Below are 44,149 nucleotides of genomic sequence, written 5' to 3'. Positions count from 1 at the left end.
CAGTAGCAATTTCAATCTCAGTCAATACCTTCGGGATAATATTCACGGTAAAGGTATCACTCTTACCTTCATAGGTCACGGTGATTTCCTGATTTTTAACAGCAATGCTGCTGTCAAAGCCTGCAAAGCTTAAATCATCGCTTGAGATCATTTCCTTTGAACCATTGTTCATGGTGGCTTCCACAACAATGCCGGTTCTGTCAAATTCTTGCCCTTCAATATATTCAGTTTTGCTTGGTGCATTTTTCACTTCAATGGATTCCACCTGTATTTTTTCAACTTCGATCTTATATTCAGTGGTTTTTCCAAGATAGGTCACTGTAAGTGTCTGAAGTCCAATCTGAGTACTGTCATAGCCTGTAACTGAGCTTTTCAGAACTGGGAGAACTCTCTTGTATCCATTTTCATAAGTGACTTCCATTTCAAGTCCTTCAGAAGTATATGCATCCCCTTCAAAGAATCTCATTTCAGGTTCTTTACTGATACGGATAGATGCTGCAGCTCCTTCAGAAACCGTAACAGGAATTGAGGTAGAAAGTGCATTATAGGCAATCGTCACTCTAGTTGCACCTATTTTTGTTGTATCGACTACACCGATTCTTAGCTGGTCTTTTGTGAGGATTTTAGGTTCCCCTTCTGAGTAAATAAGTCTTACAGTAAGATCCTCTCCGTTATAAATATCTCCCAGGTTCAGGGAAACTTCTGCTGGACTTACCACTTCAATTCTCTGTTCTGTGACAACAGTCACCTCAGAAACCTTTAAATCTCTTCTTGTGGATAGTGTGCTGGTACCTAGAAGTGTGTTGGTTACTACAGCTTCATTGTTCATGGTATCCTTTGCTGTAATTCTTTCGACTCTCCAAGTGCTTCCAGGCATATCCGGTGTGACAGTTAAGATTCCTTGGAATGAGGTATCATTCACCTTTTTCATCGTCACGTTCTTCATAACTCCTGTTTTCACAGAAATCAGTCTCAGTGTCATTTCTTTTACTTCAGACTCTTCATCTGAGGCTTCTACTGTATAAGTGATTTTATCCCCGAGTAACACTCTTGAGGATGACACGGTGATTCCACCGATGATTGGTGCTGTTCTGTCTGGTTGAGTTCCAGTTACTCTGAAATTAAGTTTGGAGTACCCAGGAACAAATCCTGTTGTCTCACTCTTCACGAGGATGGTTTCATTTTCAGCATTGTCAAAGAGTGTTATTTTATCCAGTCTCCAATCCCCTGATGGATGGAATTCCTGTATGGTAAACTCTCCCGTATACTTGGATCCTCCCGCTGAAATTAAGTCTTCTTCTATGACAACTTTTTGATTCACCACTGTATATTCAAGCTTGATTTTACTTACTCCAGATACAGCATCTTCAGCATTTACAGAAAATCTGATGGTATCCCCTAAAGTAAATTCAGATATTGTGGTAGTTGTTGTGAATAGATTTGTCATGCTGAACATCATTCTTCTGAATAGATTATTTTCAACCTTGCTGATATTGATGTCCTGAAGCTCCGCTGATTCATCATCTGGTGTTGTATCTTTCACAGTATACACGGTATTTTCAAAAGAAGTGTCTTTCAGAAGAATCTCATAGGTATTCCCATATGGATCTTTTGCTGTAAGTTTTTCCAGCCTCCACTCTCCATCCAGTTCAAACTCTGAAATCCGGTCGATTCCAACATGCTTACCGTCTGGAGTAATAGCTAATTCTGTCATTTTACTCTGATTATATGTAGCAGATTTAAAATGAGCTTCTACTGTTTCAGGGAGTATGGATGTAGTAAGGAGTCTCAGTGTTATGAGAAGCTCTTCTCCCGGTAAGACTTCATTCTTATCCAAAGTTAGGCTCTCAATGCTTGGCGTTATGAATGGTTTTTCAAACTTGTAGTTTCCAGCTGTCAGGTCTCTATATGAACTCGTATTATTTGAGGTGGAATGATAAATGACTGTTTTATTACCTGCAAAATCATAAATCTCCAAATTTCTAAGAACCCATTCAAATCCATAGATAGCATCAAGTCGTACCGTTGTATAGTGCTCTCCATTCTCTAAATAAATATCACTGTAAATGGTTCTGGATATTCCATCAGCAAAATAAGTGAACTTCATATTTTTTAATCCGCTCGCATTTTCTGCGATTCCATCATGAGAGTTCACTTTAAGAGTGATTACTCCATTCTGAACTGATTCTTCAGAAACAGTATCTATAGAAGTGAAAATCGGAGCATCCAAATCGGGTGCTATACCATCTACTTCAAAATCCAGTTCAGCTAAATCCGTTCCTTGTTCTGCAAACTCTGGAATCAGAATATTTGATACTTTCGTCATATTCATCGCTTTATCATAAACTTCCATGTATGCCACTTGATATTGACCAATTGCGGTCTCTTCTGTGACCTTATAGGACCCTTCAAGGAGGTCTGTACTCTCATTGAAGTATAAGTAAACAGGCTTACTTGTTGAAATATCACCAGATGGTCCCAGTAAATATAGCACACCGTAGGCAATACCCGTTTTATCATCTAAAGCACTTACAGTGAACATTTGGGTCTCTCCAAGTTCTACAATCTTAGAGCCCGTACTCCAGCCTGAAACAGTTGGTGCAGCTTTATCACTTAACGTTCCGCTGACGGTAAAGGAAAGATCTCCAAAATCTAAACTCGGAATCTCTTCATCTGAATGAACTTTACTGTTGTTGATTCTTAGCGCATCACCATTTGGTCCAAAAACAACAAGTTGATCTACCTGATATGCGCCTTCCACAGTAAATGCATCTGTATAGAACACCTGGTTTTTCATATCATTGATTCTGATTGGTGAGTCTACCAAAGTATCTCCTGTTCGGAAATACACTTCATATTTGCTTGGTAGGTATCCGCTAGCGTTGTATTCAAGATTAAACTGAATGGATGCATCTGCGCCTACAGTTTTATTCTCTGTAGTAAATCCAATGATTTCAGGCAGTTTTGCAGTGGTGTCTTCAAGAATACTAAAATTCATAGATTCTGCGTAAAAAATAAGATCTGACTCCGGATAAGCTGTTGTATATAGCGTAACAACTTCATCATTACTCTGTATTATTTCCATATACATGAACTCATACTCAGTCTTTTCCTTGTAATTCGGGTTTGAAGGCAGGAACTTCGCAACAAATTCACCTTCAAATGGTTCGGCAACGATTGTAAAAGGCTCTTTCCCAATTTCCCTGTAATATAACGTCACTTTTTTCGCATCCATTGTGTCGTAACCAGGTACTACCGTGATATCCACCTCTTGGCCAAATTCCAGTTCTCCTCGATGCACATAGGCTTCATATACATATTGATTAACATCCGCTGCTTTAGTGTCTGTAATTAAAATGTCTAGATTCTCTAATCTTCCTTCTTCTCGAGTCACATGAAGTTCATTCCCCTCATAATCATAGATAAAGAGGTCTGTAGCTTCTAGTAACACTTCATCAGGGGCTGTATCTCGTAAAGAAATCATGCCATAGATAGAAGTACCCCAGCCATCAAAAACAGTTTCATGTTCTCCATCTCCACGATAGAATATCAGGTAACGTTCGACACCCGCAACATAATCCAGTGCGTTGATTTTGATCTCAAACTGTTCAAAATTTCGAAGTTCTTTCTTACTGAGTGAAGCGCCAATGAAAACAGGTGGATCCTCGTCAACGGCTGTTCCCATTACAGTAATATTAGCGTTTGAAAAATCTCTTAAATTCTCATCTCCATATACTTCTCCGAGGCTTTCATCAGTATAAATAATGAAATTTTCACTCTCATCCACAAGTTCTATATGCTTCAAAACCCATTCGCCAGGATCAGTACTGTTCCGAATGTCCCAGTAACCCCTTAACTCATTCATACCATACTTATGAATATAAATATGATTTGTTTTTCTTGTTACTGTGTTTACATAAGTAGCAGTACCAAAATTTAGCCCAGAAGCCGCGTCTGTTGCAAATACTTGCAGCATAATACTGTCATTGGGTGATGCTATTGTTTTTGAAACGCGTACACTTGATAATATTGGCGCATCCCAATCGACTACCGTCCCTTCTATTGTGAAAGAAACACCTGATAAATCCTTATATCCTGATTCATTCTTTGTTTCATCATGGATTAATGCATACGGAATGCCACCTTTGTACGCTTTAGCTTCCTTCAAGGTATAGGTTCCTACCGGTGTATTTGGTCTGATATATGTTCCAGCAGCATAGTAACCGGATGGTCTTCTCACGCCATGGAGCCATACCTGATTACCTAATTCATTTTCAAACAAGAACTGAACATCCATATACTCAAAGATATCAAAACTGAGGGTTCCTTTCAGTTCAAGGTAATCTCGACCTGTATAGGTTTCTTTGTCAAGCTTGAATGTAATATCTTCTATCGGATAATACTTTGCGGTAATAACTGTATCTGTAAAATCTATACGCTCTGTCCACTGATCCCAGTCATCGCCATCCATATGGAGGTAATCTTTAGAGTTTCCTGCATAATCCACAAGTGATACTCTCTGAACTCTATAGTTTCCTGCTTCTAAGCGATCGTAGTTGTTTGATTTAGCAATAACCTTTCCATTAACAGTTTCAACTTCAAGATAAATCCCTTTCTCGTAATCATCTACATTTACAAGTTGAACCGATCCTCTTTCGATGCCGGATTCTTCATCCAAATTCAGTTCGATTTCAAAAATCTCTCCAACATATACACTGTTCTGAGGAACGATTATGCTAATAAGTTTTGGTTCATTTAGATCGACTTTTGTGCCATAAACCTCAAACTCCGCCGCACTCAAATCCTCCACGTATTGCGCATACTCATTGGATACATCCGATATCCTTATATTATAGTCATTACCATATAAATAAAGTTCTCTAACGCTATAATCTCCAGGTGTAGAGTATTCATGAATTGGAAGCTTCGCTTGGAATACCCCTGGAGAAACTTCAATTATTTCAGCATATCTTGAGGATGTGGAATCACCATACGAGCTTCTAATCTGTACCCAAACTTCTCCACCAGAAAAATTCACAGTGCTTTCATCCACTCGGAATGTAAGTACGATTTCATCTCCTACTGTAGCGCTCTTCATATTTACAGCTGCAGAAACATCTGGCTGATAACCACCCAATGTTCCTTGAACTGTGAATAATGGTATCTCATACTCTGAACTGAACCATGAATCTCCAACCTTAAAGCTAACGGATGTTAACTGATAATCACCAGCTACCCAATCATTATAGACATGGTATTCCATTACATATGATTCTGATTTTGAATCGTATTGAAAGTTAGAGTCCGATACTCCACCATTGATCCCCTTAGCATTTGTTACTGAGATCACTGCCCCAATTGACTCTGGCTTAAATCGAGTGTCCGTCACTTTTATTGACACTTTTACATACTCATCTCTTGAAACACTTGACTTATTCGTACTTACAGTAATTTCAGGTGTGATTCCATTTAAAGTTCCTTCTACTGTGAAATCTCCCTCTGAGAGATCTTCATAGTTCCAACCTGGCCCATTAACATTATCTGAAACATCTCCAATTTCCAGTACATATTGACTTTTCGACCTAAATATCAACCTTTTCATCTCAACAATACCATTGGTTTCATCAGGCTTAATCAAATACTCACCAATAAATCTATTGTTTCCGTCATTTATGAGAACTACAGTTTGATTGTTACTAAATAGAACTTCAATGGTATCCAATTTATAGGTTTCATTTAGGAGTTCTACTTCGATATTTACAATATCATTCATTGTGTAGCTGTTTGGATGATTCTTGATTTTATAATCAGGATCAAAGCCGCCAAAGCTCTCTATTTGTAAACCGAAATCGCTGAAGTCTCTTAACTCTCCATTAACTTCATCAGAATAGTGATCTTTGTTGTAATAAATGCTGTAGTTTCCGGCGTTATCGCTGATCATAATTTCCATTAATGTATAATCACCAGATTTTGTGTCGGCTGAGGTCGTCATAAAGTATTGACCTGTTTGTTCATTTTTATTAACTTGAACCCAAGCCCTGTCTTCACTATCGTCCTTTTTATATTGAAATTGAATGTATGATACGCCCGAAACGTTCTCTTCAATATCGATCATGATAGGCATATCTTCTCCAAATTTCAATACAGAGCCTGATAATGTCAGCTTATTTAATACAGGTGCAACTGTATCCGAAATCGTTCCTGCTATCGTAAGATCCATATGAGAGAAATCCTGCGTTCTGCTATAATTCTCTTCATTTTGATTGATGTCTCCAATTGATACGTTACCGTTAGTAAACTCTACCCAGACATTCTTCAGTTTGTATCTTCCAGAAGAAGTGTATGGATTTACCCTATGCTCAATTCGGAAACCATCCATGGTGTTGTGTCCATATACAGATAGTTTTCTGCCTTCTTCATTCTCATAGAATAAATTCACATGTTTAATGGAACTATTCGAAACAAGGCTATTCACATCAAAACGGATGTGCTCTTCGGGTCCATAACTTTCTTTACCATCAATCACTTCTAATTTTATAATGTCCCCTGTAGAAGGAAGTGTACCTTCAATTGTGAGTATATTAGATGGAAAACTTTGTGATTTTTCGAGTTCGCTGGCATATAGTTCATTCACAACGCGATCATACCCATTCAGGAAATTATAAGTAATCTCATAAACATTATAGTTTCCGCTGATTGTATCTAAATAAATATTGCTACGAGCTTCAAAGTATCCAGTATTCGGATTAAAGTGTAATACAAGTGGGATCCTGATTGTTGTGTCTTCTGTATTAACCAGCACAATATTCATATTTTTAAATTCAGTGTCAAAACTGTCAGGTTTCACTTGTATAAATATTTCATCCTGAGACCCTAAAGGATCTAGAATCGGTACAACCGTAAATGAAGGATTATATCCAATAAAGTCATTCTGAACTGCAAAATTCCACGCATCCAGATTTTTACGAGGATATCCTTCTGAGTTTTCTACGTCCTCATCATAAATGAAGTAGCTTAGCCCATCTTTATAGAAATCAATTCTTTCAACCTTATACTGCCCACTTTGCAGACTCTCATCTAGTGATAGATTTAAATCAAAGAAATTATCACCTTGGCTCTCTAGTGTAAACCATCTTTCTTGATTTGTATCAACATTTCTCACTTTAAACATTGCATTACTAAAAGATATTGGAGCATTCGTGATTGATAAAGAGAAAGAAGTACTTTGATTATTCGTGACTAAATCACTTGACTTTCCAAGTACCAATTCAGGAACTATTCCTCCCATTGTTCCCTGAAGTTCCAATGTATAGGAAGATAAATCCATATACACAATTTTCTCATTGTTATCAGGTTGCTCATCACTTCTGTCGTTAACAACAACTTTGTTCCCCGCAAAATCCAATAATGACACTTCTTTTAATTTATAAATACCACTATAGATTAAAATATGGGGTTCCAACAGAACTAACTTGGTACCATCTATTGCTATATCAGAGTACGTGGTTAGTGTATGTCCGTCTGAATCTTCAAATTGAAAAACAATGTCTTTAAGGCCTGAACCTTCTTCAGTCACTTCATATTCTATTACCGATGGGGTTCCAGGATACACGATCTCAGGAATCACTGCTGATATAAATTGTGGTGCAGTTGAATCTACAACTCCTCCCTCAATGGTGAACTTATAAGGAGAAAGATCCATAATAATCTCATTTACACCGATAGGCTTATTTGTTACATATATAGCCTGATTATTAGATACTAATATTAAACGATCTAAGGTGTATGTACCATTATCCGAAAAACTTTCCACATGAAATTCACCTGAAAAGACGCCTACATCAGTTTTTTTCATTGGAAAATTAAAATTTTCTCCATCTTTCAAAAAATATATATCTAAAGTTTCTATTTGATAGTTACTTTCATCCACTTCTACAGTAAGAGATATAATTTCACCAGGTGAATAGGTTACATCTTCGATCTTAATACTTTTTATAGGATTTATACCTCCATAGGTATTCATCACCTCATATACTGCATTTGAGAAATCAGCTTTTTTTTCACCAAATTCTGATGTAAGATCAAAAATTTCAGTTCTTCCCTCTGAAGTATCTACATTAACCTTAACAATCTTATACATTCCAGAATAGTTCATTAAACTGTACTGATAGTCTACCTCCCAGACATTATTTCTAATGTCATCAAGTGCAAAAGTTGTAATTAGGTTGAAGCCTTCTCCATATGCGACTTCAACTGAAACTCCATATATTGGAACTTCATAACCCGTTAAAGCTACAGTGAATTTTTGAGTTTCACCATCCGTTAATTGATTCTTAGACACTTGTACACCAATAAAATCTTCTATACTAGGACTTTCACCTCCTATCTCTGTTCCTATCGCAACATTTTGCACAAATATCGCCGACAGATAAACAAACAGCAATAAGAAACTGATTGTTTTTTTGAATTGTTTCATAATACACCCCTTAGTAATTTTAGTGATGTATTTATACATCACTAAACCATTATATTATATCACTATAAAAAATCTAATTTATCATTTGAATAAATCAGATTTTTATACACATTAATTATACCATCATTCAAAAGAGTCTTATCATAGTATTAAATATTTGTTATTTTATCAACAATATATTATAAAAAATATAGTGCACCTTTTAGTAAAATTAGCTTAAGTATAGTTAAACAAAACTCAAAAACTTAAACTAATTCTAAAACGATTTCTATTTCATTGAGTCATTCAACATATATCAGGTCAACTTTACTCAATAGTTGAAGGAATTTCGCATAAACTGTTGCATTTTTCGACACACTTGATGTAAAGGAAAACATTTACATTTTTCCTTTGATAAATCCGTAATTATCAACAACACCCCCTCTTTGAAATCACCTCCTATCGCGTACCCATATAGACACACCCTTGCAACCAGTAATTCCATTACTACCTTGTATGATCTATCAGTTAAGGTACTCAAATTTGGTATTTCACGAAAAAAACGAACAAAAAACCACCGCAGTTCACACGGTGGCGTAAGTATATTATTAGAAATCTTACTTATTTATAATTCTTCCTTTCGAAGGAGATACTCCACATATTCCGGAGGCATAGGTTTGTGGTAATAGAACCCCTGAATCTCATCGCAACCTCTATCTTTTACATACTCTGCTTGCTCCTTGGTTTCCACACCTTCCACATTGATCTTGAGCCCTAAGGATCTGCCAAGGTTCAGGATACCATCATAAAGATTCTTTCCCTTCTGAGCTCCATGGAGATTCACCACAAACTGCCGGTCAATCTTGATCTTATCTATGGGCAGCTCATGGAGACGGCCTAAAGAAGAGTACGCGATGCCAAAATCATCCAAGGCAACGCTCATGCCAAGGCCTCTCAAATAATTCAGCCTGTTCCTTATGGACTCTGGACTGAAGTACATGGTGTTCTCTGTGATCTCCACTTCAAGATACTTCGGATCCCAGATGCCTTCTCTGAGGTTTTTCAAGATGTCACTGCCCTCAAAATTCTCCGCAAAGGTCATGGGCGTCACGTTCACCGACATGCTGATTTTTCTGAATCCCTTCCTCTGCCAGTAGAGATTCTGACGGCAGGCCTCTCTGAAGACCCACTGGTCAATCTCCGGCATCAGTCCGATGCGCTCCGCAATTCGGATGAAAACCCCTGGCGGAATCATCCCTTTCTGAGGATGACACCATCTTAAAAGTGCTTCCACCCCAACAATCTTTCCAGAAACACCAGAGACTCTGGGCTGATAATACAAGGTGAACTCTTTGTTCTTAATGGCATAATGCAGATCATTCTCAATCTCTTTTTCGTAGATGAACTTCTTTTTGATGTCTTCAGTACAGATGACATACTGGTTTTTTCCATTGGTCTTGGCGCTGTACATGGCAAGATCTGCATAGCGGATGAGATCCTCCGGTTCTTTCGCATCCTCCGGATATAAGGCGACACCGATGCTAGCACCGGTAGAAATCTCCCGTTCATCAAACCGGAAGGTGCCAATGGCTGTTGTAAGAATCTCCTCCACCCTTTCCTTCACATCTTCAACATCCCGCTGATGGGGCAGCACCATGAGAAACTCATCTCCCCCAAACCGGGACATGTAGCGGTCATTCTGAAGAAGCGGCTTGATTCTTGAGACAAACTCCACCAGAAGCTTGTCTCCCACGCTGTGTCCCAAAAGATCATTAATGTTTTTAAAGTCATCCAGATCCAGAAAAAGCACAGCAGCCACTTCACCATCTTCTTGGTCCTCCAATGTCTCATGGAGAATTCTGTTGAAGAGTGTTCGGTTGGGAAGACCCGTGAGTCCATCATAGAAGGCCATGCGATAAAGTTCATCTTCTTTTTTGATCTTATAGAGCATACTGGAAAGATTCTTCACAATGAGATCAAAGGAATTCTGATACCCCTCATCCCAGGAGTTCCGGTTGAAGGCGCTAAGACACATGATGCCAATGACCTTTTCAGATTCTATCACGGGCTGGATCATCACCGCGACTTTTTCGATGCTCATCCTGCTTTTAAAGATCTCAATGATTCTTCTGATGTTCGCTTCTGAATGTTCTGCTTTTTTTGTGTCTTCGAGAAGCTCATCCAAAACTCCTGAAAATTTCAGATTCTTCCGGATCCCATCCAGGTCTCCTCTTCCATACTGCTCAAACTTTCGGTGTACTCCGTCCCGTATATCGGAGAAGATATGGATACTGCCATAGTCCGCTTCCATATAATAGACCATCTCCTCCAGGAGGCTCTCCAGATTGCTTTTCACTGTCTCGAATCTTGCCTTGGACATGAGAAGGACCATATCAGAGACAAACCGCTCATGGTCAATCTGACGTTCAAACTGCTGCTGCCTTTTCCGGTAGATGTCGTTGATAAAAAAAGCCATGCCGATGATGATAATAAACACAAACAGTCTGGCCAGGTGCTCCGGAGATTCAAAAGACCCTGCCATCTGAGGATACATGATCCAGAGAAGAAGAAGCGTGATGACACTCATAGCACTGGTGGCGATGAGAAGATTCTTGTTGTTGAAGGCTACAGCCACCAGAAGGAGCACCACCGGAGCTGCCCAGGCAAAACCAACGGAGGCATCTGCAAAATAAAGTGTAATAAACGGTATACTTAAGGAAAGAATAGAATTGATGATGTCATCTCTTGTTCTCACAGATAGTTTGACTTCCAGAAGAAAAAAGATAAACAGTCCGATAAAGAACAGTGTAGCCGTCATGATGCTGGTTCTGACCACTTCCGCCTCATTGACGATGACCTGTATATAGAAGGCAAGAAACCCCGCCATGAGGTACACCTGAGACACATAAAAGAAAATCTTGTCATGGGTCTTGGCACTGAGATATTCTCCGCGTTTTGGAATGGTGAACTCCTCCCTCTGTCCAACCTTTGCTTTCTTCAGAAGGACATAGAAAAGACCCGCACATAGAGGCAGCATATGGATGGGACCCAGTCCGAGAAGACTGAGACCAAAACGCTCATAAAGCCCCAGTACTTTTGGAAGACCCATGAGCATACTAAGTAAAGCGCTGTAGAAAACGGTCCGTTTCAGATGACCTCGAAAAAAGTCTCCCTCTTTGAGCTTCCACTTTTTTAGAAGATAAAACACCATGGCCGCCATGATGAAATAATAGATTCTCACCCAAAGTGTCCAAGGCTCGAGTTCCAGGCTGTACACCCAGCCATAGGGGCCATAGGACATCCGGCGCTCCATCTCTCCTGATAAGAAGCTGTATAAGACAGTGCTGATAGAAATAAGCACCGGCAAATAGACCGCTGCCCACTTCCAGCGGTTCATATTTTTCACATATTGGGTCAGATGAATGAGAAGAGACAACAAGAACGCATAGACAAAGCCCCACCCAAAGACACTGAAAAAGGTCCAAAGCAGTGCATCCTTTGTGGTTCTGGTATGGGAAATGAGAACCGCCATGAGAGCCCAGGTGGATAGACTGAGGTTCATATAAAAATAGGACCTGTTCACAGGATCCCGGGTTTCTTTGGCGTATACCCGCATACCACTATAAAAATAAAAAAGAAGGAGGATATAAAACAAGGATGGAATCCATTTTGTCCAGAGCAATTGTATCACTTCTTTCTGCTGTATCATTAGGGCAAGAACGTTTTAATCATTACTAAAAATAGCATTGACCCCTATATTATATCGTAACTTATCGCCTTTGATGAGTCCTTATTTCATGAAATCTCATGAAATCTCAACGAATCCTGATTTCATGAAAATAGAGAAGATCTGAAGAACCGTGGAGTCTTTTCCACTTCTTCAGATCTTCTTTTTCATCCTACGTCCTAGTCAATTTCAATTTTTCTGGAGGTATCCACATGAGGCTTCTTTGGTATCTCAATTTTCAGCACACCATGCTCCAGCTTCGCTTTGATGTTCTCCTCTCCGGCTTCTGCCAAGAAAATATTTCTTTCCATGGAGCAGACTCTTCTTTCCCGGTGGATGTAGTTCTTGTCCTTTTCTTCCTTTTCCTCGTCCCGCTGTACGGAAATTCTCAGTCTGCCGTCTTCTAAGGAAAGTGAAACTTCCTCCTTTTTTACACCTGGAAGCTCAGCATGAACGATATACTCTTTCTCGCTATCTTCCACGTCCACCTTGAAGGTATCCGCCTCCAGGCTTCTTCTGAATGGGAAGGATTCGCTAAAGAAGTCATCCAGCATGCTGCCAAAATCTCCAAACTCACTCCTTAAAAGATCGTTTTTCTTTCTGTTGAATGGAATCAGTCCTGCCATTACAAACAACTCCTTTATAATTTTATTTTTGTTAGCACTCTCATCTGGTGAGTGCTAACTTCAATTATTTTATAACACAAGCTCTACTCTTTTTCAAACAGGAATATTTTATGAAAAAGCCGAATATATTTGAATACAAATGCTTATTGATTTTTACCTTTCTCATTCTCGCATTTTCTCCTATTTACCCACATTTTCTTTTATTTCCATAAAAAATTGTAAGATTTTTGCTGCACCTATGCTCCATTAGAAAAATCCCGCAGAGTTATAGTCTCTACGGGATTTTCTCACGGAAATCTATCAGGGCGACTTTTGGGAGGGTCTACCCTTCTTTTGTAAGAAATCAGAATAAATGATTTATTTAAGCTCTTCTGCCGCTGTTTTTCCAGCGATTCTTCCAAAGACGATGATGTCTGTTACGGCATTTCCACCGATACGGTTTGCACCATGGACGCCTCCGGTTACTTCACCTGCAGCATAAAGACCCTCAATTGCACTGCCTTCTGTACTAATCACATGAGTAGCGGTATCGATCTTCAGACCACCCATGGTGTGATGGATTCCAGGTGTTACTTTCAGAATATAGTATGGTCCTTCAGAAAGATCCTTTGTCAGGTGCTCTCTGCCAAATTCTGCATCTGTACCAGCAGCCACAGCTTCTTTGTACTTCGCCATGGAGTCAATTACTGCAGCTTCCTCAGCACCGATGGCCTTTGCCACATCTGCAAGGGTAGCACATTCAATGGCGTACCCCTTCTTGATGTATCCAGCAAGAGCAGCATTTTCTTCTTTCATTTCTTCATTGGTCACAAGATACGCAATACCGCCTTCCTGTTTCAGGATGTTTGCAGAAACCACGTCTCTTGTGAGAAGCTCATCTGTGAATCTTACGCCTTGGCTGTTGAGAAGAATGGCTCCATCTCCACGAAGACCTTCAGTAAACATATAACCGGATTCTGGGTCTGTGGTTGGGTGAATCTGGATAAATTCGATGTCATCCAGGTCAGCTCCTGCTTCCTGGCCCAGTTCAATACCATCTCCTGTTGCACCAGCATGGTTTGTGGTGGAGAATCCAACCAGGTCAGGTCTGAATCCTTCTACCATTTCACTGTTTGCTCCGAATCCGCCGGAAGTGATGATAACAGCCTTGGCATGGATCTTGAAGCTGTTCCCATTGACGTTTTCAACCTCTACCCCAGCAGCTGCGCCATTTTCTTCCAGAATGCTTGTTGCTGTGGTTTCCATCAGGATTTCCACACCAAGTTCTTTCAGTTTGCTTTCCAGCACTTTAACCACCACTGGACCCACAGCGGATCCATCTTCTGGTGTGTGAATTCTTGGGTTGGTGGCACCTCCGGATAAGGAGACTCTTGTGAGTCCTGCACCCAGTTCATTGAGCCAGTCCACTGCTTCAGCAGAGTTCTCCACCATGACTTTAAGTAGCTCAGGATCGTTCTCTTCTTTTCCGCCCTTGAAGGTATCATCGTAGTACGTTTCGATGGTATCTTCAATTCCCTCTTTTTCTTGAATGCTGGTTTCAGCCGCATTGATTCCACCCGTTGCTCTGTTGGTGTTTCCACCTACAATGGGCATCTTCTCCACGATGATGACAGACTTTCCTAGGGTAGCTGCTTCAACGGCAGCAGCCATACCTGCACCACCGGCACCGATGATGACAATATCCGCTTCCTTATCGGAAACTTCCAGCACTTCCTCTTCTGCCTTGATGTTCTTTAATGCTTCCACATCCGCGCCAGCTTCTTTAAGTGCAGCGGTGATGGCTGCAAGAATCGCTGTAGAGGATACAGTAGCGCCAGATACGGTATCTACGCCAAGTCCCTGATTCTTCAGCACAAGATCCACGATCTTCTCTGCTGCAGGTCCTGCAATACCTTCTGTTTCGTCCATGAGATCCACTTCAATGTTCTCAATCTTATCTTCTGTTACTGTCACTGTAACTTTTATATTTCCATTGTGTCCTTTTTCTTCTGCAGTATAAGTTCCTGGGGTATAAAGAGCCCCTTCTTTCACTGCTTCTTCTTTCTTGCCGCAACCAAAAGCAGCTAGAGCCACCACGAGAATGAGCAGCATGCTGAGATGTTTTTTCATTCGTTTCATCATCTTTCCTCCATTTCATTAGTTCAACAGGTCGAAGTATACCATCTTGTTATTGTTAAATCAATAACGAAAAGTGTGTTTTTAGTGTGTTTTAGAGTCCCGTAACCTCAACCCTTTACATTTATAAAACCATTGAATTTCCTCGCTTTTATTTACAAAAATGAACTTAAGAGATACTCCCGTTCCTTCAGAACGTATGAAATTCTGATAATATTTAACAATCTTTGTCCAGTCTATGCGGCTGGAAAGGGACCAGGAAAAAGAAAAAGAAACACCACTGAGCTTTCTATCCACGGATGGATGTTGAAAACTCAGGGTGTTTCTCCCTATATTCGGAGGATTTTTCACGAAAAATCTTTAAACTGCTTCTCTTACGACTTTTTTCTCTTTGTCTGTTCCTCTCATCTGGCGGAATAGAACACCACCTATGACGAGGATTCCCAAGGTATCGGTCAAAAGATTCGGATCAATGAGAAGAAGTCCAGCCCCTGCCATGAGAAGCCTTTCCCATACATTCAGTTCTGTCCTTATAAAACCTTCCATGGCTGCGGAAAGACCAAAGACCCCCAGAAGCGAAGTAATGGTAATGGAGATGACTTCTAGAGCGTTGGTTTCAATAAACAGCATCTGTGGGTTGTAGACAAAGATGTAGGGAATGATGAACGCCGTGATGGCAAGCCTTGTGGCCTGGACACCGGTCTTGAAAGGATCCGACTTTGCAATGGCGGATCCCGCATAGGCTGCCAGAGCCACAGGTGGCGTGATGTCTGCAACAATACCGAAGTAGAACACAAACATATGCGCCGCAAGGACCGGTACCCCCATGCTGACCACGATGGGTGCTGTGATGGTGGCCATGATGACATAGTTCGCTGTAGTAGGCACACCCATGCCCAGGATGATGCAGCTGACCATGGTGAGGAAGAGCGCTAGGAACTTACTGGTGCCCGCCACCACCAGAAGGCCGTTTAGAAGGTCCTGCCCCAGTCCAGTGAGGGTCACCATACCTACGATGATCCCAGCGATGGCGCAAGCAATGGCTACTCCCATGGTGTTTCTGGAGCCGCTTGCCAAAGCATCTATAAAGGAAGAGGGAGTCAGCCGTGTGTCCTTATGGAACATACTTACAACAATGGCCGTTAAAATGGCATAGATGGCAGAATACGCTGGAGTTCTTCCTTCTCCCATGAGCACCACCAGGGTGACGATGGGTAAAAACAGATATCCTTTCTTCAATAGAAGCTTGAAGAAGTTAGGAATGCTTTCCTTTGGAAGACCTTTCAGTCCCAGCTTCTTTGCCTCCAGATGGATCATCATAAAAATCCCTGAGAAGTAAAGAAGAGCTGGCAGGATCGCTGTCACCGCGATGGTGGCATAAGGGATCCCTGTCATTTCTGCCATGAGAAAGGCTGCTGCCCCCATGATGGGTGGCATGATCTGCCCTCCGGTGGAAGCTGCCGCTTCCACTGCAGCTGCAAACTCACTTTTGTACCCAGTGTTTTTCATGATGGGAATGGTGACGCTTCCGCTGCCCACGGTATTGGCCACGGAGCTTCCGCTGTACATGCCCTCTAATGCACTGGAGATTACCGCAACTTTAGCAGGTCCTCCAGAAGCGCCTCCGGCGATGGAATTGGCCATATCCACAAAGAAAGTGCCGATGCCTGTTTTTTCCAAAAAGGATCCTAAGATGATGAAAAGCACAATGAAGGTGGCTGCCACCCCCAGGGGTGTACCTAGAATTCCGTCGGTGGTATAAAAGAGCTGATGAGCAATTCGCCTGACAGAGTGTCCCTGGCTGAAGGCATAAAGGATGAAACCAGCTGCCACCACCAGGATAGGAAGGCCCACCACACGCCGGCAGATTTCCGCCAGAAGAAGCACGCCTAGAATGGCCATATAGACTTCGATGGGAGAAATGTTCACCGCTTTTCCCACAATCTCTTCAAAAAAGAGGACGTAGTAGAAAAAAGGAGCGGCTCCGACCACAGAAAGCACCCAGTCGTACCAGGGAATGACATTCTCTTTCTTTGCATCTTTTTTGTTCATTGGATAGAGAAGAAAGCCGATGAAAATCAGCGCTCCCAGAAAACTCGCACGCCTCACCTGCTCCGGTGGATTCCCAAGGAGTGTCATCCAGAACACATATAGCGCAAAGGCCACCAGAAGTCCTGTCATCAGATGTTTTTTGAACCCTGTGAGAATCCTGACATTGGACTCTTTGTCCACTTCTTTCAGGATGTTCTCCAAAGACTCCTCTTCAATTTTTTTCTTTTTGTTACTTCCAAACATACGTAAACCCTCTTTCTTTCCGGTCAGTTTCGGATGGTGATCTCCACAGAAGTGTTTCTTCCGCATAAATCCCGCAAACTGATTTCTTCCCCGCCGATTTTTAGCATGTGGTCACTGACCGTGCCCACGATGAGCTGAAAGCTCTCAAAATGATTGTCAAAACCTGACAGCACCATGGTGCCGTCTTCTTCATAGGTTAAAACCTGTCCTTCTTCTGTACCGCTCTCCATACCTGCACCAAAGCTTGTGAATAAGGTTCTGTAGGAAGAGAACCCCTTCGCCTTCACAAGAAACTCGTCGGTGACAGGACTCTTGTTGACAGAATGCACAAAAGTGATAGAGAAGATTTCTCCTTCTTTCACCGGCATCTGGAGAAACACCTTTCCAGTGTCCGCGTCTTTCAGCAGAAAAGTCTTCTCCCCCGTAAGGAGTCTGCTGCTCCAAATCATGAGAAGCAGCAGACCCAGAAGGATAGGTAAAAGTCTTCGTTTCATTTACTTCAGAACGCCTGCTTCCTTGAAGTATTTCTCTGCACCTTTATGGAATGGAATGGAGATGCCTTCCACCGCATAGCTAAGATCCAGTTCCGCCCCTTTCTGATGCGCTTCGCTGATGGCGTCTTTGCTTTCAAAGAGTGCTTTGGTCATGTTGTAGACCACATCTTCAGAGAGCTCATTGGAAACGATGAAGGTGGCTTTTACGGCCAGAGTGGTCACGTCCTCATCCACGCCTGTGTAGGTTCCCCCTGGAATCACATAGGTGGTGTAGAAAGGATGCTTTGTCATAAGATCAGATGCTTTGTCCTCATCTACGCCCAGTACCAGAATTTCCTGGCTGGATACGAGATCCATGATGGCTGTGGTAGGTGCGCCTGCTGTGGCAAAGAAAGCGTCAATCTTTCCATCTTTGTAAGCATCCGCAGAAGCTGCAAATCCCAAGTTCTGTTTGCTGATGTCATCGAAGCTGATGCCATAGGCGTCCAGGATCTGTTTTGCATTGAACTCCACGCCGCTTCCTGCGTCTCCAACAGAGACATTCTTCCCTTTGAGGTCTGCTATGGATTCAATACCAGAACCTGGTCTTGCGATGATCTGCACCACTTCTGCATAGAGTCCAGCCATGGCAGAGAAGCTTGTAACCGCACCATCGGCTTCAAAGAGATCTGTACCATTGTAGGCATAGTCCATGACATCATTCTGAACGATGGCCATGTCCACTTCTTTTGCATCAATGAGCTGAATATTCGCTTTGGAAGCTCCGGTGCTCTGGATGTTGAAGCGAAGGTCCGCTTTGTCTCCCAGAATCTGCCCCAAGGCCGTTCCATAGGCATAATAGGTTCCTGTGTTTCCTCCGGTGGCCATTTTTACAGTGGTGCCACCACCGCATCCTGCAAGAACCAGGATACCAAGAAGCATGATGGATACGAAAGACCATATCTTTTTCATTCTATATTCCCCCTGTGAACAAATGTATTTTTTTCTATAAAAGAATCTTAATACTTCCGCTACTTAGAGTCAATACAAATTTTCAAAAAATCTGAGAAAATTGCATATTTTATTTTCGTAAAATTCATTTTGTCACTGATCTCATATAAACTTCAAACACTAAACATGATGTTGTTCAATAATTTATGCAAAAAGCACTATTTATCCATGAATGGAATCCTGCATAAATTGAATTTATCACTTTCATTTCCTGCACATTGCCTGTAATGCATTACAGGAAACCTGGTGTTTTTTTTCTGCAGAAAAAGAAGGAAACAGACTTCTTTGTGAGGTCTGTTTCCTTCAGATATTTTATTTGTGCGCTACGATCAGGTTTTTCATCAGAACCGCATCTGCATGATTTTCCTGCAGTGCGAGAACCTCTTCCAAGGCCTCCTCCGCCAACGAATCCTGTTTAAAGCCGATGTAAGCCAACCCCTTCAGATACGTACAGTGAATCCTGTTTCTTTTTGTCCAGTCTTCTTCGAAAACCAGAAAATCAGGCAGTGATACCGCGAAGAAGTCAATGGACACCTCATCCTTATGATGTCTCTCTGCATAATCTAGAAGTTTGAAGTACTTCTTTCTCGCCTCCTTCAGTCTGCCCAGCTTTTCAAGGGCCAACCCCTGGAAAAGAATCATATGGGCTGGTTGGTCGTTGTAGTACAGAACCCCAGCTGGATGATCTGCTCCTAAGGTCGCTTTTTCAAAGTACACCTTACTTGCATTTTCATCAAAGCCCTCAGCACAAAGACCAAGGTAGTAATATATATCATTATCTTTACTTCCATCAAGCTTACCTTCCCCCAGATTCTCTGGATAAACCAGCGCTCTTTTTAGAAGTTCCGAAGCTTCCTCCATTTTGCTACTGCAAAGCTCCTTCTGGGCCAGAAGAAGCAAGGAGGCTTTATACTGTCCCGTAACCTTTCCTTCTCCGCCTTCCCAAGGATGGAACTGATGCTTACTAAGAATCTCCAGTGCTCTCTGCGGTTCTCCCCGCATATTAAGAAGGGTAATATATTCCACCAGAAGATCATCTCTCAGATAGACCGTTTCCAGATGCTGGTTCAGATAAGAATACCGCTCCTCCGGTGACCTGTTCAACTTCTTATACAGCTGATCCAGCTCAAAGAGCACTCTTGCATCAGAAGCGTCCAGCTGGAACGCTCTTTCCAGATGCTTCAGCGCCAGATCTTTCTCTTTTCTTTGGTTGAAATAGAGCAACGAGAGATTTCTGTGAACCGTCGGAAACTCTTCCTGAATAGCTAAACTCTCCACCCAAAGCTGGTAAGCCTTATCATACTGCTTCTTGTCATAATAGAGTGTCCCCAAAAGATGCCTTGCCTTATCCTCTTGCGGTTCCTTTGCCACCGCCCACTCCAGAACAATCTGATCTTCCAGACGGTTGGGGAAATACCCTTCCACAAAGTATTCCTTAGCATCTTTAAGAAGAAGACCCCCTTCTTGTTCCCTTCCCATGAGAGCGACAAAATATGCTTCATAATAAGGTGCAAGAACATGACGCCCTTTGAGAAGCTTCGTAATGGCGACTGCTTCATCTAAACACCCGCATAGTCCATACTCAAAAGCCGTAAGAATCCAAGGCTCAATCTTTACATCTGAAAACATCATATCTTCTTTAGACCACAAACTGTTCTCAAATCTTGCCATGACATCAAACGCGTCAAGTGATCTGCATAAAGAGATTTGCTCTCTTGCACCCTCTCTATCTCCAAGCTTTCTCATGATGACAGCCTTAAGGCTCTGAGCTTTGATATTCTGTGTATTTTTTGTAATAGCTTTATCGATGTGTTCTTGTGCCTTCTTTAGCTTTCCCTGCTTCAGGTAAAGAAGCGCCAGATAATAATAAGCTCTCTCCTGCTGTTCTGAAGACCAGGCCGCTTTATGGAAATAATCCAAGGCAGCCTCTTCATCCCCATAGTATAGTTCCAGCACCCCCAAATGGTACAGCGGTTCACTATGATAAGGATTGGGATTATTAGAGGTCAGACGCTTCACCGCATTTTTCAGGTGAATGCGGGCATTTTCAAAATCTCCTCTTCTAAAGAGAAGAACACCAAAGGCTTCATTGATTCTGCTGTCCAGGGGATCTCTTTTCAAGCCTTCCAGATAATAATCCTCAGGCTTGAAGGTGGCATGACGGTACTGCTCCAGATGAAGTCCTGTGAGATAAAGCTCTTCCAGCGTCATGATCTTTTCTGGTGCTTCGGAGGCTTTCGCAGGCTCCGGAATCTCAATGTCTCCTTGCTCATATTCTTTGTAAGATAGAAGAACCTCTCCGTCTTCATTTTTCACAAAGATCTCAACTTCTTCCTTGCTTTCATAAGCCAAAGGAAAGACTTCTCTTCTGATTTCTCTAGGGGAAAGAGACAGCACCTTTTTTTCTGCCAGCTTGGATCCCACAAAGACTTCCAAAACCGCCTTTTCTATTTCCTTCATTCCATAAAGAAGAATCTCAGCTTCTCCTTCCCGAAAAAGAATATTGAGCGCAACCTCCGTGGAGGCATTTTTCACAGCGCCAAGCTCTTTATAGGGCATGAAATACTGCTTGAAGTTCTTTCTTTCAAAGGGCTTCAGCCAAGTAAAGTCCGGCTGATTGTCCGTATAGACCCCTGTCATCAGCTCAATGTAGGAGCCGTCTTCATCTGTGAGATTCCGGTCCCAAGCTTGCCCGAAATCTCCGTTCCCCCATGTCCACTGCTTCTTTCCTGGGGAGATCTGATGGTCCGCAACATGCAGAAGCCCTGCACGCTTTTTATGATCATAGCCTCCCATAAAATCAAATTTGGATTTCTCCGCCATATAAGAAGTGGGGACTGGAATATTTTTAAAGTAGGAAATGTCCACCCCTTCACTGTAGTCATATTTGTAGTACTCACCTGTTGCAATGGGGAATCTGGAAACGTCCCGTTTCCCATGGTCCATTACCGCATGGACATCCGGTGGAAAAATCGACTGGGTATGCTCATTGGCTGGAATGGCAGGATTCGCCCACCAGAGGAAAGTCTGGGGGAAAGATGTACCATTATACAGCTGCCCTTCAATCTCAATATATGCGTAGTCCTTATACAGCTTGATTTCAGTGTTCACTTTTGTCCCGTACATCCGGTCATGATCCATAAGAACCACCGATGCGCTGCCATCCTCGTAGGTATTCAGCTTATAATCCACAGGCATGAATGTCGTTGGTCTGTGGTGCTGAGGCCAGTTGAACTCTATTCCTCCAGAAATCCACGGCCCAAGAAGCCCCACCAAAGCAGGCTTGATCACCTGATTGTAGTATAGAAAATCATATCCATTGGTTTTATCAATGGCTCTTTGAATTCGCCCTCCCAGTTCAGGTAAAATCATCACCTTCAGATATTCATTTTCCAGATACACCACCGTGTACTCCCGGTCCACTTTCTCATCTGCGATGGATTCTATCACCGCATAGGGATAGACTTTCCCCGTACTTCCCTGATAAACCCTCTGGTCCAGGAAGATGGGATTTTTCTCTTCTTTTCCCACTGGATAGGTGGGTATGGTAATCTTATCCACCCATACTTTTGCATTCGTTTCGGTACTCATCGTTTCAAACTCCTTTATGTGTGATACTTCAAGTATAGAAATAACCCGAAGCAATTACATTACTATTAGATGCGGTTTTATTGCATAAAATTGCTCTGAATTTTAAACCATTAATTTTATTTAAGTATTGTGTATCAACAAAAATAGCCATATAATAAAAAATAATATATCAAAATAAATTCATGGAGGTATTGGATGAAAATCATCGAAAACGGAGTTCTTCCAAACTCAAAATTCTATATCAACACAGTCAGCACGAAAGCCCAGGAGATGTTTTATTACCTCAATAGCATTGGCCATTACTACTGCACAACAGAATATCTTGTTGTAAGAGAGCATTTTGACAACTTTCTACTGATGATTCCAAAATCCGGGTCCGGTATACTGAAAACACCTCAAGGAACCTTCCCTTTTCATAAAGATCAGATTGTTCTTGTGGACTGTTACGAAAAACATCAGTACTCCTGCAGCAGTGATATGGAGATCTATTGGCTCCATTTTGATGGACAGTCCTCCAGAAAGTATGTGGAAGAAATCTTTTCCAAAGTCGGTCCGGTGATTGATGTGAAAAACCCCTATGTTTTTGAATCTATCGTCCACCGGATCTATGAAGCATTCGAATCTGAAAAAGGACTGGCAGAAGCACAACTTGCCCAAGCTATCTTCTCCCTCTTAACGGAAATATATGTAGAAGCGGTCTACAACATCCATCATGCGGAAAAACAGACTCTCATTGATGACATCCTCAGCTTTATCAGCAAAAACCTTTCTCAGGATCTCACTGTGGATGATCTCTCCAAAAGAGCCTCTCTCAGCAAATACTACTTCACTAGGCTGTTTAAAGCTGAAACCGGATTTACTCCTTATGAGTATATTCTCAGCGCAAGAATCAACGCTTCCAAATTCTATCTGAGATCCGCGCCTCACCTCAGGGTGAAGGAAATTTGCTTTTTTTGCGGTTTTTCTTCCGAAAGCAATTTCTGCAACACCTTCAAAAGACTGGAAGGCATCACTCCCAGCGAATACAGGGGAGAGCTTTAAGAAAGGCACTGTGCGATGATTTGCACAGTGCCTTTTCTGTCACATAACTACTATTCTGCTGCTGCTCCCATGACCTCTTTATAGTTTTCAGGTGTTACAACAATGGCTGGAACGGCAGTGGATTTTGGTATTTCTGCACCATCCTTGATGTGGTTGATGAGCATTTCAGCGGAAGCTCCACCGATGGAGTCTGCTGAGAAGTATGCTGCAGCTTTAATAGCCACATCCTCTCCTTTTGTATTCCACTCATCTTTGGCCAGGTATCCGCCAAGGCCTATGACCGCGGAGCCACCATCAAGACCTGCTGTTTCAAGGGCTCTTACAGCACCAATGGCTGTTTCTTCATTACCAGACATGACAATCCACTTCTTCACTTCAGGGTGTGCGGTGATCATTGCAGTGGCTGCAGTATTTCCTTTTTCAGTGGTTCCGTCTGTATCTGCTTTATAGATCTTTGCAGTGTCAAAACCAGTAGCAACAGAAGTAAACTTATCATAAGCACCTTCTGTTCTAGGCACTACACTGGATACGGTATCCATGGTAAGGATCATAACTGCAACTTCAGGATCATCCACCATATTGTTCTCCATGACATAGTTTGCCATGAATTCTCCATTGGCTTCTCCAATGACATAACCATCAATACCGACCCATGGTGCGATTTTTTCACCACTGACTTCCAGTGCATCATCTACACCAATGATTGGAATGCCTGCATCATTGGCCTTATCCACAACGGCTTGGGACATGGTCTGATCTGGAATACAGATGAGAATGCCGTCCGCTTTATTGGCGATGGCATTGTCTACTGCTTTCAGTGCTTCTTCCGGATTCATCTTTGCATCCACATAGACAAACTCAGCCCCCATGGATTCCGCTTTGGCTTTGGCTGCATTTCCTTCGTCGATGAACCAGGTCTGGTCTCCTGCTTTATAGATGCCGTAAATGACTACTTTGTCATCCTCTTCTCCTCCAGGTGTTTCTTCAGGCGTCTCTCCCCCTGGTGTCTCGGGTGTTTCTTCTACAGAACACCCCGCCAGAATACCTAAGGTCAGCGTAGCACTAAGTAGCAGTGTCAGGATTTTTTTCATAATCGTTACCCCCATTAGTTTTTTATTATTCCGCTTAACGCGATGATAATCATTTCAAATTTTTCATGCTTTCCTGAAGTATTTTCTTCTCTCTGTTGGTTTTTCTCATATAGTCAAACCACAGCGCCAATAGAAGAAGGGCTCCTCTTGCCACGTACTGCCAGAAGGACTGGACACCAACCATGGTGAGTCCGGTGTTAAACGCCTGAATGAGAATCACTCCGAGAAGTGTACCTCCCATATTTCCTACACCGCCGGAAAAAGATACGCCGCCTAAGATGACCGCGGTAATGGAGTCAAATTCCAGGTTGATGCTTGCTGAAGGCTGCCCAGAGTTCATACGGGCCGCAAGAATCACGCCACCAACCGCACAGAGCGCTCCCATCATCATATAAGACACCAGTACAATTCTTTTGGGATGAAGACCTGCCAGTCTTGCGGCATCTTTATTTCCGCCTATGGCATAGATGGATCTTCCGAACCTGGTTTTAGCCAGAATGTATCCAAAGATTACAAACCCCACAATGAGAATCCATACGGTGAGAGGAATCCTGAGGATTCTCAATTTTCCAAAGAGGATAAAGGCTTCATTAGTGATGGGCACTGCTTTTCCTTCATTGAGGATGTAAGCAAACCCTCGAATGATCGCCTGGGTCACCAAGGTGGCAATGAAAGGCTCCAGCTTGATGCTGTTTACCATCCAGGCATTGAATACCCCAATAACCATAGCTGCAATCACCGTCACGATGAATGCGCTTCCAAAAGAAAACCCATACACTCCCACGAGAATGGCAGAAAGAACACCAGACAGCGCCGCTACAGAACCCGAGGACAGATCATTGAGTCCTGCAATGATCAAGTACGTGTGTCCAATGGCCACAAGTCCTGTGAGAGAGGCTGCAGTGAGGATATTGATGAGATTCTGATAAGAGAAATAGTTCTTGTTCTGATACGAGAAAATCGCAGTGACACCAATGAGTGCAATAAATAATACAATTAAACTTCCACTTATGGGCAGTTTGATTTTTTTCAGTTTTTCCATCTTAACTCTCCCCCAACATTGCCAATTTCAGTATTTTCTCTTCTGTAGCTTCCTCTCGTTTCAGCTCACCCGCTATCACTCTGGATTTCATCACAATGATTCTATGAGAGAGGCCAATGACTTCAGGCAGCTCACTGGAGACCAGAATGACACCAAGACCGGCACGGGAAAACGCACAGATCATTTCATAAAACTCTGATTTGGCTCCAATATCAATACCTTTTGTGGGTTCATCCAAGATCAGCACCTTGGGATTGGTGGCCATCCACCTTGCCACAATGGCTTTCTGCTGGTTTCCGCCACTGAGCTCAATGATTTTCTTTGTTTCATCTGGTGTTTTGATTTTAAAGTTCCGGATGCCTTCCTGACTCATTTTCAGTTCATCACTCTTTCTTAGAATGCCGAACCTTGAAGAATTCTTCTCCATAGAAGAAATGGTGATGTTCTGCCCAACGCTGAAGTTACTTAAGATTCCCTGGAATTTTCGGTCCTCCGGCACCAGTACGATGCCGTTTTTCCGGCTGTGATCTGGGGTACGGTTGTGTATCTTTTTCCCGCTGAGGAAGATTTCTCCTTCTTTTAAGTAATCCGCACCAATGATGCCACGAACCGTCTCTGTTCTTCCTGCTCCTACCAGTCCGGCAAAGCCAAGCACTTCCCCTTCTCTTAAGGAGAAGGAGATGTCTTTCACATACTCTGTTGTCAGATTCTTCACTTCCAGAAGCACCTGTCCGAACTCCTCATTCCGTTTTAAGTTGTTGAAGATATCTCCAAGATCTCTGCCCACCATTTTGGTGATCATATCATCATCCGAAATTTCGTTGATGGGATAATCGCCAACATAAGTTCCATCCTTGAATATCGCCACCCGATCTGATATCTCACGGATTTCTTTCATTCTGTGCGATACATAGAGGATGATCTTCCCTTCTGCCTTCAGTTTCTTTATGATATGAAACAGATTCTCTATTTCTGAATCCGTCAGACTGGCCGTGGGCTCATCAAAGGCAATGACCTTCAGGTTTTCTCTGCTGTATGCCTTCATGATCTCCACAATCTGCTGGTAGGCAATGCTGAGATCTTTCACGTAATCTGTAGGCTTCATATCCAACCTGAATTCGTTGATGATGCTCTGTGCCATCTTATTGGCTTTCTTCATGCTGATCATGCCCAGTTTATTCTGGGGCAATCTCCCTAAAAATATGTTCTCCGCCACAGTCAAGTCCAGAAGAATCTGCCTTTCCTGGTAGATGATACTGACACCAGCTTCAATGGCTTGGGACGGATCTTTGAATTTCATCTCTTCTCCATCCAGATAATACTGTCCACTGGTAGGCTGATAATCTCCATTGAGAATTTTCAGCAGTGTGGATTTTCCCGCACCATTTTCTCCCAGCAAGGACAACACCTCACCTCCAGATGCCTCGAAGCTGATTCCGTCCAAAGCTTTCACACCTGGAAAGTATTTTGTGATTTCTAAGAATTTAAGGTTTGTCATCCATGAGACCCCCTCGACTGAACTGTCTAATATATTGAATTATAAGCCATGTAAACGTATTATTCATTCCCATATTTTGCCCATTTATTGCAAAAAATTGCCCTATCATATTTATGATAGGGTCAGTTTTATCTGGAACTTCCATGCCTCTTCCGGTGACAGAAGGTTTAACTTTTCATGGTCCATGGCGTTAGATACTGAATCATAGAATCCTGAACTGGGTTCCAATGCGATGTTACGGTCTCCTTGATATCCTCCCTGGGTCATCCACAAACCAAGATAGGGCAGCTTTTTCGCATCGTACTCAAAGCGCACCGACGCCTCCTGGCTTGGATAGTCAAAGCCGCAGCTTCCTTCCTCCAGCACATTTCCCACATAATACTTCATCATATAAGGTTCCGCTTCTCTTGGAAGGAGTCTGAAGTCATGGTCAGCACTCAAAGGGAAGCTGTGTTCTTCTCCTGCTTTTCCAAGAATCATATGATCCATCACATTAAGAATCTTTTCTGTTCCTTGGGGATAGAAGATTTTCATGTCATGTTCCATACGGAAAAGTCCATGAAAGGTGTAAAAACACGGGAAAACATCTTCTCCGGTATTGGTGATCTCATAGCTCAATGTGATGGAGTGTTCAGAGAGTTGGATCTCTTTTCTGTATCTGTAGTGAAAAACGGTGCTTTCAAACTCCATTACGATTCTGTCAGGGGAAGAGTGGTCCCAGCCTAAGGATGAACTCCACACCTCTCCATGATCCGGGTAGTTCCTTTCTTTTCCGCGAAAGACGATAGATTCCCCATCAATGTTCGGAAAACAGTCATCGATACCCGAAGGCTGAAATTTTGAAAAATCATCATAAATCTTTGGATGCTCATAGGCAGCTTTTGGCTGGAACAGAAACTGGAAGCCGTCCCTCTTCCGCTGTATAGAACTCACTTTCCCCCCCAGACGGGGGATCACCTGTAACTGATAGCTTTCATTTTCCAGCAGCACCCTGTCTAAAACTTCATTTTCTGCCTTCAATACGATTCCTCCTTTTACTGATTTTTTCACAATATCACAATATCCTAATCTTACTGGATTCTGAAAGTATTTATCAAGGGTTCAGGAAAAATAAAAGCGCTGTCTCCTTAAAACGCAAAGAAGACAGCCCTTATTGATTCTATTTATCTTTTCGATGTGCTTTCACTGATCACCATTTCTGTGGGAATCTTGAGGTCCAAATCATGGGCTACCTTTGCTATAAATAACGCCGCGGTCCTGTTTTTTAACCTAATTAGCGAGAATCCCCCTAGACTCTATAGTCGGGGGGATGAGCCCCCTAAAACGCTGTCTGCTTTCCTATGAACCTGATCTTCTCATGACCTGAGGCGAGAATCTGATCCAGGACCTTTTTCGTGTATTTCACAAAATCGATGAACACCCCATCAAAAACATCTTCTTCAGGGGTCGAGTCCACAAAGACAATGTTATTTCTGGAGCTTTTACCTCACAGATCTTCTCCATGGTGAAAATCCCAGGGCATAATATACCATCCAGCTCCAGTTTTACAAATCAGAATTATCCTGACATCATAGAAATCAGCTGTATCAGAGCCTATCAGAGCCTTCAGGCTCTAGAACGGTATTTCTGGTCCATTGTACTTCTAAAGGTTCCACTCATAAAATTTCAGTAAACTGCTACATAGACTTTTCCTGTCAAAGCTTTCTTCTCTGGGGAATGTAAAAACCCAAGAAGGATGTTTCATCTCTTCCCTCTGGGGATGCTTTTCTTAGGCCCTATTTTGTTTTTTCGCTTGCCACCATTCTTTCCCAAATGGCCGTTACATTATTACTTTACGCACTGGTCCTTCAGCTGAAGATAGAGATCCATAAGATGATTGCTGTGGAAAAAATGTACCGCTTTCATGCCTAAGGCTCTAGCAGCTTCCACATTAGCCAAGGTGTCATCGATAAAGACGCACTCCTCCGCTTTCAAGCTGTATTTCTCCAGAAGAATCTCATAAATCTTTTTGTCCGGTTTCATTTCTCCATAGGCGTAGCTCACCACTTTGCCGTCAAAAAGATCAAAGAAGGGATAGAAGGCCTCGGTATTGATAAATCCTCTCTCCGGATAGTTGGATAATGCATAAATGCCGTATCCCAGATCCTTCAGTTTTCTTAAGATAGCTGTGGACTGGGTCATCTCCTCAATAAGAAAGCTCTCCCAATAAAACAGGATCCGCTCCACTTCTTTCTCCATGCCTGGAAGCCTTCTGGAGATTCTCTCATAGGCTTCTTTGTCCGTGATGCTGCCCCGATCCAGAAGCTTCCACTCCTCGCTCTGAAACACCTCTTTATAAAGCGTCTCCACCGTATCAAAACTATCATAGCTCTTTGTGAGCCACTTTAAAGGATCAAATTCTATGAGGACATTCCCCAGATCAAAAATGATGTTTTTAATTTCCTTCATGTTCTCCTCCTTGATGCTGCTGTTCTATGGAAAGTTCCCGCTTATAGGCACTGGGACTTTTCCCTGTGATTTTTTTGAATAGATTGCTGAAATAATGGGCATCATTGTAGCCTACTAGATAAGCCAGTTCATATATTTTCAGCGGATCCTTCCGAAGAAGAAGCACCGCTTTTTTCATCCTGGTTAAAGTGAGATAATCCACGAAGGTGTACCCCGTTTCTTTCCGGAAGAGCTTTCCAAGATAGCTTTCGCTGATGCCGATCTCCTCCGCCACCTTCTGGCAGCTCACATCCTTCATATAGTTTTCCTCCAGATACTGAATGGACTTCACTAAATAAGGATTGCTCTCTTCCCGTTTGTCCTTCTGATACTCCTGAAAGAAGGAGAAATCCTCCTCCACTTCCTTTTCTCTGCTGTGGATTTTTTCAACTGCATGCTTCAGCGCTTTGGTCAGCTCCTCATCCTGAAAGGGCTTCAGAAGATAATCTGTCACCCCCAGACGAAGTGCGCTTCTGGCGTATTCAAAATCAGAGTAGCCAGAGAGAATGATGAACTGGATGGAGTCCTCCCCTTTCAGTTCTTCAATCATCTCTATGCCCGTCATCCCCTTCATCCGGATGTCAGTGAGCACCAGGTGGGGCTTTTTCTCCCGGATGACGGAAAGTCCTTCTTCCCCGCTCTGCGCTTCTCCCACCACCTGGCATCCGTAAGACTGCCAGTCCGTGGTCATGATGATGCCTTTTCGGATCATTTTCTCGTCTTCCACTACTACCACACGGATCATTTAGACTCCTCCTTCCCCAAGAACCATGCGCACCCTGGTGCCCCGGTTCACGATACTCCTGATTTCAAGGCCATAGCCTTTCCCATAATAGAGCTCAATTCTTTTATGTACATTGAGTAGCCCAATACCTTCTCCAAGATGCTCTGAAAGAAGCTTCTTTCTTTGGGTTTCCTCGATGCCTTTCCCATCATCTTCCACTTCAAAGACAATGCGGTCCTCTTCCTCATATCCCCTCACTACAATCTTTCCTTTGCCATCCAGCCCATGAAGAATGGCGTTCTCTACAATGGGCTGCAGAAGAAGTTTGGGGATTTTACGCTCATAGAGGGACTCCTCCACATGGATCTCATAGATGAGATCATCATCGTACCTGGCTTTCTGGATCTCCAGATAGCTTTTCAGCCAGCTTAAGTTCATCTCCACGGTCTGAAACTCTTCTGCGTCCTCCAAGGAGATGCGGAGAAGCTTCGCAAGGTTTGTGATAAGGGTCACCACTTCCTCCGACTCTCCCATCTTCGCCATCCACTTGATAGTGTCCAAGGTGTTGTAGAGAAAATGAGGATTGATTTGGGACTGAAGCATCTTCATTTCAGATTTTTTCAGCCGGTCCCGGCTTTCGATCATATTCCTTATAAGAAGATCCAGCCGTTTGGCCATCTTATTGTACCGCTCCATGAGTTCCCCCATCTCGTCGGTTCTCCTGGTCTCGAACCGTTCAGAGAAGTCCCCTTTCTCAATCTTCTTCATATGGTGCACCAGATCCTTCACCGGTTTTGATACGGACTTAGAGATCCTGTAGGACGCCAGAAGAGAGATGAGAAGGGTCAGAATACCGATATAGAGGAGGTTTTTGAGAAGATACCTGGCATTGCTCTCCACATCGCTCAAAGAGGCGTAAGCCAGCACTTCGAAGGGATAGGACGCACTTTTAAGATAAGCGCCGTGAAAGTCTGTACCCTCTTTCTGTGCGGAAAAAGAGCCTCTTCTGTCGTAGAAGCTATGGCCCTGGTCTCTTTCTAAAGGCCGACCTTCTTCCAAAAGGCTGTTCTTCGCATAAATCACGTTGCCGATCTCATTGATGATGGCTGCTTCCCAGATATTCCCCTGGGCTTTTCCCTGAAGGATTTCAGAAAAAGCTTCCCGGTGCACATCCACCAGAATGACCCCTTTTAAGGTCTCCTCCACGGTGATGCCCATTGCGGCAGTGATGCTTTTATCATGAAGATCCCGCTCTCTCTGGTTGGCGCTGTGAAACACCACTTCTCCAGGCAATTCGCTGACCTTTCGGAGGACGCCCCAGCCTGGATAGTTTTTGGTGTCATAGTGCTTGGGCAAAGTGTCCGAAGCAAAAAGCGTTACACCATTATTGCCCAGGATATAGAGGGATACTTCATTGGTTCTTCCAGAAAAAAGAAGATACATTTTCTCATAAAGATCCCGGGTCTCCTCTAGGGTGACAGTCTGCTTTGTAAGAATCTCCAGCACCAGAGGATCCTTCGACAGTCTCAGCACCGCTTCTTCATAGAAGCTGTAGAGACCCACCACATCCTTTTCCACTTCTTCCACATAAGCCAGAGACTCCTCCTCAATGCCGCTTCGAAAGATCCTTTCTGAAAAACCATAGAGCACTGCTGTGATGAGGAGCAGCGGAATCATGGCCACCAGAAACACATTGAGAAAGAGCTTTGCAAAAAACGAGCTTTTTATTGATTTCATAAACAGTTCTTCCCCCAAAAATGGTCTTGTAGAGTATTCATACTCTCTCATTATACGGGATACAGCTGGCCTTTTCCACGGATCCTTCCTAGAAGAGTACTCTTGGATATACGCCGGACTCTGTAAGATCCTTCAGCCTTGCCATGACCCGGTTCCGGTCTTCCTGATAAGTGACACCCATCCACTCTTCTGAGACGGGCAGCACCTTCAAGGAAACCTTCTCCTTTTTCAGAAGCGCTTCCATGGCCACCGGCAGATAAAACTCCTCTTTCCTGAGATCTCTTCCCGGGGTTTCTAAGAACTGATGGAATACTTCTGGCAGATGACGCAGTATACTCTTTTTCCCCGCCCAAATATTCATGGACACCAGCTCTTCTCCCGTCATGGGGTGCACTCCATCTTCTTCGTAGTAAAGATGCCCCTCTTCGAGATAAATCCTCTCCCGTTCCTTTATGGATACCACATGGCCTGTCTCACTGACCTCTAAGACTCCTCTTGACACCGCCCCTTCTTCAGAAAGGGTGTTTATCACGCGGTAGCCTGGAATGGCCAGAGTCTCTCCTTCTTCCAGCGCCTTCATGAGATCTGAAAGGACAGACCTACCATAAAAATCATCTGCGTTCAGGATAAGAAATCCCTCCTCTATGGCGTGTCTTGCAGCATAGAGGCACTGACCGGTGCCCCAGGGTTTTTCTCTTTTTACGTGCAGAGGCTTCTCCAGGGGGAGATCCTCCTCTTTCTGAAACACCAGATCAAAGGGCACTTTTCCTTCGAGCCTTTTTCCTAACGTGTCCATGAAGGCCTCTTCCATATCCTTCCGAAGGACAAAGACCAGCTTGTCTACGCCAAGGCGCACTGCGTCATAGGCAGTATACTCCATGAGGCTCTGGCCCAAGGGTCCCAGTTCCGCCAGCTGCTTGTTGCCGCCAAAACGCTTTCCCATGCCTGCGGCCATGAAAATCAGGGTTTTATGCATCTTTCTCGTCACTCCTTATTACTTACTTCTCTTCTTTTCTTCTTTTCTTCTTTTCCTTTAAAGAAAGGCATCGATCCGCTCGATGCCTTCTACTCTATCCGTCTATGCCAAAATGGCCCATGAATTCTGTTGCGATCTGCTTCGCTTCCCTGAGGGTCGCCATTTCCGTGAAGATTCTCAAGAGCTTTTCTGTGCCGGAGAATCTCGCCACCAACCAGCCTCCATTTTCAAAATAGAGCTTCAGTCCATCTTTATAGCTGACGGTTTTCACTGCTTCTGAAAGATGAGGCACTTCTTTCTCTTCAAAGAGCCTTCTTTTCAAGGAGCTTTCCTCCTCTTCTGTGAGTGCCAGGTTCTCCTCATGCATATGGAAAGCGCCGTACTTTTCCTGCAGGTCTTTCAGCATCTCATGGATTCTCTTTCCCGTGACGCTGATCATCTCCACAAGAAGTGCGGCGGCAAAGATGCCGTCTTTTCCTTTGATGTGTCCTTTGATGGTGAGGCCCCCGCTGCTTTCTCCGCCAATGATGGCATCGGTCTCCAGCATTTTACCAGAAATATACTTAAATCCCACAGGCACTTCATAGCAAGTCTCTCCAAAGTCTTCGGCGATTCTATCCAGAAGGTGCGTGGTGGAGAGGTTTCTCACCACAGGGCCTTTCATGCCTTTGTAGTTCAGAAGATAGTAATAGAGAAGCGCCATGATGTCATTGCTCGTCACATAGTTTCCTTCTTCGTCGATGATGCCCAGCCGGTCCGCATCGCCATCGGTGCCAATGCCGATGTCATAGTTTCCGGCTTTCACCATATCCCGGAGTTTTCCCAAGGTTTCCTTGGTGGGAGATGGCATCCGGCCGCCAAAGCTTGTGTCATGGCGGTCATTGATGACGTCCACCTCGCAGCGCACGGTGATGAGCACCGTCTGAAGAGCTGCTTTGGATACGCCGTACATGGGGTCCACCAGCACCTTCAGTTCCCGGTTCCGGATGGCTTCCTTGTCCAGCATGGAGATGATGGCATCCACATAGTCATTGAAGGGACTGACACTTCGGATGACGCCTTTGTCTTTCCCTTCCTGGAACTTCATGGTCTTCACCTCTTCTCTGGAAAGACCTTTGAGGATCTCCTCCAGCTTCTTTGTTACGGACAGGTCCGCATCTTTTCCGCCTTTGGTGAATATTTTGATGCCATTGTAGTCTGCTGGATTGTGGCTGGCCGTCACCGCCAGGCCATAGTCGCAGGCGAAGGATTTCACCGTATACATGATAAGGGGTGTTGGGCTGACTTTTTCGATGAAATTCACGGCAATGCCGTTGCCTGCAAATACTTCCGCAATCCAGCGGCTGGCTTTGTCACTTAAAAAACGCTTGTCATAGCCTATGACAATGCCATGGCTGTCCACTTTTTCTTCCTTCATAAGCTTTGCCAGGGCCTGAGCCACCAGCACAATGTTGTCTTTGATGAAACCGTCGCCGATGATGTCTCTCCAGCCTCCGGTGCCAAACTGTATCATACTCTTTTCCTCCTGTCTGTCTGAGCGCAAAATCTTCTGCCTTTATAGAGAAATACTTCTGCCTCCGGACACCTTGTTGAAGACCAGAATGGAAATGATGGTGGTGAGGGTCAGAATCGACGCCAGTGCGCCTGCAGTTCCAAAACTTGCCCGGACCACTTCTGTATACACTGCCACGGCGATGGTGGAGGTTCTTCCGGTATAAAGGATCACCGTGGAGCTCAATTCATTGATGGTGGTGATCCAAGAAAGGATTGCTCCGGAGAACACCCCTGGGGCCATCATCACCGCTGTGACCTTGAAGAAAGTCTTCATGGGCGAGACGCCAAGGTTGATGGAGGCTTCCTCTATGCTTGGATCGATCTGATACAAAATGGAAGCGGAGGACCTCACGGTATAAGGCAGCTTTCGGATGATGTAGGCAATGATGATGATGGCTGCTGTTCCACTTAACACCACTGGCTTTCTGTTGAAGGCCACAAGAAGCGTGATACCAAGAACTGCACCTGGAATGACATAAGGGAACATGATGAGTGTATCCAGGAAATTATTGAACTTCGATCTTCTTCGTACGATGATGTACGCAAGCAGGATTCCCAGGATGATCATCACCGCTAGGGCAATCACTGCATAGCTGAAGGTGTTCCGGATGTTCAGTGACAGACGGTTCAGAACAAGCGTATAGTTGTCCAGACTGAATTCCTTGAGGAAAATGGGCCCCTGGGTCTTCATGAAGGACGTGATGATGACAACGATCTGCTGCGCCATGGCAAGAAGCACCACGGTATACAGGAAGAGGGTCGCCAGAATCTTCTTTCCTCTTGGCAGCTCCTTCACTTCTGGTGGTCTTAGAGAGCTCATCATATAGCTTCTCTTCTCCACCACTTTCTTCTGGATGTAGAGCACAGATAAAGAAAAGAGCACGATGATGACGCTTAAGGTGCTGGCCATGGCCGCATTTCCACCCAGTTCACTCATGAACTCGTCATAGACAATGACCGGCAGGGTCTTGAAGCCTTCACCGATGAGCATGGGTGTACCAAAATCCGCAAGGGACGTCATGAAGACCAGTAGAGCGGAGGAGGTGATGGTGGGGAGGATCAGAGGAAAGGTGATGGTCATGATTCTCTTAAACGAGGACATGCCAAGGTTCTCTCCCGCTTCCTCTAAAGAAGCGTCGATGCTTGTGAGGGCGCCTGATGCGTACAGATACACATAAGGGAAAAACTTTAACGTAAAAACAAATATGATGCCGCCCAGTCCATAAATGGTAGGCAAAGTGATGCCAAGTCCTGCAAAAAAGTTTGTCAGCACACCATTTCTCCCCAGGAGAATGATCCAGGCATAAGCCCCGATAAAGGGTGGTGACAGAAGGGACAGAATCACCATGAGGTTGATGAACTTTTTCCCGACAATATGGAACCGGTTGGTGATGTACGCCATGGGCAGTCCCACCAGAACGGAGAAAATGGTTGCGAGTGTACATACAATAAAGCTGTTTTTTAGGGTGTTGAAGTAATAAGGCAGTTTAAAGAAGTTCACGTAGGTCTTTAATGTGAACGCGCCGTCTTTTCCCTGAAAACTCTCCAAAAACAGTGAGGAGAAAGGATAGATGAGGAAGATGAGAAGCAGTATAAAACTTCCCACGGATACAAAGTTCCAGAAGTTCAGGCTGTTTGAAAAGTCAAAACTTTTCTTCACTGGTGATTTTTTCGCCATTGCTACATCACCTGCCCTTCCTCGTTGTAGACCTTCAGAACTGACGCGTCGGCTTTCACCACCACTTCCTCTCCAATCTCCCGGAGGGTTTTCCCGTCTTTGGTGTATTCATTGACTTCCATGATGGTGCCATCGGTGAGGGTAATCTCATAATTCATGAAGTCTCCCAGGAAGGTGGATAAGGTGATGGTGCCGCGAAGCCCCTCTTCTCCCAGGTTCTTTGTGAGAACGCCTTCTTCAGGACGAAGTGACAAGGTCACAGGACCTTCGTAGGCGAGGTCTCTGTCGTAGGAAAGCTTTGCGCCATGGGTATGAAGATAGACTTTTCCATTTTCCTTCACAGCTTCGCCTTTCAGGAAATTGCTGGTGCCGATGAAGCCTGCCACAAAGGCGTTGGCTGGACTCTTGTAGATGTTTTCCGGCACATCGATCTGCTGGATGACGCCCAGCTTCATGACCGCGATACGGTCAGAAATAGCCAAAGCCTCTTCCTGGTCATGGGTCACATAGATTGTGGTGATGCCCAGCTCTCTTTGGAGCTTCTTGATGATGGTTCTCATCTCCAGACGAAGCTTGGCATCCAGGTTGCTTAAAGGCTCATCCATGAGGAGCACATCCGGCTCGATAACGATGGCTCTTGCCAGGGCAATTCTTTGCTGCTGGCCTCCAGAAAGCTTGGAGGGCTCTCTGTCTTTGTACTCTTCCATCCGTACAAGACGCAGGGCTTTCAGCACTCTTTCTTCTGCTTCCTTCTTCCCGATGTTTCTTGCCTTCAGGCCATAGGCCACGTTGTTGAAAACAGTCATATGGGGGAAGATGGCGTAGTTCTGGAACACCATGCCGATGTTTCTTTTATGAGCGGGGATCTTGTTGATGACTTTGTCTCCGAAGGAGATGGTGCCTCCTTCGATGGAGTTGAATCCAGCGATCATTCGAAGAAGCGTAGTCTTGCCGCATCCTGAGGGGCCCAGAAGCGTGAAGAACTCTCCTTCTTTCACGGTGAAGTTTGCATTTTTCACCGCATGGAAGTCTCCATAGTATTTATCGATTTCTTTAAAATGTACAGCGTAGCTCATTTTTCCTCCTAAATAAAAGAAAGGGCAATGTGCATTGCCCTATTCTTTTCTATTTCCTTTTATTCCTGTCCTGTGACGATGTTCTTCCACTTTTCAAGCAGCGCATCCTTGTTTTCTGCAGCGAACTTGAAGTCGTAGTCCAGAAGCTTGATGTCATCAATGGATCCCAGACCTTCTGGGTTGTTGGCATCAGTTCGGGTGGATCTCCAGCTGAAATCCTTGGCTGCCAGGTCCTGCACTTCCTTGGAGAACGTGAACTCGATAAACTTCTTAGCGTTTTCTTCGTTCTTTGCGCCCTTGATGAGTGCAATACCGTCTGGTGCAGCAGAGGTTCCTTCTTCAGGATAAACGATGGTCATATCGCTGCCTGCGATGATGTATCTGGATGCTGCTTTTTCCAGGGTAAGACCCACAGCGTACTCTCCATCGGATACACCCTTGTAGGTGCCTGAGGAGCTTCCCAGGATCTTGTTGTCCAGGTTCTCAATGAAAGCCTTCATGGTTTTCCATCCGTCTTCGCCGTCATTTTTGAAGGCTTCCAGCATGGTGGCCATGATGGTGTAGGAGGAACCGGATTTTGCAGGGTCTGCAAAAGCGATCTTGCCCTTCCACTTTGGATCGGTCAGATCTTCCCAGGATTTAGGGGCTTCTTCCGCAGAAACCAGTTTGTTGTTGTAGATGATGACCATGGGCAGAGCACTGAAGCCGTACCAGAGTCTGTCCGGATCTTTGAATAGATCTGGAATCTTCGCATCGTCTTCGATGGTGTAGCTTGCAAAGTATTCTTTAAAGGAATCCAGAGACTCTGCTCCGCCTCCCCACATAACGTCTCCCAGAGGATTGGCGCTTTCTGCCTCTACTCTCTTTAGGAGTTCTCCTGTGCCTGCGGCTACTACATCCACACGGATGCCTGTTCTTTCTGTAAATTCATTGATGATGGGGTTGATTTCTTCTGCGTTGTGCGGGGAGTAGACCACGACGCTTCCGCCACCTTCTTGTGGTGTTTCGGCATCGGCTTTTTCTCCACATGCAGCCAATGAAGTAAGGGACAACATGGCGATAAGCAGTAAGCTGATTTTCTTCTTCATAATTCCCTCCTGAATTTGTGATACCTTTATTATATTTTCCATGTAAACCATTAACAATGAAGAATCCGGCACTTTTGTGGAATATCCCGCACTCTTCCCAGTTCTTCGTCTTTTTTCCATGGTTTCATGAAAAAAGAGCCTGAAAAAGGCTCCTGTTTCTAGGGTTTATCTTGTTAAGGTGTCTCCTCTAGCACTGCTTCCACTCTGGAGTTGTTGTAAGGACTTTCGGGCACATCTTCCGGGATTATTTTTAGAACTTCTTTTGCGCCCGTAAGATTGCCTTCCTCATAAAGAAGAAGTCCATAGTGGTAGAGAACCTCCGCATAGTAGTTTCCCTCTTTAAACTCTTCGATGTACCTGCTGTAATACGCCTTCTCCTTCTCCGGGTTTAAAAGCTTTTTATAGGTGGCGGAGAGAAAGTAGACAGCTTCGGACCGGTAGGCTTCTAAAGCGCCTTCCTCTGCCACATGGGTAAAATACCTGATGGCTTTTTCATAGTCTTCTGCCCTGTAAGCGGTAAGGCCTTCTTCAAAAATCTCCACTTCTGTGCCAGAAATAGGTTCAGCTGGAGGTGCCTCCACTTCTTTCTCCCCTTCCTCAGGTGTTTTTTCTGTCTCCAGTTGCTGAAGGAGGACCTCCAGTTTTTCTTTCTCCGCTTTGTACCCTTCTACTTCTTTTCTTAGCTCTTCCGATAGCAGCTTCACTTCTTTCAGCTCTTTATCCATTTCACTATAGCGGTAGAATCCAAAAAGAAGTGAAACGAAGAGGAGGAGAAGAATTCCTGACATGGTGAGGAGCACCTTCTTCTTTACGCCCTGCCCATGGGTTGTACCTTCCATGCCCTCCAGAAGCTCTTTTGCCAAAGGGTTATTTCTATCCATTAAAAGGACCTCTTTCAGATGCTTTCTTGCCTTTTCTTTCTCTTTCATCCCCAGAGCGCACTCCGAAAGTTTTAGTGGCACCCCCACAAGGTTTCGGTTGCCCTCTAAAAGCACTTCGAAAATGCCATAAGCCTTCTCATATTCTTTCCGCTCCAGACTCCTTGTTCCTTCTAAATAGACTTCCTTCAGGGTCTTGAACTCCTCAGAGCTGTAGTAGGAAAGATACTCTTTTGCTTTATTTCCAATCTTCATATGGGAAAAGCTTTTATGCCATGCAGTATAAGCTTTCTCAAAGTCACAGTAGAGATGGCACATAAGCCCCAGGAGGTTCAGAAGATCCGGATCCTTGGGATGCACCTTCATTGCTTCCTTAAGGATCGAGAGTGCTCCTGTGATGTCTTTTTCTTCATAGCATTTCAATGCTTCTTCATAGGCTTTTTTCGCCTGTATTTTTTCATTCAATGTTCTTTTCACCCATTCACTTTACTATTTATCCTCACCTATTATACTACACAGTGATGTCATTTAATAAAAATTTTATCCTGAGTTTTTCTTCTTCATGGGATAACATACCTCGAAATTACTATGAACCCTTCAGATGATCAAAGTCTGCGTAATTTCGCAGATTGAATTCCAGCTTCTTCACGATATTTTGATACTGTTCGCCTTTTTATTAAAATTCCATTTTTATTCAGAATATCTGTGATGTTCTGATCTGAATGTGGTTTGGACGAGTCTTCTTCCCTAATGATTTTTAGTATAGCGCACTCCACCTGACTCTTTGAATATTCTTTAGCATCATTATTAACCGTACCGCTAAGTAAATTCTTCAACTGTATTATGCCACGTGGAGTTTTCATATACTTTTCATTTAATGTTCTACTGACTGTAGATTCATGCACTCCAAGGATCTCCGCAATCTGTTTTATGCTTAAGGATTTCAAAAACTCTGATTTCCCCAAAAGATACTCTTCTTGGCGTCTTATAAGAATCAGCGATACCTTTTCTAGGGTGCTCTTTCTCATCTCCAGGGATTTTATAAGCTGTTCTCCCTTCCTATAATGCTCCAGAAGGTATGCTTTCAGATCTGTATCGACTTGAGCTTTAGCTAACCCCGTATTCAGGATTAGTTTTGGTAGTTTCCATTGAACTCTATGAAGTACTAGTTTATTGTCTTCTTCCCTAACTTCGACATCCGGTATAAAACTTATATTTTCATCTTCTGTTAAGTAACCCATTGATGGTACGAAGCGTACACTCTTAATCTGGTGAATGAGTTCTCTTATAAACTCTTGAGAGAAACCCATCTCCTGCGATATTTTCCTGATATTTCCATTCGCAAGTTCTTTCAGATAGCATCCAATAAGCTGTTCATATGGGGTAGTATCTTTTCCTTTTTGTTTGAGCTGAAAAAGAATGAAATCTACTACGCCAGAGCATCCAACTCCTTGAGGTTCTAATTTTTGAACTTGGAACAGAGCTTCTTTTGCTGTCTTATGGGATACACCAAGCGCCTTTGACACATTCTCTATTCCATCTACAAAGAACCCCCCATTATCCAAAGAGCTTATAATATAAAGCGCAGCTCTTTTAATTTCTTCATTGAATTCCATTGTATTGATCTGATCAACTAAATCTTCTCTTAGTGTTTTTCTATTAGCGATATAGTCTAACGAATACAACTCTTCGCCATTTTGCCTATGAGAACGTTCATAATAGTCTTCTTTAGATAATACCTCAGATGAGTCGTCTGGTGTATTCAGTTGCTCTTCCTGAGAAATGTCTTCCATTTCAAGAAGAGGATTGCATAAGAACTCTTCTTGAATATGTTCTCTTAAAGAGACTGCTGACATGAACAACACTCTCAGTCCATATTGCATTTCTTCTGAAAGCATAAACTGATGATCCAGCTTTTGACTTGTTGTATGCCGAATTTCCATGAATTTTTCTTCCTCCTTTATTCTTATGATATCACATCCTGTTACTTCTTCCACTTGGAATACATACCAGCATTATCAACTCATCACAAAAGCCCATCATGCACAAGCACGATGGACTTTTGTGAATATCTGATTAGAATAAACTAGAGAAAGTAATAAGATTTGTCACAATCCAAGCGGAAGCATAGTATGCCATGAACTGAACTCCTGTATGGATTCCAAAGATATTATGGAGAATACCACCAAAGAATCCTATAAACAACGCTACAAACACTCCGAATACACCTGCTTCATAGAACGCCAACATGAAGATTAACCCCATAAATGCCCCTATCAACGCTTCATGACTAATTTTTCTGAACATCATCTCTGTCCAAGATCTAGCTTTTCTGATGGCCATCGGATATGCAATCATTGCGCCGCCTATGACACCAATGGCTCCATAGAGCAGATAATCCCATGTGGTTAAAAAGCTGTGCAAATTGTTTATTGGGTCAATTGTGAATACAGGTGGCGCATTGAAGAGAGCCGCTGCGGGCCCCAATGCTACGGGTGAAAGAGGGATTCCAAAAGCTAGAAGTGGAATTATAAGTTCTCCGATATATGTCGCGTTACTTACAGCATCTTGAATCCCTAGAGAGGTTGTAACTCGATCATAAAGCTCCTTTCTTTTTCCCCCGAACAATTCTCCAAGAAGTACAGTCATTCCAACTGGAGAAAATGTAAACGTAGTTGCTGAAATTGCCGAAGTAACAGCAATATCACGATTTCCTTTTTTACTGAAAATCTTAAAAGGATTTGGGAACAAAGAATGCTTTCCTTTTGGCTCTGGAGCCAGAAAAATATCATTCTCTTTATCTCTCATCTGCCTCTCACGAAGGCTTGGTACCAGTACATTGAAAAGTTCTGATATCATTGGCCCAATCGTAATCCCCATGAATATTGATATGAAAAGATTCTTCCCAACTGCTTCCATGGATATTCTTTGGAAGCCTTGAATCAGAAAAGCAAAGGGTAAGAGTGCTACGACCGCTCCCCATTTGGCTTTGGACATATATGCAATAAACATGGCACCAAGGGTAAAGATCAATCCAATATATGGTTGAACTAAATCACCTATTGGTGATAATACAAGGGCCGCCAGAATAGAAACTGGTACTGCAATAATCGATCCGATGAGAGATCCAGCCGCCATTTTCTTCATAGCGATGTGGGGGATTCCCATTCTTTTTGCAATGGATGAATTTAACACCATGGGTACAGCCATGGTAGATCCAGGAAGTGCAGCCATCGCAGTTGGAATTGTATGTGAAATTTGCATAGCAACAATAATGCCGATAAACCAGGAAAATAGAACTACTGGATGTAATCCAAGAAGAACCAATATCAATGTCAATGGCGCCATGGTGGCTGTCTCATCTGTACCTGGGATGATACCGATGATTGAGAATAAAATACCACCAACAAAGGCCGCTAGAAAGGCCTGAATGAGTAAAACCGGTGTGATTGTCATAATTAGTTCCCTCCATTTCTTTCCCTGTATTCAGGCTTATAATTGGGTGTACCTTCTGGAATCAGAGCTAAAAAACTCCATAGTTCTAAATCTTCCATTTCTTTGATGATTGCTGGGTCAACAATACTAAGTGCCTCTGTCTCTTCTTCTAGGGTCATACCTGCAAGTTTCAGTATCTCCTCCACTTCGTTCTGCTCCAGCTTTTCCTCAATATTTCGCTTTGGTCTAAAAAGCTTTGCAGAAATTGCACCAGAAAGAATACATCCTGTTATGCCGATAAGAAGTGAGTATCCCTTGGCTAAACTTTCTTCAATGTTTGGATTGCCAACGAAAATCTTTTCTCCCAAAAGATAAAAACTCATTGTGAGTACAATCCCGATTAGGACTGCGGTGAATAGCTCTCTGATAATTACAGTATCTCCCCATACTTCTGTATACTGTAGTTTTTTATTTTTTTGATTCATACTGCACCCCCATTACTTTGTGGACAATTTATTGAACAGTTCTTCAGCGTATTCAAGCCTGACATTTTTCTCTTTTATCATAATAGACACGATTTGTTCTAAGAGATCATCCTTAGCACCAACTGTCGTTGCAAGGTTTCTTGCATGAAGGGACATATGTCCTCTCTGAACACCTTCCGTGGCAAGCACTTTCAACGCTGCCAGGTTCTGAGCAAGACCTACGGAAGCAATGATCATTGCAAGCTCACTGGAAGTTTTTACACCAAGCATTTTCACCGCCACTTGTGCTTGAGGATGTATTTTTGTGGCTCCACCAACGAGTCCTACCGCCATAGGCAGCTCAATCGTACCAACTAGGTTTCCATCATGATCTTTTTCCCAAACAGTTAGTGGTTTGTAGGTCCCAGTAATAGACGCATATGCATGAGCTCCAGACTCTATGGCTCTTGTATCATTCCCAGTGGCAAGAACTACTGGAACAACCCCATTCATAATACCTTTGTTATGTGTCGCTGCTCTGAATGGGTCCACTTCTGCAAAAGCATAAGCTCTTAGAATTGCATCCACTACGCCTTCACCCAATGTCTCTTTCTGCACCTGTACTCTCGCTCTTGCGAGTCTATGAACTGCAAGATTAGATAAGATTCTAAGATAGACTCTTCCACCAGTGATTTCTTCTAAATAAGGAGCTACACTTTCTGCCATTGTGTTCACTGCATTGGCTCCCATGGCATCCAAAGTATTCACTTTAAGATGAACAATAAGCATTTTTCCTACTGCTGTATCCAAAACGCGCGTCTCTACATCAACAACACCACCGCCATACTTTACTAGAACTGGATCTTTATCATTACACATTTGAATAATTTCCTCTTTATGCTCTTGAATCGTAATCGCTGCATAGTTTGGATTGGTAAGATCTGTGATTTGAATCTGAGAAATCATAATAGATCCTGTGTAACTTGCATGAAAACCACCTCCGTCTCTTGCCATTTTTGCTGCATTACTAGCAGCTGCAATAACGGAAGGCTCTTCAGTCACCATGGGAATCATATACTCTTTCCCA

Annotated in this window: 27 protein-coding genes (1 of these 27 only partly in view); 1 reads left to right on the top strand and 26 read right to left on the bottom strand. The window is 43.3% G+C overall.

What is annotated here, in order from left to right; genetic code table 11:
* The 8 genes from T487_RS15600 to T487_RS0113835 form a co-directional block, all read right to left on the bottom strand.
* Positions 1-8,476, bottom strand: an 8,476-nt coding sequence (locus tag T487_RS15600) for a bacterial Ig-like domain-containing protein (RefSeq protein WP_031577736.1), incomplete at its 3' end; no start/stop codon positions are given.
* 604 nt (positions 8,477-9,080) lie between these two features.
* Positions 9,081-12,110 (bottom strand): EAL domain-containing protein, encoded by a 3,030-nt coding sequence (locus tag T487_RS16085; protein ID WP_162178264.1) that lies wholly within the window; start codon positions 12,108-12,110, stop codon positions 9,081-9,083.
* 251 nt (positions 12,111-12,361) lie between these two features.
* Complete coding sequence (locus T487_RS0113860) at positions 12,362-12,808, bottom strand: Hsp20/alpha crystallin family protein (protein ID WP_031577734.1); 447 nt, start codon at positions 12,806-12,808, stop codon at positions 12,362-12,364.
* A gap of 357 nt (positions 12,809-13,165) precedes the next feature.
* On the bottom strand, positions 13,166-14,929 hold the full coding sequence (locus T487_RS0113855; protein ID WP_207638321.1) for a flavocytochrome c: 1,764 nt from the start codon (positions 14,927-14,929) through the stop codon (positions 13,166-13,168).
* A gap of 354 nt (positions 14,930-15,283) precedes the next feature.
* A complete protein-coding gene (locus tag T487_RS0113850) occupies positions 15,284-17,218 on the bottom strand; it encodes a TRAP transporter permease (RefSeq protein WP_031577732.1) in 1,935 nt (644 codons plus the stop codon).
* 23 nt (positions 17,219-17,241) lie between these two features.
* Positions 17,242-17,712, bottom strand: coding sequence for a DUF1850 domain-containing protein (locus T487_RS0113845; RefSeq protein ID WP_031577731.1), 471 nt, complete (start codon positions 17,710-17,712; stop codon positions 17,242-17,244).
* Positions 17,713-18,663: a TAXI family TRAP transporter solute-binding subunit gene (locus tag T487_RS0113840; protein WP_031577730.1), complete on the bottom strand. Its 951-nt coding sequence runs from the start codon at positions 18,661-18,663 to the stop codon at positions 17,713-17,715.
* 351 nt (positions 18,664-19,014) lie between these two features.
* Positions 19,015-22,293, bottom strand: coding sequence for a DUF5107 domain-containing protein (locus T487_RS0113835; RefSeq protein ID WP_031577729.1), 3,279 nt, complete (start codon positions 22,291-22,293; stop codon positions 19,015-19,017).
* A 195-nt stretch (positions 22,294-22,488) separates the two neighbouring features.
* Here T487_RS0113835 and T487_RS0113830 point away from each other — a divergent pair, with 195 nt between their 5' ends.
* Positions 22,489-23,334, top strand: coding sequence for a helix-turn-helix transcriptional regulator (locus tag T487_RS0113830; protein WP_031577728.1), 846 nt, complete (start codon positions 22,489-22,491; stop codon positions 23,332-23,334).
* A 50-nt stretch (positions 23,335-23,384) separates the two neighbouring features.
* On the opposite strand, the gene T487_RS0113825 is transcribed toward T487_RS0113830, so the two are convergent.
* The 18 genes from T487_RS0113825 to T487_RS0113730 all read right to left on the bottom strand — a co-directional run.
* Positions 23,385-24,425 (bottom strand): substrate-binding domain-containing protein, encoded by a 1,041-nt coding sequence (locus T487_RS0113825; RefSeq protein WP_031577727.1) that lies wholly within the window; start codon positions 24,423-24,425, stop codon positions 23,385-23,387.
* 49 nt (positions 24,426-24,474) lie between these two features.
* Positions 24,475-25,467: an ABC transporter permease gene (locus tag T487_RS0113820; protein WP_031577726.1), complete on the bottom strand. Its 993-nt coding sequence runs from the start codon at positions 25,465-25,467 to the stop codon at positions 24,475-24,477.
* Between the two features lies 1 nt (position 25,468).
* A complete protein-coding gene (locus tag T487_RS0113815) occupies positions 25,469-26,965 on the bottom strand; it encodes a sugar ABC transporter ATP-binding protein (protein ID WP_031577724.1) in 1,497 nt (498 codons plus the stop codon).
* 111 nt (positions 26,966-27,076) lie between these two features.
* Positions 27,077-27,985, bottom strand: a complete 909-nt coding sequence (locus T487_RS0113805) for an aldose epimerase family protein (protein ID WP_031577723.1) — start codon at positions 27,983-27,985, stop codon at positions 27,077-27,079.
* A gap of 298 nt (positions 27,986-28,283) precedes the next feature.
* Positions 28,284-28,421, bottom strand: a complete 138-nt coding sequence (locus T487_RS16520; protein ID WP_155953277.1) for a hypothetical protein — start codon at positions 28,419-28,421, stop codon at positions 28,284-28,286.
* 371 nt (positions 28,422-28,792) lie between these two features.
* Positions 28,793-29,413, bottom strand: coding sequence for an HAD family hydrolase (locus tag T487_RS0113790; protein ID WP_031577722.1), 621 nt, complete (start codon positions 29,411-29,413; stop codon positions 28,793-28,795).
* On the bottom strand, positions 29,400-30,197 hold the full coding sequence (locus tag T487_RS0113785) for a response regulator transcription factor (protein WP_031577720.1): 798 nt from the start codon (positions 30,195-30,197) through the stop codon (positions 29,400-29,402). Before T487_RS0113785 ends, T487_RS0113790 begins: the two co-directional genes overlap by 14 nt.
* Positions 30,198-31,964, bottom strand: coding sequence for a sensor histidine kinase (locus tag T487_RS0113780; RefSeq protein WP_031577719.1), 1,767 nt, complete (start codon positions 31,962-31,964; stop codon positions 30,198-30,200). It lies immediately after the preceding gene.
* Between the two features lie 37 nt (positions 31,965-32,001).
* Positions 32,002-32,889 (bottom strand): nucleotidyltransferase family protein, encoded by an 888-nt coding sequence (locus T487_RS0113775; protein WP_031577718.1) that lies wholly within the window; start codon positions 32,887-32,889, stop codon positions 32,002-32,004.
* A gap of 94 nt (positions 32,890-32,983) precedes the next feature.
* Positions 32,984-34,402 carry a phosphoglucomutase/phosphomannomutase family protein gene (locus tag T487_RS0113770; protein WP_031577716.1) on the bottom strand — a complete coding sequence of 473 codons (1,419 nt, stop codon included), beginning with the start codon at positions 34,400-34,402 and terminating at the stop codon, positions 32,984-32,986.
* Positions 34,403-34,444: 42 nt separating this feature from the next.
* Positions 34,445-36,121, bottom strand: coding sequence for an ABC transporter permease (locus T487_RS0113765; RefSeq protein ID WP_051651740.1), 1,677 nt, complete (start codon positions 36,119-36,121; stop codon positions 34,445-34,447).
* Between the two features lie 2 nt (positions 36,122-36,123).
* The gene (locus tag T487_RS0113760; RefSeq protein WP_031577714.1) at positions 36,124-37,197 is read right to left on the bottom strand and encodes an ABC transporter ATP-binding protein; all 1,074 of its coding nucleotides are present in this window, start codon (positions 37,195-37,197) and stop codon (positions 36,124-36,126) included.
* A 59-nt stretch (positions 37,198-37,256) separates the two neighbouring features.
* Complete coding sequence (locus T487_RS0113755) at positions 37,257-38,285, bottom strand: ABC transporter substrate-binding protein (RefSeq protein ID WP_031577712.1); 1,029 nt, start codon at positions 38,283-38,285, stop codon at positions 37,257-37,259.
* A gap of 173 nt (positions 38,286-38,458) precedes the next feature.
* On the bottom strand, positions 38,459-39,628 hold the full coding sequence (locus T487_RS0113750; RefSeq protein ID WP_031577710.1) for a tetratricopeptide repeat protein: 1,170 nt from the start codon (positions 39,626-39,628) through the stop codon (positions 38,459-38,461).
* A 140-nt stretch (positions 39,629-39,768) separates the two neighbouring features.
* Entirely contained in the window at positions 39,769-41,160 is a 1,392-nt protein-coding gene (gene rpoN, locus T487_RS0113745; RefSeq protein ID WP_143004590.1) for an RNA polymerase factor sigma-54, read from the bottom strand.
* 79 nt (positions 41,161-41,239) lie between these two features.
* A complete protein-coding gene (locus tag T487_RS0113740) occupies positions 41,240-42,619 on the bottom strand; it encodes a tripartite tricarboxylate transporter permease (RefSeq protein WP_074542612.1) in 1,380 nt (459 codons plus the stop codon).
* A gap of 2 nt (positions 42,620-42,621) precedes the next feature.
* Positions 42,622-43,083 carry a hypothetical protein gene (locus tag T487_RS0113735; protein ID WP_031577706.1) on the bottom strand — a complete coding sequence of 154 codons (462 nt, stop codon included), beginning with the start codon at positions 43,081-43,083 and terminating at the stop codon, positions 42,622-42,624.
* A gap of 12 nt (positions 43,084-43,095) precedes the next feature.
* Positions 43,096-44,149, bottom strand: partial view of a hydroxymethylglutaryl-CoA reductase, degradative gene (locus T487_RS0113730; protein WP_031577705.1) — the 3' portion only. 209 nt of this gene lie beyond the right edge of the window; only the last 1,054 of its 1,263 coding nucleotides appear in the window; its start codon lies off the right edge, out of view; it ends in the stop codon at positions 43,096-43,098.

This window comes from Proteiniclasticum ruminis DSM 24773 (assembly GCF_000701905.1).
GTDB classification, from domain to species: domain Bacteria; phylum Bacillota; class Clostridia; order Clostridiales; family Clostridiaceae; genus Proteiniclasticum; species Proteiniclasticum ruminis.
Note: the sequence above shows the minus strand (reverse complement) of the source record. Positions and strands in the feature narration are given on the sequence as shown.

Coding starts and splice junctions, on each gene's coding strand:
- T487_RS0113860 (WP_031577734.1), bottom strand. CDS start 12,808: ATGGCAGGACTGATTCCATTCAACAGAAAGAAAAACGATCTTTTAAGG.
- T487_RS0113855 (WP_207638321.1), bottom strand. CDS start 14,929: ATGATGAAACGAATGAAAAAACATCTCAGCATGCTGCTCATTCTCGTG.
- T487_RS0113850 (WP_031577732.1), bottom strand. CDS start 17,218: ATGTTTGGAAGTAACAAAAAGAAAAAAATTGAAGAGGAGTCTTTGGAG.
- T487_RS0113845 (WP_031577731.1), bottom strand. CDS start 17,712: ATGAAACGAAGACTTTTACCTATCCTTCTGGGTCTGCTGCTTCTCATG.
- T487_RS0113840 (WP_031577730.1), bottom strand. CDS start 18,663: ATGAAAAAGATATGGTCTTTCGTATCCATCATGCTTCTTGGTATCCTG.
- T487_RS0113835 (WP_031577729.1), bottom strand. CDS start 22,293: ATGAGTACCGAAACGAATGCAAAAGTATGGGTGGATAAGATTACCATA.
- T487_RS0113830 (WP_031577728.1), top strand. CDS start 22,489: ATGAAAATCATCGAAAACGGAGTTCTTCCAAACTCAAAATTCTATATC.
- T487_RS0113825 (WP_031577727.1), bottom strand. CDS start 24,425: ATGAAAAAAATCCTGACACTGCTACTTAGTGCTACGCTGACCTTAGGT.
- T487_RS0113820 (WP_031577726.1), bottom strand. CDS start 25,467: ATGGAAAAACTGAAAAAAATCAAACTGCCCATAAGTGGAAGTTTAATT.
- T487_RS0113815 (WP_031577724.1), bottom strand. CDS start 26,965: ATGACAAACCTTAAATTCTTAGAAATCACAAAATACTTTCCAGGTGTG.
- T487_RS0113790 (WP_031577722.1), bottom strand. CDS start 29,413: ATGAAGGAAATTAAAAACATCATTTTTGATCTGGGGAATGTCCTCATA.
- T487_RS0113785 (WP_031577720.1), bottom strand. CDS start 30,197: ATGATCCGTGTGGTAGTAGTGGAAGACGAGAAAATGATCCGAAAAGGC.
- T487_RS0113780 (WP_031577719.1), bottom strand. CDS start 31,964: ATGAGAGAGTATGAATACTCTACAAGACCATTTTTGGGGGAAGAACTG.
- T487_RS0113775 (WP_031577718.1), bottom strand. CDS start 32,889: ATGCATAAAACCCTGATTTTCATGGCCGCAGGCATGGGAAAGCGTTTT.
- T487_RS0113770 (WP_031577716.1), bottom strand. CDS start 34,402: ATGATACAGTTTGGCACCGGAGGCTGGAGAGACATCATCGGCGACGGT.
- T487_RS0113765 (WP_051651740.1), bottom strand. CDS start 36,121: ATGGCGAAAAAATCACCAGTGAAGAAAAGTTTTGACTTTTCAAACAGC.
- T487_RS0113760 (WP_031577714.1), bottom strand. CDS start 37,197: ATGAGCTACGCTGTACATTTTAAAGAAATCGATAAATACTATGGAGAC.
- T487_RS0113755 (WP_031577712.1), bottom strand. CDS start 38,285: ATGAAGAAGAAAATCAGCTTACTGCTTATCGCCATGTTGTCCCTTACT.
- T487_RS0113740 (WP_074542612.1), bottom strand. CDS start 42,619: ATGACAATCACACCGGTTTTACTCATTCAGGCCTTTCTAGCGGCCTTT.
- T487_RS0113735 (WP_031577706.1), bottom strand. CDS start 43,083: ATGAATCAAAAAAATAAAAAACTACAGTATACAGAAGTATGGGGAGAT.